The following is a 57,402-nucleotide window of genomic DNA, read 5'->3' on the forward strand; positions in this document are numbered from 1 at the left end:
ATTATCATAAAAGGCTCAAGTTGTATATAATGAATTTCAGAGGTGAATAAGTATATGAAGAAACAGGGCAATAAAATCTTAAGGATAAGAGGCTATGCTTTGGCCTTGATATTCATAGGTATGATTATCATGTATGCTGGGGTGTTCTTCAGAACCATACCTTGGCTCTTTAGCATATTCCTCTTTGTAGGACTGCTGCCGATTCTCTTAAGTTTTGCGATCTACTTCTGGGTTGGTATGATAAGTACACGCGCGCTCACAGTTCAATGTCCGAATTGCGAAAAGCATACGAAGATACTTGGGCATGTGGACTTCTGCCAGCACTGCAAAGAACCGCTGACAGTAGATAAGGAACTTGAAGGCGAAGATTTCAGCCTCGACTATAACGTCCCCCACCGTAGGGAAAAGGCAATTGAAGAGAAGAAGCAGGACGGAAACATGCAAAAAGACGAGCAGGCGTAAGCCAGCTCGTCTTTTTGCATTTCATCTATGCTTCCCTGCATTCCGGGCAAGTGCCGTATATTTCGAGCCTATGGTGGCTCACATCATAAGATGTGACCGACCCTGCCAGATGTTCGACCTCTTCAAGGCCCGGATAATGGAAATCAGTGATCTTCCCGCATTCACTGCAGATGATGTGGTAATGCGTATCCGTAATGAAATCAAATCTGCTTGACGAGTCCCCATAGGTAAGTTCTTTGACAAGCCCTGTTTCCTTGAACAGTTTCAAGTTGTTATATATGGTTGCAACGCTCATATTGGGATATTCATTCGACAGTGCTTTGAAAATATCATCAGCAGTCGGGTGATCTTCGGTTTCGATCATATACTTGAGCACTGATTTCCTTTGAGGCGTTATCCTGACGCCAGTCTCTTTCAGCGCATTGATCGACTCGGTAAACCGATCCTGGGCATCCATCATTTTCATATTGATACCTTCCTTCTATAACTGACTACTATAATAAGATTATTGTACTTGGTTTGGAAATTGTTTGTCAAATCACGTGGATCAATACCCTCTATCCGGATCTATTATGTTTTTCATGGAATCGAAATCATCCATATATTGAAGGTTATGCATGAATATTTCAAAGCCGCGCTCCAAATACCCTGATGTCTTGGAAGAGGCATGGGGGGTGATCGTAAGATTGTCGAACGTATAGAATTCATGGTTTTCCGGCAGCGGTTCTTCATTGAAGACATCAAGTATCATATGCCTGATCATGCCATTTTCAAGGACTGCCGTTATCGTTTCGTCAGTCATGATGTCACCACGCCCGATATTGACGAATACCGCGGATCCTTTCATTTCTTTGAAGAAATCCAAATCGAGCATATACTTTGTATCGGGTGTGCTTGGCAGTATATTGATCACTATATCAGCAGCACCTATTTCCGCAGTCAAATCTTTAATGGCATGGACGGTCTGAAACCCTTCTGCCTCGTGGCCTGTAGTATTGTACCCTGTCGTCTCCAGACCGAAGGCTCCAAGTACAGAAGCGAGGTGGCTCCCAATGCTGCCGGTGCCGAGGATATGCACAGATTTACCGTATATCTCCTCTGTTTTGGCATTCTTTCTCCAATGGCGTTGCGCCTGGTCTTCTTTCAATTGATGGAAACCTTTGTGGAAATCAAGCAGCAGACCAATCGTATATTCAGTCATTTGAATTTTGTGGATGCCTCTTGCATTCGTTATATGGACATGTTCCAGTTCCCCAAGCGGGAGGTCATCGAGCCCTGCGCTCATAACCATCATCCATTTCAAATTTTTGAAGGCTTCAACATCATCAGAAGTGAAGTCAGAGCCGTAGGTGACGAAGATGTCACACCACGCTTTATCATCATCGGTCACTTCTTTAGATTTCCGGTAGATGTATGTCATATCGGGATGCGCTTCCTCTATGGCTTCGACCATGTCCGGTTTCAGGTGCACTGTGGATAGGATATGTTTCATCTAATGCACCCCTTCCATGTATGCTTTAAGTTCATCCATATGCGACTTCGCGTTGACGTCATCCCACCGCTTCAGGATGTTGCCTTCTCCATCAACAATGAATGTCGTACGTGCGATACCCATGAATTCCCTGCCGAAGGCCTTCTTCTTCCTATACACTCCAAGAGCCTCAGACAAGGCGAACCCTTCATCGACCAGCAGATCGAAATTCAAATTGTTTTTCTCGATGAAATTCTGATGCTTCCTTTTTGAATCGCCGCTTACACCATATACTTTGACTCCGAGTTCATTCAGGCGCTCCATATTGTCCCTGAGGTCACACGCCTGTGTCGTACATCCCGGCGTATTGTCTTTTGGGTAGAAATAAATGACTGTCCTCTCCCTGAGGTGTTCATTGGTGATGCGTTCGCCATCTTGATTCTCAAGTTCGAACTGAGGAAATTTTTCCATCTGTAGTCCTCCTAAAGGTTTCTTACTCCTGATGATACCTAAATTTCCCTTTACGCTCAATAGATGTTACTTCTTAAATAAGCCTCCGGTATGTGGTAGAATACTGATTGTAAAAAAAGATGCTAAAGGATGAAGTAATATGTACTCTCATAAGAAATCAGAAGCACTCCGTGCCGAAGCGGAAAATGTGATCCTAGGTGGCGTCAACTCGCCCTCCCGCTCATATAAAGCGGTTGGAGACAGAGCGCCTGTCGTCATGGATCGAGGCGAAGGTGCCTACTTCTATGATGTTGACGGCAACCGTTATATCGACTATCTCGGCGCCTACGGCCCGATCATCACTGGGCATGCACACCCGAGGATTCATGAGGCGATAGCCGAACAGAGCAGCAAAGGAATATTATATGGTGCCCCGACGACCCTTGAAATAGACTTCGGTAAAAAGATTAAAGAAGCCATTCCTTCATTAGAGCGTGTACGTTTCGTGAACTCAGGTACAGAAGCTGTCATGACGACGATCCGTATTGCGCGGGCATATACAGGACGCAATAAAATACTTAAATTCGAAGGCTGCTACCACGGCCACTCAGACCTCGTCCTCGTCGCTGCCGGAAGCGGACCAGCGCAGCTCGGCACACCAGACTCTGCCGGGGTGCCTAAAGGGGTTGCAGAAGATGTCATCACCGTACCATTCAACAATCTCGATGACTTCAAGACGGCCATCTCCCATTTCAAGGATGAAATCGCAGCCGTACTGGTTGAACCTATCGTAGGCAACTTCGGCATCGTCGAACCCGAGGATGGTTTCCTTGAGGCGATAAATGAGATCTCCCATGATAATGGTTCACTCGTCATATATGACGAAGTCATCACGGCTTTCAGATTCATGTTCGGTGGGGCCCAAAATCTGCTTGATGTCGAGCCTGACCTTACTGCTTTAGGCAAAATCATCGGCGGTGGCACTCCAATCGGAGCCTACGGTGGCCGCAAGGATATAATGGAAAGCGTGGCACCTCTTGGGCCTGCCTACCAGGCTGGTACCATGGCTGGAAATCCACTAAGTATGGCAGCCGGTTTAGCCTGTCTTGAAATCCTTGAGCAGCCTGGGGTATACGAGACACTCGACAACCTTGGAGAGAAGCTTGAAGATGGCTTGGTTGACCTGATAGATAAGTATGACATCACAGCGACGATCAATCGACTCAAAGGTGCATTGACCATTTACTTTACAGAAGAGTCGGTAACTGATTACACTATGGCTGAGGCCAGTGACGGCGAAGAATTCGCCAAGTTCTTCAATGGCCTGATAAATCGCGGAATCAATATTGCACCTTCCAAATATGAAGCGTGGTTCCTGACTACTGAGCATACTGAAGCAGATATTGAAGAGACCCTTGCAATTGTAGAGGACGTTTTCAAAAATGACTTTTAGGAGATGCTGCCATGCGATTTGGCGCTAGAGTTTTCAAGACGGGCATTACTGTTGTCCTAACACTGATGATTACGAATTTCCTCGACTTCCAGCCTTCATTGATTGCTGCAATTGCTGCTGTCTTCGCACTGCAACCGAACGTCCACAGATCCGTGATGCGGACGTGGGACCAGTTCCAGGGCAACTTACTCGGCGCAATCGCTGCAATCATCATGGTGCTCCTGTTCGGCAACAACATCATCGTGATCGGACTGACTGTGATTCTCGTTCTCGCAGTGTTGCTGTTTTTCAATCTGCAGAGTGTGTCTGCGCTCGCCGTGGTCACGATGATTGCCATCATGGATGCCCCGACCGTAATCGAGTCCTCCACTTCACTCGACTTTCTTGAAGCGGCAGGAACCCGATTCTCCTTAGTGATGATTGGTGTCCTATCATCACTTCTAGTCAACCTGCTGTTCATACCTCCAAGATACGAGACGAAAATGTACCACAACTGTTTCAATATAACGAGCGACATCTTCAAATGGCTCCGTCTCGAACTCAATGCGGTAAGTGAATACCAGATCGTCAAAAAAGACATTGAATCTTTACGTACAAGAGTCGTTACACTCGAAACGATGTATTTGTGGTACCGCGAGGAAAAAAGTTATCTCAAGCGTAATCGTTTCGCATCCGCCAGGCGTAAAATCCTGTTCAGGCACCTCATTTCATCGACCCGGAGAGCCTTTGAACTACTGCGAAAACTCAACCGATATGAAAATGACTACAATCATCTGGATGATGATTTCAGATTGCGTATCAAGTACGAGATGGATCAGCTGATGGCCTACCACGAACAGATATTCATGAAATTCACTGAAAAGATCCGTCCGGAAGCTGAGTTTGAGATATACGATACGGAGGAACGCTCCCAAAAAACCATGATGGATGATTTCGTCAAGCTCTATCAGGAAGCTGAAACAGAAGACGACAAAATCCAGTATGAGAATATTCTGGAATTCATCTCATCACTGCATGAGTATTCCAACTCTCTTGATCGCCTTGACCGACTCACATCCAGCTTCTTCAAATTCCATTCTGATAAAAATAAAATAAACATCCAAGATGAAACTTTGGATATATAAAAAGCTCAGGTGCTTAAGCACCTGAGCTTTTTCATTTCCATCCGTTGTTGTCCAGAGGTTTACCGCGGAATCTGCTGACATGAGGATTCCCTTTAACTATGAAGCGGTACAGATAATCCGTCGCTTCAGCCTTATTATCAATACCAATGCGTTTGGTCGCCTCTATCTCTCTCGGCGTCCTGCCTTCCCTCAAAGTCAATATACCGTTGTTCAGTTCCATGCCGTTATGGAGTTCCCGTCTGATGCCGAGGGATTTCGTCAATTTACCCGGACCATCAGTCAATCCTTTCTCGCGCCCCCGCCTGTCAATCATCGTCTCGATGCCGTGATTCGGTTCTATCCCCCGGATCAGGACACCTTCTGGGTGTTCGCGCTCCTTCGTCAGGATATTCATGCAGTGGTGCCCATGCATGGTATAGACATAGATATGACCGAAATCATTGAACATCATTTCATTCTTTTTAGTCATCTTGCCCCCGAATGTATGCGCCGCGCGATCGTTGAGCCCGAGGTAGGCTTCGGTTTCAGTGATGAAACCGCTTGTCTCCACCCCATCTATATGAGTGATCACTTCTACACCAAGGAGCTGCTTTGCTGCATTTAATGTATCTTCTCCAAGAAAGCTGATATCAATTACAGCCATTAGACTTCACCCCTTTTATAGGTTTTGGATGCTGTAGAGATTGTAATAGTCCCCTTGCTTTTTCATCAGTTCCGCATGTGATCCGGATTCCCTGATCTGGCCATCCGCCATCACGAATATGCGGTCAGCATGCGTAATCGTTGAAAGCCTATGTGCCACGATGATCGTCGTCCGATTTTGTGACAGTTCCAGCAATGTATCCTGGATAATACTTTCACTTTCGAGGTCCAGGGCACTGGTAGCTTCATCAAGAATCAGAATAGGTGGATTTTTAAGGAAAACCCGAGCAATGGCAATGCGTTGCTTCTGTCCGCCGGATAATTTGACGCCCCGTTCTCCGACTTCCGTGTCATAGCCTTCCGGGAGTTCCATAATGAACTCATGGGCGTTTGCCCTTGCTGTCGCTTCAAGCATCTCTTCTTCAGTTGCATCAGGCTTTGCCAACATTATATTTTCCCTTATGCTGTCGGAGAACAGAATGTTGTCCTGCATGACGAGCCCCACATTATTACGCAGGGATTCAATCGTGTAGTCCCTTATATCGGTATTGTCGATCGTCACTTTACCGGCAGTCACATCGTAGAACCTCGGAATCAGTGTAACCAGGGTGGATTTACCTCCTCCACTCATACCTACAAATGCAACAGTTTCCCCGCTTCCAACACGGAAATTGATATGTTTCAACGTGTCCGTATCTTCTCCGTTATAGTCAAAACCAACATCTTTGAATTCGATGTTGCCATCAGTATGTTCAAGCTGTCTGGCACCTGGACGATCTTTGACATCATATTCTTCATCAAAGAGATGGAAGACACGATCCATCGAGGCGATGCTCTGCGTCAATGTTGTAGATGAAGAAACGAGTCTTCTGAGCGGACCGTACAAACGATCCAGATATGCAATGAATGCAGCAAGTGTCCCGACAGTGAGATTACCCTGGATGACCTGATAAGCCCCATATCCTACGACAAGAAGCGGTCCGATATCTGTGACCGTGTTGACGACGGAGAAGCTTCTCGCCGTCCATTTTGCGTGGTTTGTCGCCTTGCTCAGAAAGTTGTTATTGTGCTTATTGAAATGTCCGGCTTCATTTTTTTCAACTGCAAAACTCTTTATTACATTGATTCCCTGTATGCGCTCGTGAAGAAAACCCTGTACTTCAGCTAGCGCCTGGGAACGCTCTCGCGTAAGATTCCTCAGTTTACCGAAGAAATACCACACCCCGAATATATAGAGCGGGAAGATGATTATCGACACCAGCGTCAGTTCGCCGTTCATGGAAAACATGATCGCAAGGGCAATCAAAATCGTCACCAGATCGAGCCAGATGTTCATCAAACCTGTCATGATGAAGCTTTTAGTCTGCTCCACATCATTGATGACCCGGGAGATGATTTCACCAACTTTACTGTTGGAGTAGAATTTGGCGCTCAACATCTGGAGGTGGCCATACATTTTCTTTCTGATGTCGTAGAGGACCTTATTGCTTGTCCATTGGGCGAGGTATTGCCTGAAATATTCAACAGGTGGCCTGATGATGATGAATATGAATGCAAAGATCAAGAGCACCTGGATCAGCATATCGATTCTCTCATCTGTGCCCAGACCCTCTGGCATGATGATATCATCGATGGTGTATCTGATCAGCAATGGCAGGAGAAGCGGAATCCCGAATTTGAGCACGCCGATGAGTATCGTCAATATGATCAGCCATTTATACGGTTTGACAAATTGCATATAGCGTCTTATCACAGAAAAACTTCCTTTTCCTACATAAAAAACAACCAACTTTTTAAGTTGATTGATTTTTAGTATGATTTAAAATCATTGTTGAACCTGCCCTGCCACACCTTTATGAAATCTGGTGCAAACGGGCCTTTCTTCTTTTCGATCCAGTGTTGGAGCACATCGACATTGTGCCTTAGTATCCTATCAATATCTTCTGGATAATTCATCCTGTTTTTGTGTAGACGATATTCGTCTTCATCAAGCAGATGGTACTTGCCGTCCGGGTACACTTTGATATCCAGATCATAATCGATATATTTCAGTGCCTCTCCATCATAAAGGTAGGGGGATGAAATATTGCAGTAATAATAGACCCCGTCTTCTCTGAACATGCAGATGACATTGAACCAATACTCTGCATGAAAGTAGACGATCGCAGGTTCCCGGGTCACCCAGGTGCGGCCGTCACTCTCTGTGACGAGCGTACGGTTGTTGCCGCCGATCACCACATGATCGCTTCCCTTTAGGATGGTCGTCTCAGACCATACCCGGTGGATGTTGCCGTCATGCTTATAGCTCTGAATCTTTACCTTGCTGCCTTCCTCCGGTATGGATTCCAGACTCATATTCCACACCACCTTTAAAATTATACTATTGTATTATAGCATACGCAGAGTCAGGTATATAGTCATCCGCCCATGTCTTCAAACAAGTGGTACAGCTTCTGCATCGCCCTGCTCATCGGCAGGGCACCGACATCTTCAAGTTTTATGAAATCTTGGTGGGAATCGCGTGTATACAGAATGTACCCTTCCATGAACCATTTCTTATGGGTGAAGACATGCGACACGCTTCCTATATGTTCTCCCTTATGGTGGACTTCGATGCCCAGCTCCTCCTCGATCGTTTCAAGTGACGTGTCCACATCAAACCGCGGCAGTTCATACATGCCCTGCAGCAATGTGCCATCCTGCTTCTGAAGCAGGATCTCATTTTTACCATTCAGGATGAAATATACGTTATAATAGTACTCACTCTTCTTCTTCGCCTTTTTCTTGACCGGCAGTTCGGAAACCTTATTTTCATGGTATGCTTCGCAATGTTGCCTGACAGGGCACATGATGCATTTCGGGGCCCTCGGTGTACATATCGTTGCACCAAGTTCCATAAGGGCCTGGTTGAAGTCACCGGCTTCCAGAGGAATCAATCTCTCAACCTTTTCCTTGACCGCTTTTTGAACGGAAGGCTTGGTCATATCGCGATCATCTGCATCAAGACGTGACATTACGCGGAGGACATTGCCGTCCACTGCTGCTATAAGATGATTGAACGCAATACTTTGGACTGCCCCCCCTATATAGGGGCCTACGCCCCTCAGCTTAAAGAACGCTTCAGGATCGTCCGGTACAACCGAACCGTAATGTTCTTTCACTTCCTTGACTGCTGTCTGGAAGTTTCTGATCCGATTGTAGTAGCCCAGACCTTCCCAGTCCTTCAGGAGCGCCTCTTCATCAGCTGTAGCCAAGCTGTCTATATCAGGATATTTTGTTATAAATTTCTCAAAGTAGGGTATAGCAGTAATGACTTGCGTCTGTTGCAGCATGACCTCACTTAGCCATATCTTATATGGATCCCGTGTCTTCCTCCACGGGAGCGGCCTTCGATTCAAGTGATACCAGGCAAGCAGATTATGGCTGAATTCTGAAGTTTTTAGCATAGATACATTCCTCCAACTTAATTACATTATTCGAATGGGGAGATTTCACATGGATACTTTGACGCATACATTGATGGGCGGCACTATCGTCGGGCTCGCCGCAATCGATCCGACAATAGAACCTCTCTCGATCGGGTTCGCCTCTGTAGTAGTAGGTGCTTCCCTGATACCGGATATAGATACTGTGATGAAGATGAAGAACAATGCGGTATACATCACCCACCATCGTGGTATTACCCACTCCCTCCCCTTCACTTTTTTCATATGGCCAGTCCTCCTGACGGCCTTAAGCGTATTGCTGTTCGATCTGCCTGCGCTCAACATGTACCTCTGGATACAGTTCGCCGTGTTCCTACATGTTTTCGTTGATATATTCAACTCCTATGGCACACAGGCCCTACGACCCATCACTCATACTTGGATCCAATTGAGCGTCATCAATACAATCGATATCCCGATCATCATCATGCATGTGCTCTTTTTCATATTATGGTATTTTGGAATGTCACCTGTGACACTTTTCATTGTTCTTTACCTAGTTATGTTCATCTATTATGTCACCCGCTTCTTCATACAATCATACTTGAAAAGGCAGGTGGAGCATCTGTTGCCGAATGAATACATCAAACGTGTATTCTGCATGCCGACCATCCGCTTCTTTGAATGGCGTATAGTTACTGTAGCACAATCCTCCTATTATGTCGGTCGGAGTTTCCGCGGTCAGATCCTCTTTTACGACCGCTTCACCAAAAGTCCACCTATCGAAGAGGAACGGTTCAACAGGATCAAACAGGATAAGAATTTCAAAGCTTTCACCTTCTTCTCATCCATCTACACTTACGAGGTGACAGACATTTCGGAAGACATCGTCGAGATACGCTATATTGACTTGAGATACTTGAAAGAGGGTCATTACCCGTTCGTCTGTATCATGCATGTCAATCGTCATACGAACGAGGTTGAACATAGCTACACAGGTTGGGTATTTTCAGAGAGCAAGCTTCAGAAGAAACTCGCAGAAAACTGATGCATCAACTAATAAAGCGACCGGTCATTGACCTGGTCGCTTTATTTTGAATTGATACATGTTGATTTTGATTTTACTGTAGTATTCGAACATCCACAGGTACAGGAATATCAATTGCACAATGAGCAATATGTCATGCGGCAACCTATTGATGTTCCAGGGGACCTGCACTGCGTTCGTCTGCAATCCGTTGATGACATAGTAGAACGGATTTAAACTCAACAGGCTTGAAATCCATGGTTCAAGCTGTTCAGGCCTGTAAAGTATGGGAACTGATATCACAAGGACGATGAAGACGAATACATCGACTGTACGTCGTTTTTTAATTTTAGCCGATAGATAGAGCATTGTAAAAGGCAAGGTCAATAGCACGCCCAAAATCAGATAATACAGGAGTGTAAAAATGTTGATGAGCCAGTCTTCTATGACAAGTGCGGTAAAGGCACTATAGAGTACTATAAACATCAAAAAGACGAAAGTCTGGAATATGATTGATGGCACTATTCTCATATACATCGGAATGTAGCTCATCTTGAGGACTGAGTCCTTGTAATAGAAGGCATTCTCGTTAAGGACCACCATCCCGAACAACCATACTGCACTCATTATACCAACAAGTGTATAAAGATATTCTATAACTGTATTTTTATCCATGATCGCCATGGCTATCAGCAGAAATCCGAGCCCGCCGGCATATATGAATAGGGGAGTGAGTGTGTGGGTCGAAAAAATGGAGGTCTGTCTGTATATCTGACGGATGAGATATTTTGTTTTGTGGTTCATGGCAGCCCTCCTAGCGGTTGATGTATAACCATGTTTCGTTCGATGCATCCAAGATCATATAACCTTCCGGCAAGTGGAATATCGCATCTTCTTCCGTAATACCGAATTCCTTATACATCTTTTCGATGTTTTCGGCTGGGAAAGATACCGAGAGTACTACGTCATCCTTTATATGATAAGTGATGGGGACACCGAGGCGCGCATATCTGTCTGTCTGCTCGGTAATCGTATCCACTTCATCATTAAGTAACGACACTCCTCCATTCAGGAACTTTTTATAAAAAAGATAACTACCTCCGAATGTGTCGGCTGTATATGGAAGGAGTTCTACTAAAGTTGTTTCAGGGTAGAGGCTTGCCGGGTTGAAGTACAGAATGGATGAGGCATCCACTTCGACATCCAATCCATCCTCCACGATTCTATAATCGCCTTCACTATCGCTCGATATTTCCAGAAGATACATGTATGGAATGGACTCTCCTTCAAGTTCCAAATCCGGATCGGTATTGATGCCGTAGGCGAATCGCTCTGACTCTTCAGCCTCTGGCAATGCCGCGGGCTCCTCAGTCGCAGATCGGCTGTCTGTAAATGAAATGTCCATGAAAATGATTATGCTGGACATGAACATGACGAACAGCAAGACCACGGAGATGATGATTTTCTGCACGTTGAACTGGTCGATCAGACCGCTTTGGTTCCGGCTCATCCTCTTGAGTCCGTGTTCATAACGCCCATAATCCTCAATATTGCGTTTCCATTCTATATCAAATTGGGCTTCTTCATCCATATTCTTTATCTGGCTCTTCTTCTTTTCATAAGCGTTATATTCAAGGACACCTTCCCGCACACTGCCGTCATACCTGATCTGGCCATAGCTGAGCCACAGGAAATAGTTCGCAAGCGTCTGAATCGGTTCAATATCACTCTCAAGTAGCAGCACACCTTTTTCAGCCGATTCAAGGGCATTGATCGTCTCTTTGAATACTTCTTTATCTTGCTTATGGAGATGGTGGTACATATTGCAGTAGACTACAATATCGGTATTGGCCTGTTTTGAGATTTCAAGAAGCACAAGCGCCAGTTCACGCCTTGTGAGATTGTTTACCGTATTATATTGATGCTTCCTGAAGAGTGGCAGTTCCAAAAGACGTTCCTGTGCCTTTTGGACTTCTTCTACACCCATGAACTCCTCAAGCAGCTCCCGCGTGAAGATCTCCAAAGGATGCGGATTGTCCACATGATCCAGCACATCGAGGCTCAGCATTGAGCTTGCGGTTTTGACCTTGCCCTCTTTCAGGTCAAGTGTACCATTGACCACTTCCTTCAGATAATGGAGTGTCCTGTAGTCGGACAGTATGCCCAAAACTTCTCCTTTATACAGATGGAAGGTCACATCCTTCAAGATGAGGCCTTCAGATCTGCCAAGCATGCGGTCTATGAACTTAGATGCTTCCTTGGCATATGTAAGCTCAAGGGCCCTGAACAGAATGATGTTTTCCATCAGATCATCCTTTCTTCGGCAATTGCAGCATGCTTACCGGAATACCCGTCTCTTTTTCATCGCCTCCGATAAAGAATCCCCATGCGAAGATCCCCTTGATGTACTCCACTTTAAAGTAATGGTCCTCATTACTGATTATTTTGTATATCTTCCCGTTTTCTATCAAGGATAGATCGACGAAATAGCTCTCTGCTATCAGGACTTGCCGCTCGTTGACGCGGTATTCATTTTCAATCCCCATCATTTCCGCTTTCCTCATCGCTTCACGTTTTTCTGCGATATAGGTCTCCAGTTCACGTCTCGTCATTGTGTTCAAAGGTTTCATCATCCAGCCCTCCCAACTTTTCCTGAATTGAATCATATGTGTAGCCTTTTCTCATCATTGCCTGTATAAGCTTCTGCTTCAGGGCGTATCCTGTTTCTTTCTTTTGATAACGCCTCAAGTATTTTTCAAAATCCCGATTAAAATGCACATCTTCATCGTAGTCATCATCGAAATCGATCATGGCCAGATGCTCGCCGGTGTAGCCCTTCTGATATAGTTTTTCAGTGAGTTTCATCTTAAATTGCTGATAGGACCCCTTATGCCGCTTCAACTGTTTATCCTTCAGCCTATTCATCCGTTCCTGATCGATCTGCTCACTGAACTTTTCGACATTCTCACGGATGATGTCTGGTTGGACTTTATGTTTCTTCAATTCCCGTTCCAGAGCATGCGGCCCTTTATCAGTGGTGGCAAGCATTGTATTCTTCAAGGCTTCTGCATAATGGGCATCGTTTAAGTATCCTTCTTCTTCAAGCCGTTTGATGGTCTCATCGATCATTACAGATGCATAGTCTTCGGCCAGATACTTTCTCATTTCATGGATTGTCCTCAACTTGTAGCTGATGTATCCAAGTGCCCTGACATAGGCTGCATCGAACTGGATGGCGGACAGTACCTCGTTATACTCTTCCTCTTCAAGCACCCGTTCGGGTATGAGCCGGTACTTTACTACCGACTCCTCATGTGCCTTAAAGGTGGAGCCGTCATCCATCTGTATGTCATACATGCCCTTCTTGCCACGGGCCACTTTTTTTATCTGCATCTAATCCCTCCTAACCGAGAAGATCTGTTGCAAAGAATTCCCGTAATGCTTTTGAACGATCGCGCCTTCTGCGTCTATGTTCAGCACGTTCTTCCCCTGTCTCATCCAGCCACTTCAACCGCTCGTTATCTGCGATGAGGTCCGGCACGCTGATGGATGAACCTGTCTCGTCCAGGGCGACGAAAGTGAGGAAGCTGAATGCAGCGAGCTTCCTCTCTGTACCGTTCTCAAGCGTGTCCTTCGATACTTTGACAAGTATCTCCATGGAAGATTTTCCGGTATGGGTAACCATTGCCTCGAGCATCACGACATCTCCCAGGTTGATGGGCTCAAGAAAATCGACCGAATCTATTGAAGCGGTCACCACTTTCGATCTCGAGTGTCGTCTTGCTGCGATTGCCGCAACATCATCTATGTATTCCATAAGCCTTCCTCCGTAGAGTGTCTGATGATTGTTCGTGTCCGGCGGCATTACATTCGAAGTCATTACTGTATAGGATTCTGACATTTTTCTTTCCATTATGATTCCCTCCATCCCACATACTACTACAACAGCATATCCCCTACATTAAAAAAGAAGGGATACAATCATCCCTTCCTGTTCTTATAATGCTGAACCTAAAGATCTCTTTCCAAAGCTTCTTCCGGCGTATCAATCACAAGTCCATCTTTAACGGTAAGTGCTTTTGACAGGAAGTGATAAAGGGTCGCAGCAAATCCGAATATGGCGAACATAAAAGCCATAGTTATTAGAAACATCATTCCAAAGCTCATGTGAATCCTCCTCTAATACTTATCCTATTATTTATATTCTACCATATTTTTTCTTCTTTGCATCTACAATTTTAGAAGGCCCAGTTCCCTTTTTCAAATACTTTTTCTTCCTTACCGTCCTCAGTGATGCCGTAGATGTTCAATTCATCAGAACCTATCATGAAGTCGACGTGGCTGATCGAATCGTTCAACCCAGCAGCCTCAAGCTCCTCCCGGGACATGTTCTTGCCGCCTTCGATGCAGAAGGCATAAGCGCTTCCCAGAGCAATGTGGCATGACGCATTTTCATCGAAGAGCGTATTATAGAACAGACGTCCCGTGTTTGATATCGGCGAGTCGTCCGGTACCAGCGCCACTTCTCCGAGGTACCTTGAACCTTCGTCGGTATCAAGCAGATTCTTCAGCACTTCATATCCTTTACCTGCTTCGAAATCAACGACTTTACCATCTTTAAAAGTCAGCTTGAAGTCATCTATCAGATTTCCTCCATAACTGAGCGGCAGTGTATTGGATACATATCCATCTACACGCGTTTTCTCAGGTACGCTGAATACTTCCTCGGTCGGCATATTAGCCATGAAGGTTTCGCCATCTTCATTTTCACTTGAGGCGCCAGCCCACAAGTGCCCTTTCGGGAGTCCGATCGTCAAGTCGGTTCCAGGTGCTTCGTAACGGAGTGCATTATATTTTTTATCATTGAGGTAGTCGACCTTCTCGTGCAAGAGTGCGTCATGCTGCTCCCATGCTTCAACAGGGTCGTCCTGATCCGCGCGTACAGTATAGAGTATCAGATCAAGCAATGCTTCTACCGCATCATCATCACTTTCATCCGGAAATACGAGTCTTGCCCAGTCCAGTGATGGATAGCCAGCAACGCACCAGCTGTGGTAATCGGATTGGATGCGGTTTGAAAAGTCTTTAAATGCTTTACCTGAGGCGATCTGCATCGCTTTTAATTTCTCTGGATCTATATCTTTCAAAAGTTCCGGGGAAGAAGATGTGATGCTCAGGAATCCGGCTTTTTCATCAGAATAGTGCATCCGTTCATCGATGGTCCACTGGTGGATAGTGGCAAGTTCCTCCTTTTCCTGGTGTTTGGCATGGAGTTTTGTAAGCGCATCGTCCGCCAGGCTCACTTTAACTTCCTTTGCTCCTTTTTCATATGCTTTCTCGGTAACCATGCGAATCAGCGGTAAAGCGTCTTGTGCAGATCTTATGAACACGCGCCCGCCTTCTTGGACATTCAGGCCTACATCGACAAGCAGGTCGGCATACTTTTCAAGCTTAGAATTTTTTCCGGTCATTGAAGTCTCTCCTTTATTTCCTGAGTTTTGATAATTCTTCGATTATAGCGGTCTGTTCGATGGCTGTTATCTGATTTCTTGATGTGACCATTTCGTGAATCTCATTGAGCTGTTCAACATTATCATCACTGAAATCCTCAGCATTGAACACCCCTTTGTTCACTACGTTCAGTGAACTCTCTATATCCTTCAACATTTTTTCCTTGTCCATTGGACATTCCCCCATCTTGTAGAATAAATTCATTACAATAATAACAAAGTTGAATTAATAATAAAATTTTTATTCAACTAAGGGATGAATAAAGTTTGAAGGTTGTTTAAAATGGATATAAGCAACTATAAATCAACCAAAAGGAGAATTCACATGAAGAATAAGATGTTGCCAGCAATACTGATCGGTGCTGCCCTAGGTGCAGGACTCAGCCTTATCGACAGGAACACGAGAAATTCGGTGATGAGTGGCACAAAAGATCTCAAATATTATGCCCAAAATCCAGAAGAGGCAAAGCAGAAGATGAACTCCGGCTCCGGCCAATCTTCTAAAATCGATTCACTCAAGGACGAAGTAATGTTCTGGAAAGAAACAGTCGAAGAGATTCGTCGTAACAATCCTGAACTTGAGGAGTCCTTAAAGGATGCCAAAGATACATTCATGAAAAAACGTGATCAGAAGAAGTTGAATTAAAATCGTTGGGCTGACGTCAGTCGGCCCTTTTATTTTAAAAGATAAGGAGTTGAGCATGTGTCAAAACAATCCAATTCTGATTATCTGAATCAAGCTAAACAAGAAGAGAAAGAACAGATAGTGGATAAAAACAAGCATTCCGAAGGTGAAACTTTTGTCGAAGAAGTCGAATTCAAATCAAAATTAAGCAAGAAGCCTGATGAGCGCTTCTATGTTTCTAAAATCAATAAGCCTGCTAAATACAAGGAAAAAGGAAATTTTTTCCAAAACTTGCTATTCCAATTTTCAAAAGACAATACATCCGGTATGGGGGCGCAGCTCGCCTACTACTTCCTGTTGGCGATCTTCCCTTTACTGATCTTCCTGTTGACCCTGGTTCCATTATTCCAGATAGATCAGGAAATGATCACCCAGTTCATCCGGGATTACGCCCCGGCAGACATTTCAAGTATGTTGGAAGGCATCATTTCTGATGTCATGGAGAACTCCAGTGGCGGCTTGCTCTCAGTCGGTTTGATTGTGACGTTATGGTCAGCTTCTAATGGTATGACTGCTCTGATGAATGCCTTCAACGTCGCATATGATGTTGAGGACAACAGAAACTTCCTTATCGCCAAATCATTGTCGATCGTCTTTACAATCATTCTTGCGATTTCTGTTCTTCTTACTTTCGTATTGATTGTATTCGGCGAACAGATCGGTAATCTGATGTTCGGCGTCATAGGACTCGATGATCAGTTCCAGACCATATGGAACCTTGTCAGAAGCCTGCTGCCTGTTCTCTTGGTATTCATCGTGTTCGTCGTCATCTACACGACAGCACCGAATATCAAGTTGCAGATTAAAGCGGTCATTCCAGGCTCAATCTTTACAACCATCGCATTTCTGGTCGCGTCTTGGGGATTCAGTTTCTACATCTCTAACTTCAGCAACTATTCCGCAACATACGGCAGTATCGCTGGTGTAATCGTGCTTATATTATGGCTATACATCACAGGAGTCATCATCATCCTCGGAGCCCAGATCAACGCCATACTGCATAAACGTTCAATGAAAAAGAAACAACAAGAGGAGAATGCAAACAATGAGTCTACTGTATGATCTACTCGACTTCAACAAAGAATTTATAGACAATAAAGAATATCAAGAGTATCTCACAGATAAAACCCCACAGAAAAAGCTGGTACTCATATCATGTATGGATACCCGGCTGACAGAATTGTCGACGAAAGCATTGGGATTGAAGAACGGCGACATCAAGCATATCCAGAATGCCGGCGCCGTCATCTCCCACTCTTACGGCAGTACCATGCGGAGCATACTTGTGGCAGTCTATATGCTCGGCGCGGAGGAAGTGATGGTCATGGGCCATCATGATTGCGGCTTCGGCTCATTGGAACCGGAACCAATGATTGCAAACATGAAAGAGCGCGGCATTCCCGATAATACATTCAATATACTTGAGCATTCCGGCATAGATATTAAAGATTGGCTTAAAGGATTCGACAGCGTAGAGGAAAGCATCACTGAAAGCATCGGAAAAATTAAGAGCCATCCTCTTATGCCTGCTGATGTGCCGGTACACGGCACAGTAATCAGCCCGGACAACGGCAAGGTGGACCTTGTACATGATGGCTATCAATAAGAAAAGGACTGTATTGGAGATTATCCAATACAGTCCTTTTCAATATATAAACATAACATTCCGAGCAGTCTATTCTTCGACCAATGTCAGAAGTTTTGGTCCTTCTTTAGTGACGACGATAGTGTGTTCCTTTTGGGCCACATAGCTTCCATCTTTCGTTTCAAATGCCCAATCATCCTTACCTTCCGAGACGAATGATGCCTTCGAAGATATGAAAGGCTCGACTGCAATGACCATACCTTCCGTCAACAGTTCACTGTTGCCCGGTTCATAGTAGTTCATGATGTGTTTTGGTGCATCGTGCAGGCTTCTACCTACTCCGTGCCCAGTCAGGTTTTTGATGACTGACATGCCATTCTGTCTTGCTACTTTGTGTACCGCCCTGCCGATCTGACTGACTTTCGTGCCGGGTTTGATTTTCTTCAAAGCTTCTTCAAAAGCCATCTCACAGACATCCACTACCTTCTGTTTAAGTGGATCGTCCGACTCGCCTGCTACAAAAGAGATGCCAGTATCTGCAAAATAACCATTCTTCTTTGCCGAAACGTCGATGTTGACGATGTCCCCTTCATTTATGATGCGCTTACCCGGTATGCCGTGCGCCACTTCTTCATTGATGCTGATGCATGTATGGCCGGGGAAATCGTATTCGCTGATCGGCGCGCTTTCTGCACCCATTTCCTTAAGGAGTTCGCCGCCCTTGTCGTCAATCTCCTTCGTTGTCATGCCCGGTGCTGTATAGTCCACAAGCTGCTTCAGCACAGTGCCGCAAATACGGCCTATCTCCTCAAGATGCTGCATTTCTTCTTCTGTTTTAATGATCATTTATCAACCCTACTTACTTTAAAAATATTGTATCCACCAATTATTATAACAAACTCTTCATGCTATACTAGAATTGAAAGACTTAAAATTTTAGAAGGAAGCATGAATATGAGATTTGATATAAGAAAAATAATCGGTCCCCGTATCATCAAGACTGGCCTGTCGACATTTTTGACAGCGCTCATCTGTCTCTGGGTGGGGCTGCCCCCCATATTTGCCGTAATCACTGCCATAGTGACAATAGAACCGACGGCGTATGCTTCATTAAAAAAAGCATATGTCAGATTTCCGGCATCCATCATCGGCGCTTTTATCGCCGTAGCTTCACTCTATGTGCTTGGGGATGGTGCATTCACCTACTCAATAGCAGCCACACTCACCATATTCATCACATACCACCTCAATCTACAGGCCGGGGTGCTTGTAGCTGCAATCACTGCTGTGGCGATGGTGCCTTCAGTTGGTGATGCCTACGTTTATAACTTCACTTCGAGGCTCGCTACAACGACTATAGGATTGGCAACAAGTACACTCATCAACTTTCTGGTACTTCCTCCAAAATATGGTGAGCAGATCGAGGCGCTTTCCGCCACCTCAACGAAAGAAATCCATAAACTTCTTATCCATCGGCTTGGGGAACTCATCGAAGGAAAATATGAATCCGATAAGAGTGAGCGTGCCTATGCTAAAATCCAAAGCTCCATCCTCAACTCAGAAAAGCTTCTGAAGTATCAGCAAGATGAATACCGCTACCATAAATCCAATCGTGAAGAGATGCGGCTGTTGAACAGCCTGGAGCGTGAACTCCAGTTCAAGAAGCTATACTTCACCCATCTCGGCAACTTGATCTACCTACCCGACAAATTATCCATGGATTTCACACCAGAAGAAAAAAGGGCCATACAGGAAATTACCGCCTATCTCCATCTGGACCTCAGCTCCCTATCGATGACCAATCCTGCAATCCGCTTCCTCAGGAAGGATATCCGAAAACTGGATGATGAAGAGGATTCTTTTAAGATCCATATACTATATGAAATCATCGTCATCTATCAGATGATTGTACAACATCAAAAGGTTGGTCCCAATCCCCGGAAAGTCCAGACCGGGAGCAGGGAGAAAAAAGACTAGAGGAGATCATATATCGTCAGATTGCGGTATGTACGGTCGGATAAGTGTGAAACTGTCACCCCGATGAGCCTTATGGCTTCATCGGGGGATTTCAATTCGTGGTAGAGATTGTAGGCGTAATGGTAAAGTTCTTCTTCAGTGAAGACTGGATTCGTCGTCATCATCTGTCTCGTATGGGTGGCATAGTCCGCCGTCTTCATCTTGACGGTGACCACCCCTCCGGCATACTGCTGAAGCTCGAGCCGGCTGCTTACCTGACTGCATAATGAACCGATCACTTTGAGGATCTCATCATCATCATTTATATCGTAGTTGAAGGTCGTCTCCTTACCGATGGACTTCCGTATCCGCTCGATCTTCAGTTCCGACGTACCGATGCCCCGCGCCTTCTGATGGAGGCTAATGCCTTTTTTCCCGAACTGATTGACGAGATCGGCCTCACTCCATTCATGGAGTTCTTTGCCGTTTCGTATTCCCAGCTCATGCATTTTTGCTTCAGTCACCCGGCCCACTCCCGGAAATTCGCCGATATCCATATTGAACAATACTTCCTGTACATTATCGTAATGGATGACGGTCGTCCCGGCCGGCTTGTTCATACCTGATGCAATCTTCGCGAGATACTTGTTGTAGGATATGCCGCTTGATGACGTCAGTCTGGTCTTTTCGAATATCTTCCGTTGGATTTCAAGTGCTATTGCACGCGCCGGCCGTTGCCGGCCTACGAGGTGTGTAATATCCAGATAAGCCTCATCCAATGAAAGTGGCTCCACAACTTCGGTATATTCGAGGAATATATCCATGATCATTTTAGATACAGCTTTGTAATGATCGAATCTCGGCCGCACATAGATGCCATCCGGACACAGTTTATATGCTTGTTTAGTCGGCATCGCGGAATGCACACCGAACTTCCTCGCCTCATAGCTCGCAGTCGCGACCACACCACGGCTCACCGATTTACCACCGACAATAATCGGCTTTCCCCGGTATGCCGGGTTATCCCTTTGCTCCACCTGTGCATAGAAGGCATCCATATCGATGTGAATGATTCTTCTCTCCATGACATCCACCCATCCAGAAATATTTAAGCCAGTATAACATAAAACGAACAGATGTTCCTAGTTCCTGCCCCCCGGATGACTTCTATACATCGTCATACCGACCTCGGTATCTTCAACAAACTTCATATGATTTTTGCGCATGAGCAGATACACGTAGTAGAAATCACCTGCACATGCTCCGGTGTGGAGGGCAAGAAGATATTTGAAGGCACCGTGTGAAGTGGTCATCATCAGAATCAGCATCAATGTGGTAATGATGATGAAGGGCATCAGGATGATTATGATGAACCGTCCCCTGCTGAAGACCTCCCCTGGTGCCGCAGCATAGAACATCCCGGACTTATAGCCGAAACGCACTCGGCCGGATGGTGCAAATATCTTGAAGAACAGACCATGGATGGCTTCGTGGAAAGTGATGATGGCAAAAAGAAGTGCCATGACAAAAAATACTGCTCCGAACACACCAAGCTGGTCAAAGCCGGCTAAAGCGGAACTCTCTCCACCGGCTGCGAATAGCTCCAGGAGATAAAATACCGCAAATGACAGAATCGTAATCGAGATGGTCATTATATTCAGTACCTTAAGCACCGAGTGATCTTTAAACACATCCAATACATATTTATCTTCCATTGTAGAACTCCTTTCAGATGCACTGTATCATAATACAATCAAATAATGTTAGACTACTATAAAGCATTAGAGACAGGAGTGTATAGAGTGATAGATTTCACCATCATAGGCGGCGGTATCGCCGGCGCCTCCACCGCATACCATCTTGCGAAGAAAGGGTATGCCGTCAGATTGTACGACCGTAACGATACCGGCAAGGCTACAGAGGCCTCTGCCGGCATCATCTGTCCCTGGGTCAGCCAGAGAAGGAACAAAAAATGGTACGCCCTGGTAAGAGAGAGCGCAAAATACTATCCGGAGTTCATCGAAGCACTTAAAGCCGAAACTGGCCTCGACAGTGGTTATAGGCGGGAGGGGTCAATCAGCCTATTCAAGGACGACCATGTACAGGAACTTGCCTTCAAGCGTATTTCGGCCAAACAGGCAGATGCGCCTGAAATGGGGACGGTCCGGAAAGTCTCAAGGGAAGAAGTCGCACAGATGCATCCAGATTTGACCGCCCTCTATCCGGGGGTCCTGGTTGAAGGCGGCGGCCAGGTCAAGGGGGCTGAACTATTGAAAGCCTTGAAAGCCGGCTTCCTTAAATATGGCGGGGAATGGATTAATGCGGATTTTGACCCCTCCCATGCATCAGGCACCCTCATCTATGCAACTGGTGCCTGGGGCATTGAACAGCAGCACGAACCCCATATACGCCACCAGCGCTCTGAAGTACTGCATTTCCGCCTCAAGGATTCGAGCAACAAACAGCCTCGTCCTGTCGTCATGGCACTCGGTCCGATCTATATCGTCGAAATGGGAATCAATCAATATGCGATTGGTACCACCCATGAAGACACTGATAGTTTTTCTGCGGAACCATCAGAAGAAAATCATCGATATCTAAGGGATCTCGCTGAGCGATACTTCCCCGAGTCCACTATAGAAGACATCAAGATGATGGTCGGTCTAAAGCCATATGCGCGTGACTTCCTCCCTTTCATCGGTGCCGTAGATGATAGGACGATAGTGATAAACGGCATGGGCGCAACAGGTCTTACCGCAAGCCCCCTTGTCGGCCGTGAAGTGGCGAATCACCTCACAGGGCAAGACACAGTGCTTGATCTGAACGATTTTTCATACCTATAGGGCTTCACCTGTCCTATAGGTCACTCAGATCGCCTCATATATAATACGAAGGAAGGTGTTGCATTGAATATCCTGCGGAATCCAGGTGTATTGAACAGTTTCTTTTACATATATGGGTCCTTATTCCTTCTGTTCCTGCTTCAATTCTTTACAGGAAGCGAGTTCCTCTCATATACTACGACTGTCTACACGATTGTGGTACTGCTCATCTCATGGGTTTTCGGTTCCAGGCTGTTTAAGATCATCGGCATTCTGTTCATCACTGCCGGTATAGTGCTTTCGTTATCAGCAGGCAACAGCATTGCAGCTGTTGCCTCCCATATCACGGACAACCTGCCCTTATTGTTCTTCTTCAGCATCCTGCCATGGATCGGCACTGTCGTTAAAGTCGGGGGTATGGATTCGAGCATCACGGACATGATCCAGGACAAGGCAGACAGGGTTGAAAAGATCTATGGCAAAAGTATGTTCACTTCATACTTCCTGGCCATCTTCCTCAACATCTCAGCACTCTACATCATCCAAAATGTCTTATGGCGCCTGTTCGAGAATGAAGATGATTCACTCAGGAATACATTCATCATCAAGTCTACATTGCGCGCCTTCGCCCTGGCTGTAATCTGGAGCCCCCTTGAAGTGATTGTAGGCCTCACTGTCGACTCGACAGGCACTTCCTACTTTACACTTTTGCCATGGCTCATCACCGTCTCCCTGCTCGTAGGCCTGATTGAAATGTTCATTGCCACAAAAGAATTTCAAGGCATGACACTTGACGTCCAGTCCCCGGAAATCGACAGCGGGCGACTTATCAGGACACTCTTAAAGATGCTCTTGTTGCTCGTCAGCTTCCTCGGGGCAGTGATGATCCTCAACACTTGGGCCGCCCTCGACTTCATCATGACCATTGCTCTAATCATACTGCCGTTCTCCTTTACGGCCGCGTTCATCATGCGCCGGTTCAAGCTGTTCCTGAAAACGGGGTGGTTGACTTGGAAGGAGCATAATAATCATCTTCAAAATTTTGCCATCCTATTTTTGTCGCTAGGCATATTCGCAGGCGGTTTCAACAGCAGTGCCGCACCTTCTATGATGCAGCAGGTCTTCAGCTATGTCGATCACCTGCTTGTTCTGATCCTTGTGCTCATCATGGTCGTCATCTATGGTCTTGCGATGGTCGGCGTTCACCCAGTGGCGACACTCGCCATTTTAGCAGAGGTACTAGTGCCGGTGTTGACGCCTGAAAATGCATTGAGCATTTCTTTGGTGATGATTGTCTGCGGCATGGGTATATCCCCTGCTGCACCGTATGGCATCAATGCCACCATGACCGCACAGAGTATGGGACTCAACCCCTATAAGATTACTAGAATGAACATTGGATTCTCCATTCGGATGGCATCAATCGGCATTTTGATAGCGATGCTCGCACTCATTTTCTGACCCCCTCACAGTAATGCCATAACTAAAGAAAGCCCGGACACCTCTTGATGGGATAAGAGGATGTCCGGGCTTTTCAATTAGGCTCGCACCTAGATCATATAGTAGAACAGCCATGTGAATATGAACAGCAGTATATATCCGAATACCAGCAAGTTCAAAAGGCCGGCGAAACCAAGCGCAAGACGCTGTGCCTGACTATATCTTTTGATGTAACCTAATATTTTATAGCCGATGAGCATCAGGAGCGGAATGACGAATAGATACGAGAATATAAGGATGAAGCGCGGGTTTCCGCCGCCAATATCAAAAAGGGTAAACAAGACCACACTTATAAGGAACAATACAGTTACTACTGCAAAATATCCCCGGACGCCGATCATCGTCTGCCTTTCCTCTTTTCGGGTCATCAGATAGACCGCCAATAAGATAATTCCTATGTAGAATGCACAAATAAGATAAACCAGAGTATTCTCCTCCATTTGATGGGTTTTATCATTGTATTATAACATTCATGACATGAAAAAGGGATGGAAGCCTGGGCTCCCATCCCTTTTGAATAATTACTTGGTAGTGGCATTAATATTAACGTCTATACCATTTTGAGCCATTTTGGAGTATGGGCATAGTTTGTGCGCATCCTCTACATACTTGTCTGCGTCGCTTTGCTCCACACCTTCAAATTCCACTTCGACTTCAGCTCCAAGTTTGAAGCCTCCATCCGTCTCGTCCTTCAAGAGTTTTGCTGTTGCTTTGACCACACGCTTGACGTCATCTGCCTTCGCTTTCTTCAAGACACCGTCGAGAGCACTGTTGAAACATGCACTATATGCTGCTGCAAATAGCTGCTCGGGGTTTGTTTCTTTCGTGTCTTCACCTGACATCTGCTTCGGCTGCTTGACATTCATTGAAAATGATTTATCTTCACTATGAACCTCTCCATCGCGGCCACCTGTATTGATCATCTTAACTTGATACAATGGTTCCATTAAAAGCTCAACTCCTTTTGTAGTCTATATTTAGTATATTCACGTTCCTAGGTACCATCAAACATATTTGCTTGCTTCAGTCGCATGCATACCCGTCTCGATCGCCATCCATTTTGAGGCTATACGCAGGATGTCCCTCCTTCACCCCATCGGGGTGGACCTGCCTTAATTCTGTACAGTTTTTGAACTGGGCTTCTGTACCTGAATCACCATTTCCGCGATTCTCCTCTTTTTGGTGTGCCTCGGAATCGAAAGGTTGATCAAGCGACCAGATGCCAAGCGTTTCTTCCTTGGCCTTCTCCTGTGCTTTTTCCAATCGGTCCAGATGCGTAGTATTGGGGGGATTTATATAACGGACCTGTGCAAGCCCTTCTCTGACAAGAATTTCGTTGACCATCTTGCCATCTGCGTAGATATAGGCAAGGTAGCGTTCGTAATGATCCTGCTTCGGTCCAACATCGAATTCAACCTCTATAGTGTCTGCTTCACTCAAAATTTCTTTTGTCCGTGCGGATGCTTCTTTACCGTAGGGTTGCTCCCCAATCCGCGGATGGTTCGTTTCCGGCGTATCTATCAGCAGATAACGGAACGAAACATCATTACCTTCAAAGTTAAAACGCGTGGTGTCACCATCTATGAATGAAGCAACGGTTACAACAGTCCGCTCTCCATCCGACCCTGATGCCCCAGGCACTTCCCGCTCAGGGCTTTCCGTATCATCAACTACGAATATCGAAACAGCCAGCATTGCAATGGCACAGAAAAGTGCAATGGCAGCATACCTCAAATAACCTTTTGATGACTCTCCACGAGCCTTCTTCACTGCATAGACGACACCGAACGCAATGGCTGTAGAAACGGCGTACAGTGCTGTGATGAGGAGGCCGGTTCCAAGCGTCGAACTGCTGTCCATAAGCGCAGTCAGTATAGCCAGCACACCGGCGACCGTAATCAGCATCAAAGCTGTCTGCCAACTTTTTTTATACCCTTTGTCCGATATGTATAGGGACACACCTTTAATGAACATCACCAATGATATGAGAGCTGCGATAAACGATAATATAAGAAATACAAAATCCATGCGAAACCTCCAGTACTTTCAGTTCTCAACGCTATAAATTATGACCAAAGGCAAAAGAATGTGCAAAATGTACACATTCCATTATAATGCCATTGACAAATCCATGTCTCCGTTGTAAATTTGAACATGTAGAAATTATATCAAGACCCCGTAGCTCAGCGGGAGAGCACTTGCTTGACAGGCAAGGGGTCGGTGGTTCGAACCCACTCGGGGTCATATTAAATCACCCAGTCCACGGACTGGGTGATTTTTTTGTCCATTCAATGTGCAACGCTTGATCCAACCTTCTCCAAATAATCAGGATAGCATATCCGCCATCTGCCAAGGTTCCCTTTTATAGAGCTTAAACATGAAGTACATGAGGACAACGATTTGAAATTGCAGAGACTCCCCATCAAATTGCGGATCAGAAAGAATCAGTGTCTCCCTGGCGGCTACATCTTCCTTGACGGTGGCAACATGGCGTCCATGGTAGTAGACTTCCATATCACCCGCCCAATCCTCTTCTATGCTCAGGAAACGCCCATCAATCTTGCCATCCACACGAAAGTGGAGCAGATTGCTGCCGGGCCTTTCCTTGAAGACCATTTCTCCCTGGTCTGTCTGCAGGATGTACTTGGATATATTCATATCCCGAAACTTCCGCTTTTTGAGACCGAGCTTTACTATTCTGCCTTGCGCAGAAGTATAGGAGTAAGTATTACGCCTCTCACAGTTCCTCAGCACCGTGCGGTCGATCTGTGCAATCTCATCCCCGGATTCATCTTCTATAAGAACCTTATGTTTCCTCGAACCTGGAGAAAGTGAATAGCGATATTGTTTCATAACTGCCTCCTTGAAGTTTAGGCTAATTACATTCTGGAACGGACATTATGCCTTCTCGAGCAATGCGACAAGTTCTATATGCACAGTATGTGGGAACAGATCAACCGGTTGAACCCTCTTGAGTTCATAGCCAAACTCGCGTAGCCAAGTGATATCTTCAGCAAAACTTTCCGGGTTGCACGACACATAGACGACGCGGTCGGTGCCGAGGCGTCCAATCCTGCGCATCACCTTGCCGCCGGCACCGGAACGTGGTGGGTCCAGCATCAAAAGATCAGGGATCCCCCATGTCTGTAAAATCTCATCCATTCCGCGGCGGGCATCTTTTGCCAGGAAATAAGTGTTATCGATGCCATTGTCTTTGGCGTTCCTCTTTGCCGATTCAATGGAGGTCTCCACTATCTCTATGCCTGCAAGTGCCTTAACCCGCTTCGCGAAAGGCAAGGAGAAGGTGCCGACGCCGCAGAAAAGATCGATCATGCGATCTTCGCTTTCCACTTCTGCCATCTCAATCGCCAATTCAACAAGTTTCTCGGCCTGTTCAGGATTCGTCTGGAAGAAGGTATCAAACCATATCCGATATTTATAGCCATACATCTCATCATGGATGTAATCACGTCCATAAAGGAGGTGTGTATGCTCCGACTGCGCCACATCCGCCCAATCTGTATTCTCCATCCACATGAAGCTGACCAGTCCGCTGAATTTACTGCTCAACCGCGATATCAGGTCATCCACTGCCTTTTGATGCGCCTTTGGGGATTCGGTGGCGAAAATTGCAAGCATGAGTTCTCCGGTTTTATGTGAATATCGGGTCATGAGATTGCGCAGCAGTCCAGCATGCGTGTCCTTATCATAACCTGGGAGGCCATGGTCTTTCTCCCAACGCGAAACTTCAAGCATCGCCTGCACCATCGGGCCGCCTGCTATCAGGCATGTATCCAGGTCGATGACATTGCGGAAATTGCCGAGCTCATGCAGCCCCAGCCCGCCTTCAGGACCGAAAGTGAATTCCATCTTATTGCGGTATTCCCAAGGCGTCTCCATACCGATCGCATCTGCTGCAACATCCGGGTCGAACCCATTCTCCGCGAGAAAACGGCGCACTTCGGCCACCTTATAGGCCAATTGCCCCTGGTAATCCCAATGCTGCCAGACGCACCCTCCACATTTGTCGAAGTGGGGACAGGGCGCTGCAGTGCGTTCCACACTTGGCCTGATGATTTCTTCCGGCAGTGCCTTGGCGCGTTTTCGGTCGGGATTCGCTACTGTCACCTGTACTTCTTCTCCAATCAATGTCTGGGGTACGGTGAGCTTCAATTTCCTCGGATTGATGCCACCCCCGTCTCGCCAGACGTGCCCCCTACCGGAGCCCTTCTTATCAAGCATGTCTATTTTCACATCATATGTTTCAGCTTTATTGTTCGACACTCAAGCACCCTCCATCTGTTCTCTTTATCATCATTCTACAATATCCATCGATACTACCACAATTGTATGTTGAATTTTATATGGATCAAATGCCAAGTGACCTTATTTTTATATAAAGATTGCGATGAGCCCCCCTACTGCAAAACCGAATATCGCGTGACCGAGAGTCCAGTAGAACCATGCAGCCGCATCATCCTTTGAAGGGGGCGTTTCAGTCAATGCACTCAGAAAATAAAGTGCCCCGCCTCCTGCAGTGAAGACTACCACATAGGGCCACACCAAAGACTCAAGGCCGAGCGGCAACAAGATATAGTAGAGCACCACCGCACTCGATATGCACGTTGCGTAATGGAACAGGATACCCGTTATACTCTTATCGCTCCATTGTTTAAGTACTGGTATATAATCCATATTATAGAGTAATATGTCCGCTTTATTTCCCGTCACCTTTCTCACAGTCTTCATAATCGCCGCAAGCAACACTCCTGAAATGAAGCCGATCAGAACAAGTTTCAAAAATGTGATCATCCCATTCCTCCCAGTTAAATTGTGTTATTTCACTATACCCTTTCTCTATGAATTTTACTTCCTAAATCGTTGTAATCGAACAAATCCTTCTGAAACGGATACATGGCATTATTCAAATATTCATGACAAAATATACGGTGAGGTGATTGAAATGGCAAATATCAATATAGATAACTACAAGAAAGCGATCAGGTTGGAAGAACCGTTCGCTCCAACTATGAGTGACATCGATGATAAAACGGTGCTCGCCGAACGCGTCCTTCTTATGCTGCGCAATGAAAAGGCCGGCACGCAAGATATAGATATACCCGAAGATTATACCGCCCAGCGTAAACTTATCCGGGCACTGCTCAATATCAGGCAACCACTCCCCCTCGATAAGGAAATGATGCAGCTGCTTGATAAACTCCTCCATATTGAAAAAGAGGAGAAAGAAAAGACGTCGCCTGAATCAATCAGAAACATTCAATCCGATTTTCCTAAAACGCGCTTCAAGGAAGCGGATAAGATGGCCCTATGGCAGGGCGACATTACAAATATAGAAGCGGATGCCATCGTCAACGCCGCCAATGAAAAATTGCTCGGATGCATGCAGCCGCTCCATGGGTGCATCGACAACGTCATTCACTCAGCAGCAGGTCCAATGCTCAGGGATGACGGAGCCGAAATCATCCATCGACAGAAAACGGATGAGGAGGCTGGGAATGCCAAAATCACGAGAGGCTACCACCTCCCTGCAAAGTACGTCATCCACACCGTTGGACCGGCGCTCTCCGATGGAGAGGAAGTATCGGCCAGGCATGAAACGACACTAGTATCCAGCTATAGGTCATGCCTTGATATTGCACAAGAAAAGGGAGATGTCAAAACGCTCGTCTTCCCGGCCATTTCCACCGGTGAGTTCAATTTCCCGGAAGAGCGTGCAGCAGAAATTGCTGTATGGACGGTCGATGAATGGCTCAAAACACATGAGCATCATTTCACCAAGGTCATCTTCAATGTATTCACGGAAGCGGACAGGGCAATCTACGAAGCGGTATTAAATGCTTGAATCCGGATTTCCGGCACATTTGTTCATACAAAAAAGCGGCAGAATCACTTCTGCCGCTCTTTCTATTCTATTAAGTCCATGCTCATATAGCGTTCCCCTGTGTCCGGTGCAATTGCTGCCACACGTTTGCCAGGGCCCAGTTTCTTCGCGACCTCAATCGCTGCAAATACAGAAGCACCCGCAGAAGGCCCGACAAAAATGCCTTCTTCCTTAGCCAACCTCCTGAACATATCGACTGCATCATCATCCTTTATTTGAATGATCTCATCCCATATATCGGTATTCAATATATTCGGGATGAAGCCGGGGCTCGTCCCGACGAGCTTATGCTTACCAGGCTTGCCACCCGACAATACAGGCGAACCTTCAGGCTCCACCACAGCAATGTGCAAGTCTTTAAGGTGCTCCCTTAAAGTTTCACCGGTACCTGTGATTGTACCGCCTGTGCCAGCTGTTGCGACAAATGCATCGAGATTATAATCGAAATCATCCAGGATTTCAATCGCCGTCGTCGTCCGGTGGATATCCGGATTGGCACTGTTTTCGAATTGTTGGGGGATGAAACTGTTAGGCCTTTCAGCATGCAGTTCCTTAGCCTTCCGGATGGACCCCGGCATCTTCTCTTCAGCCGGTGTCAGCACCACTTCAGCGCCATACGCCTTCAGAAGGTTGATGCGCTCACTCGTTGAGCTGTCAGGCAGGACGAATATTGCGTCATAGCCTTTTGCCGCCGCATTCATCGCCAACCCTATACCGGTATTGCCGCTTGTTGGCTCGATGATCGTTCCGCCCGGCTCAATCAACCCCTCTGCTTCAGCACGGTCCAGCATGCTGAATGCTGCACGGTCCTTTACACTTTTGCTCGGGTTGAACATTTCAAGTTTTACATAGACATCAGCAGCGCCTTCCGGCACGACTCTGTTGAGCTTCACCATCGGCGTATGTCCGATCAAATCAACAATGCTGTCGACTCTATTCATATGATGATCCCTCGTTTCTTTTAATCCCTACTTCATTGCTATACTATAACATTCTTCACCCGGCTGTTAAAGCAGCCTGCCTATTGGAGTCAGGATGCGGCTCCCCTCCTCCCATGACTCTTGAAATGCTTCCCATCTAAAAAAACTCCTGATGTTCAATCAGGAGTGCATGCTAAAATTGAGGGCTTCATGCCTTCAGTTCTTCTGCTTCTTCGAGCTCAAACGCATTAAGCAGAGCCCGCGCTTCTTCGGTCGATTTTGTGCCCATCAGACTGTTTCTAAGCGCGCCTGCGCCCCTGAATCCTTTTACATAAATTTTGAAAAAGCGGTGCAGGGCAGTATATTTACGGGGCACTTCTTTACTGTATTGATCATACAAGTCGAGATGTGTCCGCAGTAGCTCAAGCAGTTCTTTACTGCTATGCATTTTCGGTTCCTTCTCGAATGCGAATGGATTTTTGAAGATCCCCCGTCCGATCATGACGCCATCGACTCCATATTTTTCGGCGAGCTCCATGCCCGTTTCGCGGTCTGGAATATCGCCGTTGATGGTCAGTAGCGTCTCCGGGGCGATTGCATCGCGCATTTCGCGGATTTCTGGAATCAGCTCCCAATGGGCATCATATTTGCTCATCTCTTTACGCGTACGCAAGTGGATGGAAAGGTTCGCGATGTCTTGTTCGAATAGATGTTTGAGCCATTCCTTCCACTCATCGGTCTCATCATACCCAAGGCGTGTCTTGACGCTGACCGGCAACCCACCGGCCTTCGCGGCCTGTATGAGCTCTGCTGCGATTTCCGGCCGCTTTATCAATCCGCTTCCTTTACCGTCTCCAGCCACGTTCGGAACAGGGCATCCCATATTCAAGTCGATGCCTCTGAAGCCCTCCTCCGCCATACCGATGCTCATCCGGCGGAAGTGTTCTGGGCGATCCCCCCAGATGTGGGCGACAATGGGCTGTTCATCTTCAGTGAACATCAGTCGACCCCGGACACTGTCGATGCCTTCTGGATGACAGTAGCTGTCTGAATTTGTAAATTCCGTAAAATAGACATCCGGAGCAGCCGCTTCTGCAACGACATGCCGGAATACAACGTCCGTCACTTCTTCCATCGGTGCCAGCACGAAGAACGGACGCGGCAGTTCATGCCAAAAATTATCCTTTTTCATATGTTTCCTTCCTTCTTACAACAATCATCTTTTATCTGCCAATGTGGCTAGTCCACATACTTGCCATGCTTGGGCTTAGCCATCTCATCAAAGTTCTCGGCCAGTTCCTTCAGGCCATCAGCCAACAGTTCCCCGGAGAGGGGTTTCCCATGCCCGGTCACTGCTACGGATGGTTTCAGTGCTTCAAGAGTGACCACGGATTCTTTGGCGGATTGCCAATCTGTGGTCAGATATCTCGGCGGCCCGCTGATCACCAGTTCCTGCGTCAATACTTCATATAGATTTTCCTGTCTGACAGCGACAAATGCGTCGCCTGCAATCAATGTCCTGTCACGCTCCCTGAATAAGGCTACGTGACCCGGGGTGTGCCCTGGTGTATGGAGCCATTTGAATTCCGGCATATGCGGTACACTGCCGTCCTCGGGAAGCGGTTCTACATTATCTCCCAAATCAATCGGTTCTATCGGGAAAATCGGCGATGTCTTAGCGACCATTCCTCCCTCAACGGTAGCGTCCGGTTTCGGGTAGGGTGCCTTGCCGGTCAGAAACGGCATTTCCAGCTTGTGGGCGTAGACCGGCACATCCCAATACTTCACCAGCTCGATGATGGCCCCTACATGATCAAAGTGGCCGTGGGTCAAAATGATCGCCTGTGGCCGGCGCCCTTCCCCGAAACGATCTTCAACGGCTGAAATGATTTTTTCGTGCGAGTTTGGCATGCCTGCATCCACCAGCACAAAGTCACCTGTTTTCGGATTGCCGACAAGATGTATATTGACTATTTGTACCGTGTAGGTGTAAAGGTCCGGCAATACTTCAAAGCCTGTGCCACTTTTGATGGATGTAGCCGGCACCGTTTTATAATCTTCTCCGTAATTCATTTTATTGCCCATAGATGGCACCTCCTTGAAATCATATTACCTTTTACCCTTTGCTCAGAAATTCATGTCTCATAGGAGGTGGGGGGCAAATCTATTTCAATTCCAGGCGCACTACCGCTTCCACATGATTCGTCTGAGGGAACATATCGACCGGTGTAACCCGCCCGGCTCTATAGCCATGCTCCGTCAAATAGTTCAAATCCCGCTGGAGGGTACTTGGATTGCATGATACATATACAATCTTTTCCGGCGCCACTTCTATCAAGGCTTCCAGAAATTCTGGATGGCAGCCCTTTCTTGGTGGATCGACGAAGACGACGTCAGGTTCGACGCCTTGGTCGACAAGCTGCTTCATGACCTCTTCTGATTTGCCCAAGTGGTATTCTGCATTATCCACACCATTCAATACTGCGTTTTCCCTTGCGTCAAGCACAGCCGACTCCACACTTTCGATGCCGATGATCTTTTTGGCGCTGTCTGTTGCACACAAACCGATCGTTCCTATGCCGCAATATGTGTCGATGATCGTTTCGTCACCTTCCAGGTCAGCCAGCTCGATTGCTTTTTGATAAAGCCTCTCCGTCTGTGCATGGTTCACCTGATAGAAGGATTTCGCTTTGATGCGGAATTGTTTACCAAGCAGGGTGTCAGTGATATACGCATTGCCGTACAACGTGATGGTTTCATCTCCAAAAATGACGTTCGTCTTCTCATCATTGATATTCTGGACGATGCTTGTCACCATCGGGAATTGTTTTGTGATTGCTTCAATGACCGGCTCGAAGAGGTTTTTCTTGCCGTTCGTGACGAAGGCTACCTGCACTTCGCTGTCGTCGTGGTTTGAGCGGATGATGACATGCCGGACCAGGCCTTGGTGCAATGCCTCATCATAGACTGATATCCTTGCTTTGTTGAATTCATCCCTGATGGATACCATCAGTTCATTATGGATGCCCTTTTGGATGAGGCAGTCATCTATATCAATGATGTCATGGCTCCGCGGACGGTAGAACCCCATTTCAACTTTGCCGTCATTGAACTGCACGGGTATCTGTGACTTGTTGCGGTAATTGAATGGGGTCTCGGCCCCTATGATGGATTCTATATCGAGGTTCAGTTTTCCCATGCGGTTGATTGTCTTGTCGACGGTACTTGTCTTAAAACGCTGCTGCTCGAGATAATCGAGTGTCTGTATCTGGCATCCGCCACATTGGAAGTAATAGGGACATGGCGGGTTGATGCGGTTGTTTGACGCCTCTTTGACCTCAAGTGTCTTGCCGAAACCGAATTTACGGTTGGCCTTCACCACTTTAAAATCTATCTCCTCACCTTTCAGCACATCCGGGATGAAGATTGGATATCCTTCTACCTTCACCACACCCATGCCTTCGTGTGTATAGTCTTCGACCGTTCCGGTGAATCGTTCATTCTTTGTCACTTGTGCCATACTTATCCTCCTTTAAGTCAATTTCATACCAACTGAACCCGTTGCCAAGTTCTTCGACATGCCTGACTGCTTGTTCATCTATATATGCTTTTGCACGTGTGGCGGTCTTGAACATATATGTGCCACCCGGGATGATGGTCATTGGTTTCTTATGATCAAAATATGGATTTGTCATCATATATTCGATGACGATATCCCGTACAGTCCTTTGTGATTCATGGAGTACTTCAGCATCTCTTAGGAAGGGGGTATAGGCTACCCTGTAGTTGTTTGCCGGAACAATGAAAGAATCCCCCGGTTGGATGTCCTTGCCTTGGTATTTCATTTCAGTGACACGTTCGCTGTCACTGATTTTTTTCGCCGTTCCACTGTAGCGCGCCGGGCGCGAGATGTCGAATGTATACTCCAGATCGAAGAATGTATCGAAGTTATAGCTTGGAAAACCGTTTTTGGAACTATTGGCTTTCAGTAGATCTTCATTTTCATCTACCTGATTGAACTGGGAGGCGCTCCATTCCAGCCATTCTTTGAGAATTCCCCCATCTATCTTGATGATGACCATCGAGTTTGTGTGTTTATAAAGGTCAATCGCTGCACTGAGGGTAAGTTCCCCTTCCGCCAAGACTGTGAAGTCATGCGGTCCATCCCTGCCGGCTTTCGTGACAGCATTGAATCCAAGCACCGGTAATCGTTCCAGGTCGCTGCGACTGATGAGCGTTTCGGCGTATGCCTTGCTGGCTTCCGCTACGGCTTGGACTGCTTTGGAAGGAATGATGCGGGAGAAATAGGTATGCCACGTTTCATCTATATGGCCAATCGGTTCGGAAAGATAATCCAGTACCTTCCTATGGGAATCTTCATATTTTGATAACGTCTCCCTAGTTGGAGTGAGGCTTTCGGATTCAATCAGATGTGCCCTCGAATTCTTGATTTCCCACGCCCCATCATCATCTACCCCCAAATCGAACTCAATGCATCCCAGGTGGCTCGCTGAAACACCCGGCTGCACCATCGGTTTCCCGTTGACGGCACCACGCTTGAAATCAATCGCATCAATCCGCGCTTCGAAGTTTCGGTCTGGAAAGAATTCGTGGGTGTGCCCGAAAATGATGCCGTCCACATCTTCCACCATGGTCATGAGGAATGTCTGGTTTTCACCATAGAGCCTGATATGGTCAGGATCCTTGCTCATGCCGGAATGGGACATCAGAATGACGATATCGGCGCCCGCTTCCTTCATTTCTCTGGCAGTATGCCTTACCGTCCGGTTCATATCCTCGACTTCCACCCTACCCTCAAGGTGGAATGCGTCCCATTTCATGATCTGGGTGGGCACCACATTCAAAAAGCCGACCCTAAGCAATCCTTGTGGCGTCTGTTTGTCTACGATGACATATCTTTTTATAATATCACCGAGTGCGTGCTGATGGAAGTCGACATTTGCATTGACGATCTCAGCTTCGACCTGGCGATATGCTTTAAGAAGGTAATCGAGGCCGAAATTGAATTCATGGTTGCCAAGGCCAATTACATCATATATGTCATTCATCACTTCAATCGCGAGGAGCGGGTCATCACTATGTCGGTAGTCATAATCATTCCATACATCCCCTTGGAGGAAGTCCCCATTATCGACAGTCATTACGATATCATCCGGATGCTTCAAACGGTGCGCATCCATAAAAGATTTCAGATGCAGCAGACTCTTCGACTTATATGTGTCGTTAAAGTAATCGTGCGGATATATCGCGCCATGCACATCACTCGTTGCAAAAATTGTAAGTTTCATCGGACACCTCTTCAAATCTTATTGCTGTCATTATATCAAATCATCTGCGCTTAGGCTTGGAGGGCGCAATTTTGGGTATACATATTAAGTAAACGATAAAGTAAATCATCGGGAGGAATGCATGCATGTATAAAGATTTGGCAGGAAAGACTGCAGTGGTGACAGGCGGTTCGAGCGGCATCGGCAAATCAATCGTAAAAAGGTACCACGAAGAAGGAATGAATGTCATGTTCAGCTACCATAGTGGCAGCGAAGCATCCCAAAAGTTGGTGGAATCACTGAACGGCAATGACGGAGCACGCGTTGCAACAATGCAATGCGATGTCACAGAAGAACAGGATATCATCGATCTGATCGATGAAAGCATCAAAAAATTCGGCGGCATTGATGTACTTGTCAATAACGCCGGCATCCAAAAAGATGTTAAAAGCCATGAATTGTCGGTCGATGAATTCGATAAGGTCATCAACACCAATCTGCGCGGCACATTCATCGGTTCGCGTGAGGTATTGAAACATTTCCTCGACACAGGAAAAAAAGGAACGATCATCAATATATCAAGCGTACACGAAATTATTCCGTGGCCCCATTTTGCGCATTATACAGCGAGTAAAGGTGGTGTCAAGTTGCTTACGCAATCGTTGGCGCTTGAATATTCACGGCTCGGCATCAGAATCAATAATATCGCCCCGGGCAGCATCAACACGCCCATAAATGAAGAGTTCTTCTCGACGCCTGAAGAAAAGGAGGGTGCCGATGACTTTGTGCCGATGGGCTATGTCGGTGAACCTGAACACATTTCCAACATCGCCGCCTTCATGGCGTCCGAGCAATCTGTATATATCACCGGCCAGACGATAGTGGCAGATGGCGGCCTAAGCCTCTATCCTTCCCACAGGGATCCCGAATACGATGAGTAAGGCAAATAAAGAAAGCTGAGTGCCAAGCACTCAGCTTTCTTCTTCTCTTCCTTCCGTTTTTCCTCTTCTGCCTGTTCTTGCATTTCTTCTGCCTTCTCCACTTCTTCTTCCAACTGCTGCATCTCTTCCTGGTATTCATTTTCGACTATGGATGTCGAAGGGATGAATGGTTCTTTATTGTGATCCGTCCGTTTACCGAACCTGAGCATCTCATATATCAGCATACCGTTGTTTGGCATGCCGTTGATTGTCTTCATGGGCACTGTATCGAACAGGATGAAATAGAATATATAAAAGATGAACCGGTTCCAGAAAGTCGCCTGTTCTGCCAAATAGCCATTTGCAAGTAATGCGTTGATCGTCAGCCCTATCACGACATTGACAAGAATTGGGCTGGCGTAGACCAGCACATAGGCTACCCGGCTCTGGTTCTTCAATTCATCGTACGAAAACCAGCTGTAGAGATGATAGTGTTTCCGTACGTCCAGTATGCCAACCTTAAAAAGCCGGGGACCGGACCCCAGAGTTAACCTGCTGTTTTTGGCTCCGAATAGGAAACCAGCAAAAACGTACCCCAGTTCTCTTAAGGCCACTACTACCGGAAGTATGATGAAGCCTGATATTACGAGGGCTATAAGATCTGTTAAGCCGAACATAGGGTGGGCCCCCTTCTTTTAGTGGATGCACATATCAATGATGCACTTGAGGTATCCATTACCTTTTATCAACTTTTAAAACCCCAAGAGAGGAGACTCATTCAGTTTCTGCGATGTTTTCCATATAGAATGCTTCAGGCACCATGATTTCAAGATGTTGCTTCAAATTGGTGAAATGCGCGGGTAAAATCCCTCCAAATTCACCGTCCAGATTGAGCTGCACTTCCTCAAATGAGGAAATGTCGATTTCCTCAGCTTTGAACAGATGTACTTTAGGATGCTTGAGGTGCTCCCCCCTCGTCGCAAGCGTCATGATGTGCCCGATCTCAGTCAGGCTTGCCTCCTCGACTATGATGAGGGTGAATTTCCCGTCATTCAACTTGGCATCAGCAACAAGTTTATCGAATCCGCCGATTGAATTCGTCAATCCTAAAAGGAACAGCATGACTTTGCCTTCGAATACATTGTCATCATATTCGATTCTGACGTTACTGCTTCTGATCTGAGGTAGCATCTCAATCCCCTTTACATAATAGGCAAGCGGTCCGATGATGGCCTTCAATTTACTTGGCGCCTCGTAGGACACTTCAGTGATTTTACCGCCGCCTGCGATATTGATGAAGTATTTGCTGTTCATCAGTCCTATATCGATGCGTGCCCCCCGTCCATGGATGATGGTATCCACAGCTTCCATCAGATCTGCAGGGATATGGAGTGCATTGGCGAAGTCGTTGACTGTACCCATGGGGATGATACCAAGTGCCGGACGCTGATCGAATTCAGCCATACCGTTCACCACTTCATTGACAGTCCCGTCACCCCCTGCGGCAATAATGAGGTCAAAATTCATTTCACATGCTTTTCGCGCTGCGAGAGTCGCATCTCCAGCTTGTGTTGTGGCATGCGTACTTGTTATGTAGCCATTGACTTCGAACCGTTCCAGGACTTCAGACAATGATTTTTTGAATATTTCCCTGCCTGAGGTCGGGTTATATATGATTCTGGCTGTTTTCATTTTCTCCTCCCACTGCTGCTTTTAGTGTAGCCATAAAATAGATAGACGCTGAGTATGAAAACGATGACCTGCAGCACCCGTGTGAGCCCGATATTACCGGTCGTGGATACGAGGATCATCAGTAGGATCAGGATGCAGTTGCCGATGAATACCATCCTATACATTATCCAATTCCTCTTGTTCATTCAGTATGTCATCAAAAAGCAGCGCTTTCTCCTGTTCATATTCTGCGCCAGTGATTTCCTGATTGCTCAATGCTGTCTTCAATTGCCTGAATCGCCTTCTATGCTTCTCATTCTCCCCAATCGCCTTCTTGCAATGAAGGATCGCACCTTTCTTATCGGATGTGTGATGCATCAGGATAAATTTCACCTTGTGATCCCCATGTTCATGTTCAAGTACGACTTCTTCAGAAAAAATTTCAGGAAGGTCGCTTACGGGCGTGAAGCCTTCTTCTGCAATTGCCTCAGCCAACGCATATCCTTTCCCATTCTTCAGCAGGACGAGCACATCAATGTCACCAGCCATGTCCATATACACGTCGCTCGTCGAACCGATGTGATGGATTTCTTTGACACTCGACTTCAAATAGTTGAGTATCCGGAGTGAAGCCTCCACATAATGTTCTGTTATTTTAATATAATCATTGTTTTTATCCATTTATGATCATTCCCAAATATGTCATTCATAATACCAGTCATTACTCATCAATCTAATGACTAAATTTTTAATATATATATCAGAATACCATATATGGTCCCTATAATGCATAGACGAATCAAAGGCATCCATTTTGTAGGGGATCACAGTCAAAAAACGCCCGAGTGGATCGGCCACTCGAGCGCTGTCGATTGTTATCTCTTATTGATTTCTTCAAGAAGTATCTCATTGACCTTCTGCGGGTTCGCCTGTCCTTTTGACTGTTTCATGATCTGGCCGATCAGGAAACCGGTTGCCCGGTCCTTGCCGTTCTTATAATCTTCTATCGATTGTGGATTCTGATCGAGTACAGCGGTCACCATATCACCAAGTATTTTAGGGTCTGAGATCTGTTCCATGCCAAGGTCTTTAACGACTTTCCTGGCCTCTCCACCGTTTTCGACAAGCACATTAAATACTTTTTTAGCCTGTTTACTTGAAATGGTGCCCTCTTCAATCAATTTGATCATACCCGATAGATTTTCAGGAGTCAGTTTTGTCTCGGACAATTCCATCTGCTGTTTGTTGAGGTATTCGTTGACGCCTCCCATCAGCCAATTGGATGCCTGTTTGACATCCGACCCATGGGTTTCCACCATTGCATTAAAGAAGTCCGATGTCTCTTTTTTCAGAGTGAGTACATGTGCATCGTATGCCGGCAGGCCATATTCTTCAACGTACTTCTCTTTAAGTGCGTCCGGCAGAAGTGGAATCTGCGCCTTGATTTCATCTTTCCACTCCTGATCGATGCGGATCTGCACCAGATCGGGTTCAGGGAAGTATCTATAGTCATCTGAGCCTTCTTTTACGCGCATAAGCAGGGTCTCACCTGTCTTCTCATCAAAACGACGCGTCTCTTGGGCGATTTCTCCGCCTTTCATCAAAACCTTTTCTTGGCGTTTCTCTTCAAATTCCAGCCCTTTTCTGACAAAGCTGAAGGAGTTCAGGTTCTTGAGCTCTGTCTTGGTGCCGAACGCTTCCTGTCCGTATGGCCGAAGCGAGAGGTTGGCATCACATCTGAGCGATCCTTCTTCCATTTTGCAGTCGGAAACTCCTGTATATTGGATGATGGCCTTCAGTTTTTCAAGATAGGCATAAGCTTCTTCCGGCGTCCTGATGTCCGGCTCGGAAACGATTTCGACGAGCGGCGTCCCTTGACGGTTGAGGTCTACCAGGGAATGGTCGTCTCTATGGGTCGACTTGCCGGCATCTTCCTCCAGGTGGAGACGCGTGATGCCGATACGCCGGGTTTCCCCGCCGACTTCTATATCTATCCAACCATTTTCGCCAATTGGCTTGTCGAACTGGGAAATCTGATAAGCTTTCGGATTGTCCGGATAAAAATAGTTCTTCCGGTCGAATTTTGTGACGTCCGCAATATCCATATTGAGTGCCATCGCTGCTTTCATGCCGAAATCAACAGCCTGCTTGTTCGGCACAGGCAGCGTGCCTGGATAGGCCAGGTCGATGACGCTCAAGTTGGTGTTGGGTTCAGCGCCAAAATGCGCTGGTGCATCTGAGAACATCTTCGTATTCGTTTTGAGCTCTACGTGGACTTCAAGTCCGATGACTGTTTCAAAATGCATTATTGCACCTCCATCTGCAGCTGCTTCAATTCTTCATGGAGATTGTACTGCGTCTCGAATTTATATGCTGCATTATATATTTTCTTTTCATCAAAATGATCTCCGATGAGCTGCAGGCCGAGAGGACGGCCGGAGCTGGCGAGACCAGATGGAATCGACAGGGCAGGCATTCCTGTAAGGTTGGCGGGGACAGTCAAGATGTCATCTTTATACATCTTCAGCTGATTATCTGCCTTCTCCCCGAGGTCATAGGCTGCCGTCGGTGTTGTAGGTCCGATGATCAGATCATATTCTTTGAATACGCCCTTCATCTCATCTTCTATGATGCTTCTTAGTTTTTGTGCACGGATATAGTGCTGATCATAATGGCCGGAGCTCAATACGAATGTACCGAGCAGGATGCGTCTTTTGACTTCATCTCCGAAGCCTTCTGCACGGGTTTTCTTATAGTGCTCTTCCAACGTTTCGGCACCTTCAGCCTTGTAGCCATAGCGGATACCATCAAAACGTGCCAGGTTTGAACTCGCTTCACTTGAAGCAATAAGGTAGTATGCACTGACTACATATTTCGTATGCGGAATGGAAACTTCTTCAACAGTCGCACCCATGGATTTGAACGTCTCCACCGCTTTCTTCACAGAATCTGAAACCTCGGAATCGACACTCTCCATGAATTCCTTAGGTACTGCTATCTTCATGCCGCTGATATCCTTGTCTATACCTCCAAGGAAATCATTATCCATATTCGGCACACTCGTCGCATCTTTTGTATGGGAGCCTGAAATATGCTCCAGTATCTTTGCATTGTCGCGCACATTTCTTGTGATGGGGCCAATCTGATCGAGTGAAGAGGCAAACGCTACCAGGCCGTAACGAGACACCCGTCCGTAGGTTGGCTTCATGCCGACGACGCCACAGAATGCAGCTGGCTGCCTGACAGAACCACCCGTATCAGACCCTAGGGAGAATGGTACGAAACCTGCTGCCACAGCAGCGGCCGAACCGCCTGATGAGCCGCCAGGCACTGCCTTTTGGTCCCACGGGTTGCGCGTAATTTTGAAGTAGGAATTCTCGGTGGAACCCCCCATCGCGAACTCATCCATATTCTGTTTGCCCATAAGTACGGCATTATCCTCATTCAACTTTTCCATAACTGTCGCATCATAGACCGGGTTGAAGTCTTCAAGCATGCGGCTTGCACATGTGGTCAGTATATCCTTTGTACAGATATTGTCTTTGATGCCCATCGGCACCCCAAAAAGTGCTCCAGTCATCTTATCTTCCTGCTGCAGCTGATCCAGTTTCTCAGCTTGCTCTATTGCCGCTTCTTTGTTTACAAATAAAAAAGAGCCGATTGTGTCATCGGAAGCTTCGATCCTCTCAAACAATGCCTTCACAACTTCAGAAGGTTTGATTTCCTTGGCCTGGATTTTTTCATACAGTTCTTCAACCGTTAATTCATGTATATTCACTTTAGCCCTCCTTACAACATTTTTGGCACTTTGAATTGGCCATCTTCAACTGATTTTGCGTTGCGCATCGCTTCTTCCTGGGACAAAGGCTCTCCTGCAACGTCTTCGCGCAATATATTCGTCAAGTCCAAAGCGTGGAACATCGGTTCTGCCGAACTCAGGTCCACTTCATCAAGAAGATGGGCATAGTCGACAATTTTACTCAATTCCTCCGTGAGGGCTTCTGCAGCTTTTTCATCCTGCATTTCGATACGTGCGAGATTCGCAACGTGTTTTACTGTATCCACATTTATTTCGGACATTATGTTCCCTCCATTTCTTTATAAACAACATTTAAATTTTAACAAAAATCATTATAGAAATCCATTCAATCAACATTTATGGTGATTTGACCCTAAAAGTGTAAATTAGTTTTCTTTATTTTCTAAATTTTCCTTTTAATGAATCTTCTTTGTAGTATAATAAAACTGTGTAATTTTATACTTGCTACAGGCCTATAGCGTCAAGGTTTTTGCCTCGATTCTAGTTGCAAATCCATGAAAACGGTTTGCAATGGCGTTTTAGGTTTTGTATCGTATCAAAGGGGAGGAGATAAAATATGATACTGAATTCAGCACAATTCACGTTTACAGCTGGATTGCAGGAGTACATAATGATGGGTCTTTACTTTCTGATCCTCATCATTATCGGATTCTATGCATACAAGCAATCGACATCCGATCTTAGCGGTTACATGCTTGGTGGCCGTAATATCGGCCCTTGGGTAACTGCGTTATCGGCAGGGGCATCCGACATGAGCGGATGGATGCTGATGGGGCTGCCTGGCAGCATGTACAGCGTCGGGCTTTCCAGTCTCTGGATCGCCATCGGTCTGACTATAGGAGCCTACATCAACTATTGGGTGGTCGCACCGCGGCTCCGCGTCTATTCTGAAGTGTCCAATGATTCCATTACACTTCCGGACTTTTTTGAGAACCGTTTTAAGGACGACCAGCACATACTGAAAATTGTTTCAGGCGTCGTCATCGTAATATTCTTTGCAGTCTATACCGCAAGTGGAATGGTATCGGGAGGTAAACTCTTCGAGAGCGCCTTCAACGTTCCCTACCACTGGGGATTGTTCGTTACAGCCGGTGTTGTAGTCATCTACACATTCTTCGGTGGCTACCTGGCAGTCAGTCTGACTGACTTCTTCCAGGGGACGATCATGTTTATCGCAATATTTTTGATTCCGATCGTCGCTTGGCTGAATTTGACGGGTCAGGGTGTCGAACCATTTGTCAAGATTGAGGAGCTCGGCAACGCAGCTGACATCAACTACTTGTCATTTGTCGGTGGCGTCTCACTCATAACCATCCTGAGCAACCTCGCTTGGGGCTTTGGATACTTTGGCCAACCGCACATCATTGTGCGCTTCATGTCCATCAAGTCACATAAAATAGTGCCTAAGGCGCGCCGCATCGGCATCATCTGGATGGGCATCTCGCTACTTGGAGCAACTATAACGGGTCTGCTCGGTATTGCGTTCACCGACGCTACCGCAAACTCTGTATCCGATCCCGAAACCATCCTGATACTGATGAGCCAAGTGCTGTTCCACCCTCTTATCGGTGGTTTCTTCCTGGCAGCCATATTGGCGGCGATCATGAGCACCATTTCGTCCCAACTGCTGGTCACTTCGAGCTCGCTTGTCCAAGACTTCTATAAGATAATGAGAAGGAAGACGCTATCGAACGAATCTAAGACGAAAGAAGAGCTGGATCAGCACTTCGTCCTCCTGGGACGTCTATCCGTCATCCTCGTTGCTATCGTAGCGATCATCATCGCATGGGATGACGAATCCGTAATCCTTAACATCGTAGCTAACGCATGGGCCGGATTCGGTGCTGCATTCGGGCCACTAGTCGTCCTGTCCCTCCATTGGAAAGGTCTCACGCGTTCAGGCGCTGTATCTTCCATCATTGCAGGGGCTGCAACCGTCATCATCTGGATTGCAGCAGGAACTTTCGGTACAGGTCTTTATGAAATCATACCTGGCGTCATCGTATCTACGCTTGTCGCCGTCATAGTAAGTAAAATGACTAAAGGTACTGGTATAACGAAGGAAATGGAAGCCGAATTCGACGAAACGACCGACATCCTGAAAAACAATAGATAAACAGGATATATCTTTAAAGATCCTCAGTCCTTTCTGGACTGAGGATCTTTTTTATTCATATATATGGACTTCTACGGTGTTTTCTGCATTTTTTGTAATCAGTGCATATGACTTATTCTTGTCTTTAATCGAAATCTCCACTTCTATATCCCTGAAATGCTCTTCTACGAGTGTACCTACATATTGGGTCAGTCCGATCACTTCTCCACGGCTGCTATAGTCGAGTGGAATTTCGATGGAAATATGTTCAACCTTTCCATCTTTGAAGTATCCTTCGCCGATGGAAGTTGTGAAACTATCGAAATATGACTCGAGTTTGCGGTTGAAGTTTTTATAGTCACTGTTGACTTCTTCGCTGATGGCACTGGCTTCACTGGAAGGCAACAGCATATGTTTTTCATCGACGTCCTTGAAATCCCCTATTTTATCTTCCTCCGGTGCCGCCGTGCCTGTGGATACGAAACTTCCAGGGGTGATCGAATCTTCCTTTGATTGTATGAAGATCGCAAAGACGATTTCTAGATCCTTGTAGTCCTCATTCGCCCGGATCCTCTCAAGTATTTCTGCAGCCATCTTTTCGCCCTGCTGCTGGACGGTCGCCTTATCCAACTCTTCAGTGAAGACCTGCCCATGCTCTTCTTTCTGGTATTGGTATTCGCTGTTCATTGCGAGCCCGATGGTCATGCCGTTTAGAGCCAGTTCATCACCCTCACCACTCATATAATTCTGTTCCAATATGTGGGATAGATAGATTGGTGCGTTTTGTGCAACGGCTTCCGGGTCTGTCTCGCCTTCTGCAGAGGGATTCAACCCTAGATTGCTGAATGCATTATTCTGGGATTTCTCCTCCTCGCTCATCGCTGCTATCTCATCTTGCGTATAGCGTCGGCCGAGATAACCCTTCACCATTTCTTCTGTAAATATCTGGCCTTCCCGGAATGCATATTCTTTTGTCGGGAAAACATCCTTGCTCAGTTCGAACAATCCCTTTTCAAATGTTTCGATGTCATAGGAAGATGGCATATTGGCACTCGTCAGTCCTCTTGTCGGAGATATCTCGTAGGGAATTACAGTCCGGTAATGGGCTGTATCCGAAGCCCCTTCAGTCACAGTTTCTTCCTGTTTTTCGACAGGGGCGGTATTGACTTCTTCTGATTTACGTTCCTTTTCATTCTCTGAAACCTCTTCCTCACTCCCACATGCCGTGAGTATAAGCGACAAGGCCAAAATGACAAAAAGATTCTTCTTCATGACTGTCGCCCCGTTTTCTCTAAAAATTCCGCTTCGTCCCATACGCTTACACCAAGCGATTGCGCTGTTTCAAGTTTGCTTCCCGCCTCTTCTCCGGCGACAACCACATCCGTTTTTTGGGAAACGCTGCCTGTCACCTTGCCTCCAGCGTCCTCAATGAGTGCTTTGGCTTCGTTCCGGGTCAACTGCTCGAGTTTACCGGTCAGGACGAAGGTCATGCCTTCAAATGCATTGCCCGCTGCTTCCTGCACTTCTTCCGTCATATTCACGGAGTAGTGCTTCAATTTATCGACCAGCGCCTGAAAATCTGGATGATGGGTATAGGTCACTATCGAATCTGCAATCTTTTCACCGATTTCCGGAACCTCGACAAGTCGTTCTTTCGGCTGTGCCATGATTTCATCCATCGTACCGAATTCCTGTGCGATGAGTTCTGAAGCCTTTGCCCCGACAAACCGTATGCCAAGTCCGACGAGCAGCTTTCTGAGCGGATTGGATTTGGATGCTTCGATTGCTTCAAGTAAATTCGTAGTCTTTTTCTCTCCCATGCGCTCTAGAGGAAGCAGGTCTTCACGGGTGAGGGCATAGATATCTCCAACATCATTGATCAAACCGGCATCAAACAGCTGTTTGACGACCTTCTCTCCAAGTCCGTCGATATTCATGGCAGTACGGGAGACAAAATGGATCATTCCTTCAACAAGCTGTGCCGGACACCCAGGGTTGATGCAGCGGATCGCCACCTCATCTTCCAGCTTGACTGTTTCATGGCCACACCCCGGACATTCTGTCGGTGCTTTATAGACTTCCTGGTCTGTACGTTCCTCCAGTATCGGCCGCACGACTTCCGGGATGATGTCCCCTGCCTTTCTTATGATCACTTTATCGTTGATCCGGATGTCCTTCTCTTCGATGAGTTCATGGTTATGGAGTGAGGCACGGGCGACGGTCGTCCCCGCCACTTTCACCGGCTTCAAGATCGCAGTCGGTGTGATCGCACCGGTACGGCCGACGGTCAGCTCGATGTCGAGTAGATCTGTCACGACCTCTTCAGCAGGAAATTTATAGGCGATTGCCCAGCGCGGTGATTTCGCGGTGAACCCAAGCTGTTCCTGTGCATTTAGTGCGTTGACCTTAATCACTATGCCGTCTATATCATAGTCAAGATCATTGCGCCGGTTCGACCAGTACGCCACATAATCGAGGACCCCTTCGATATCATAGTCAAGATCATTGCGCCGGTTCGACCAGTACGCCACATAATCGAGGACCCCTTCGATATCATCGACAAGGCGACGTTCGCGGTTTGTTTTGAACCCTTCCTCATCGAGCCGCTTCAGCGCCTCATCCTGGGTCTTTGCCGAAAGCCCACTCAAATCATTTACACTATAGAGGAAAATCGACAAATTCCGTTTGCCTGCAAGTTTCGGGTCGAGCTGCCGCAATGAACCGGCCGCCGCATTCCTTGGATTCTGGAAAAGGGCTTCTCCTTTCGCTTCACGTGCTTCATTCAATTTTTCAAAAGCTGGCTTGGGCATATAGGCTTCGCCGCGCACTTCAAAGGATAACGGTGACGTCAGTTCCAGGGGGATCGCACGAATCGTTTTGAGGTTGGCCGTGATATCCTCACCGACCGTCCCGTCTCCGCGCGTTGCGCCCTGGACGAACCTGCCATTTTCATACTTCAGGGAGACGGCCAGGCCGTCGATCTTCAGTTCGCACATATATTCGACTCCCCCTACAGCCTCCTTGACCCTTTTATCGAAAGCGCGCAGGCTATCTTCATCGAAAGCATTGCCCAAGCTTAGCATTGGCGTATCATGCTGGACTTTCCTGAAACGGTCGAGTACGGCGCCGCCGACCCTTACCGTCGGTGAGGTATCCGTTTTGAATTCAGGATGCGCCGTCTCAAGTTCAATGAGCTCATGCAGCAGTTTGTCATATTCACTGTCCGGAACAGAAGGGGCATCCAGAACGTGGTATTCATAGTTATAGCGGTTGAGCTTATCCTGCAGTGCTTTAATTTTTTCTTCCATGAATCAACCTACTCCTTCTTCTCTATCGGTGCAAAGTTGGCGAGCAGACGTTTGACTCCCGCTTTCGTAAACACGATGTCAAGCTCCTGGCTATCCCCTTCACCTTTGATGCCGGAGATGATGCCGTCACCGAATTTTTTATGTTCCACTTTATCCCCAATCGAAAAAGTGACGCCGCTGTTGTTTGTGAGCACGCGGCTCCTTTTAGGCTTCCCGCTTCTTTTCTTCATGCCACCAGAAGCAGAACCCCCAACAGCTTCATTTCCCTCCACAAGCCTCTCCGGTATTTCAGAGAGGAAACGGCTCTGGATATTCGACTCCGTCTTGCCGAAGATCATCCGGCTGTTGGCGCGTGAGAGGAACAGCCGGTCTTCGGCCCGGGTCAATGCCACATACATAAGCCTCCGCTCCTCTTCGAGTTCCCTATCATCATAGGCCACCCGCCTTGATGGGAATATGCCTTCTTCCAGCCCGACTACGAAGACGACTTTGAATTCCAGACCTTTTGAGGCGTGCATCGTCATAAGCGTCACACCCGAGTCATCCTCCACGCTGTCCTGATCCGATACAAGCGCCATATCACTCAGGAAAGTAAAGAGCAATTCGTCGGATATTTCATTGTCCCGATCGAACTCCATGGTGACCGTCTTGAACTCTTCAAGATTCTCAAGCCGGCTTGTCGCCTCAATTGACTTCTCCCCTTCGAGCATCTTCCTGTAGCCACTATGCTTTAAGACTTCGTCCACAAGCTCCGTAATCGTCAGGAACCGTGATTTGTGCTTCAGGCTTTCCAGCAGATCGACAAGACCCATGAGTTTGACGACCGCTGTCTTCGGTATGCCGATGAAATCGGATTCCTTGATCGCTTCAAATATACTGATGCCCGTGTTCTGGCCATGGGCCTTCAACTTATCGATCGTCTTCGGACCAAGACCACGCTTTGGCGTATTGACGATACGCTCGAAGCTGATATCATCATTCGGATTCAATATTACCTTCAGATAACTCATAAGATCTTTGATTTCCTTACGATCGTAGAACTTCATCCCGCCCACCATCTTGTAGGGGATGTTCGATTTGACCAAGGCATCCTCTATGGCGCGTGATTGTGCGTTGGTCCGGTACAGCACGGCCATATCGCTGTAGGAATGCTCCCCGGAGAGTGATTGGATGTTGCCGATGATCGTTTCCGCCTCACCACGCTCCGAATCCGACACCATGAGCTGCAGTTTCGGCCCGCCGTCCCTGGCGGTACGCAGTGCCTTTGGTTTTCGTTCTGTATTGTTTTCTATGACCGCGTTCGCGGCATCCAGTATGTTCTTGCTTGAGCGGTAGTTCTGCTCGAGCGTTATGACGGTCGCTTCCGGGTAATCATCCTCAAAGTTGAGGATGTTTGAAATATCTGCCCCGCGGAATTTATAGATCGACTGATCGGAATCGCCGACGACGCATATATTGCGGTATTTTTCCGCCAGTTGGCTGATGAGCCGGTATTGTGCGTGGTTTGTATCCTGATACTCATCCACGTGTATATATTGGAAACGATTCTGGTAATGTTCAAGCACTTTCGGTTCCTTATCGAATAGTTCTATCGTCAGCATTATCAGGTCATCAAAATCAAGTGCACTGTTGCGGTAGAGGATGCGCTGATAGTCGCTGTACATTTCACTGTAGAGGGTATCCGGATAGGATGCCGCTTCACTGATTGCCTGGTCCGGTTTGATGAGTTGGTTCTTCTTGTCTGATATGTAGCCGATGATGTTTCTCGGGTTGTGCTGCTTGACATCCAGATTGCGCCGCTTCAGGATATCTTTAATCACCGATTTCTGATCTGTCGGATCCAGGATCGAGAAGCTGTTTTCATATCCGATGTAGTTGATGTTGCTCCTTAGTATGCGGACACACATGGAGTGGAAGGTTGATATCCACATGCTCGCCGCCCCACCGCCGACAAGGGCTGCCACCCGCTCCTTCATTTCGCGCGCTGCCTTATTCGTAAAAGTGATCGCAAGGATGTTGCGTGACGGCACTTCCTTCTCGCCGAGCAGATAGGTGATGCGGTGCGTCAGGACGCGCGTCTTGCCGCTTCCTGCCCCGGCCATGATCAGAAGCGGGCCCTCTGTAGTCTTTATTGCTTTTTTCTGTTCCTTGTTCATCAAGCTGAGATCCATATCCAAAACTCCAATTTATTTTATGATTGTCTTTAATGCTTTCTTCACACTATCGTATATGACGTTGCCGACGACGATTGTATCGGCATGCTCCGCCATTTCCTCTGCCTGTCCCCTAGTCGATATCCCGCCGCCATATATTATGTGGGAACGGGTTGTATGTTCACGCACGCGCTTCATCAGTTCAGGGTCTCCGTACATGCCGCTGTACTCGATATATATGTAGGGTACTTGATATAGTTTATCCAGCATGTTGATGTAATGGGGCAACATCTCATCCGTAATTTCCCTGCCCTGTGCTTTCTTGAACGCTTTGCTGTCGGGGTTCATGATGAGGTACGGCAGCAGGGAGACTTCATCATAATCGAGCAGATGCCCATAGTCCGCCAATGCATCCAGCATGATGCCATGCTGCCACTTGATGTCCCAAGTATTGAATACCGCTGGAATGAAATAGTGGTCAAATCCCGGTATGACTGCCTCAGGTGAGGTGACTTCAAGCGCCAGTGGCACTGCAAACCGCCTGACACGTGCCATAAGATTGAGTACGTTGTCTTCAGTGATGTTATCTGTCCCGCCGATGATTATCGCGTCTGTATTGGATTCACAGATGCGGGCCAGTGCCTCATCCCCGATTTCTTCAGCCGGATCCAGTTTAAATACATGCCTGCACTCTTCCATCATATACAAAACCCCCATCAAAATTCATATACATATTATAGCATTTTTACGGGCCTCCTGGCCTGCTATATGGACGATTTCAGAAGCTGCGAATAAAAAAAAGGCCTGGGCCTAAGGGCCCAGGTCATTCTAGTCGATGCCAAGATATTCTTCAAGGGACAGCCCGCTTTCGTATATCGCTTCCGCTTCATCTCCGACATAGCGCAGGTGCCATGGTTCGTACATATACCCTGTAATGTCTTCTTTGCCTTCAGGGTAGCGGACGATGAAGCCGTACTCATGGGCCACATCTTTCATCCATTCGTATTCGGGCGTCTCCCCGAATTCCGTCTTCAGATTTGCAGTGCTCTCCGCCGATCCCACATCTATCGTCAGGCCGGTCTGATGTTCCGAGTGCCCCGGCCGGGCACTGTAGCGGTCGGCCGCTTCCTTGCCTTCCCTTGCCACATATCTATTGTACAGGCCGACTTGATAATCGTAGGACCTGAACCCGCTGACCAGGATGAAATCAAGTCCTTCCTCAGCCCCATCACGGAACATCTGCTTATAGGATTCGACCACTTCCGGCTGCAGTCCAGGATTGTAGTCTTTTGGCAAGGCATATTCTTTGTTGGCTATAAGTATGCCGTCGACATAGGTCAGGCCGTCAACCACTTCTATATCCGGCACTGCTTGAAGCCTACCGATTTCAGCCGGTTCATAGGTCCGATCGAATGTCTCGTGCGGTCGAGTCTCAGCCTCTTCCAATCCTCTGCTGCAGGCGGCTGCTTGGAGAACCAACAGAAACAGCACCATGAACTTCAATAATCTACCCATCAAAAAGCTCCCTTGTTCCCTTTTGGTTTCAGATTATCATATTTCAGGCATCCAATGCACACTTATTCCAAACCTGCCCTCTTGAAGATGATGTCAACGCGTTTTAAGTGATGCGTTTCATCGAAGCAGTCCTCGATTTCTTCTGGTGACAACAATTCCTGGATGCGTTCATCCCCTTCCACAAGTTCACGGAAAGGCACTTTCGTCTCCCATGATTCCATCGCCTTCGGCTGCACGAGATCATACGCTTCTTCACGCACAAGCCCTTTATCGATCAGCGTAAGCATGACGCGCTGGGAGTAGACCAGGCCGAAGGTCTTGTCGATGTTCGCTTTCATGTTATCTTCAAACACAGTCAAGTTGCGGACGATGTTCGTGAAACGCCCGAGCATGTAGTCGAGTGCGATGGTGACGTCCGGCATCATGATGCGTTCCGCAGAGGAGTGGGAGATGTCACGTTCATGCCAGAGCGGCACGTTCTCATAGGCGGTCGTGATGTAGCCGCGGATCACCCGGGACAATCCAGTCACATTCTCGCTGCCGATCGGATTGCGTTTGTGCGGCATGGCGCTTGAACCTTTTTGGCCTTTGGCGAATGCCTCTTCGACTTCACGTGTTTCCGTCTTCTGCAAGCCACGTATCTCTACTGCAAACTTTTCGATGGATGTCGCAATCAATCCAAGCGTCGCAATATAGTAGGCATGACGGTCGCGCTGCAGTGTCTGTGTGGAGACTTCAGCTGCCCCGAGTCCGAGGTGTTCACATACATAACTTTCTACTTCAGGTGGTATATTGGCGAAAGTACCCACCGCCCCGCTCATTTTGCCGACTTCCACTTCTTTACGGACGTTTTTGAACCGTTCGAGATTGCGTTTCATTTCCATATACCATAATGCCATTTTGATGCCGAATGTCGTCGGTTCTGCATGGACGCCGTGGGTACGTCCCATCATCAATGTCTTCTTATGCGCTTTTGCCTTTTCCCCGAGTACTTCGATGAAGGCTTCAAGGTCTTTTTCTATAATCTCATTCGCCTGCTTGATGAGGTAGCTTTGTGCTGTGTCGACGACATCCGTCGAGGTCAGGCCATAATGGACCCACTTGCGCTCCTCTCCAAGCGTTTCAGATACTTGCCGCGTAAATGCGACGACATCATGGCGTGTTTCCATCTCTATTTCTTTGATGCGCTCCACATCGATCTTTGCATTCTTTCTGATTTCCTGCACTTCCGACTTTGGTATGTAACCGAGCTCCGCCCATGCTTCTGAAGCGAGTATCTCAACTTCGAGCCATGCCTCAAAACGGTTTTCTTCTGTCCAGATATTTGACATCTCTTCACGTGAATAACGGGAGATCATACATAAACACTCCTTAGATTTATTTCTATCTTATTATAACAAAATATATCAGAAAACGAACGTTTTATATTAATATTTTAAAAACGTTCGAAAAAATAGACGGATAAAATGATTTATCCGTCTATTCTTCAATCCTTTTTCCTTCAAATACAATTTCCTGGTGGTCGACCACACGTCGGCCTACCCGCTCGATGAAGACTGGCTGCTCCATGCGGCGGACGGGGGTATAGCCCGCCTCCCGCATGCGCGCGAGGCAATCAGCCGGTGATTCATCGCGCGCTACTCTAAACTTCTTCTTTTTTGGCATGTCTGTCATCTTCCAGTTCCTTTTCTTCGTAGATTTCTTCCAATACTTCTTCTACATTTTCAGGTTCGTAGTTCTTCAGGCGTTTGCGCCTGACTCCTTTAGTCCAGAAACCACCGTTGATGTTCTTCGGTTCATAGGCGATGATGAACGCCTTCTCATCGAGTTCCTTGATGGTCGCAATCAGTTTCCGTTCATATTTGCGCGGTGTCAATATCTGCATCGTCGTGCGCTGACCGTCGCGGCCATATTGATAGCCATGGGTCACCCCATAACCCAAATCCCGTATGTTGGTCGGCAAGTCCTTATCCTTTTCAGCTGTAATGACATTTACGACCAAATAGCCGAGCGCCAGCTTCTCTTCAATCTTCAGTCCAACAAGGATCCCTGCCCCGAAACCAAGGGCATAGGCGATGACGTTCTGGAATTGGTCCAGGTTCTCAAGTACGAGACCAAGGCCGATGACATAGACCAACGTCTCCATGATGCTGAAGCTTGCTGCCGTATAACGGTAGCCTTTCAGGGTCGCGATTGTCCGCATCGTCAGAAAGCTGACATAAATGATATTGATGACGAATATGACCAGCACCATCAGCCAGGGGTTTTCAGATATAGTTGCAATCATTCCATTCTACCTTTCTAATCTGAGTTTTAATTGGTATCCGCCGGGTCATAAGCAGGTCGGTTATACCTATGATACGGGAGGTCGCGTTTGTGCTGCGTCCGCTTATACCACCCGGTGATGGTCCTGTAGTCCGCCGGTGACACTTCGCGTCCTTCCAGGAAATCATCAATCGCATCATATGTGACGCCAAGTGCCTCTTCATCCCCGATCATCGGCCGGTCGTCTTCTAAGTCTGCTGTCGGCACTTTATTGACGAGGTGGTCCGGGGCGCCCAGATATTCCATGATCTGCTTGCCCTGGCGTTTGTTCAAGCCATAGAGCGGCATGAGGTCCGCTGCACCGTCACCATACTTTGTATAGAAGCCCGTTATGGCTTCAGCTGCATGATCGGCACCGAGTACCACACCGCCTGTTGCAGCGGCGACAGCGTACTGGGCCTTCATGCGCTCCCTCGCCTTTTCATTGCCTTCGACGAAATCACTCAATTCGTAATCTGCCTCATGCAGGGAGGCGATGCTTGCATCAACGGCAGGTTTTATATCAATTGTCGCCCTGTGGGTCGGCTGGATGAAATCCAGTGCATCGATGGCATCCTGTTCATCATTCTGTTTCCCATAGGGCAGGCGCAATGCATGAAATGCATATTCCCCCTCGTGTTCCTCATTCAGCTCATCTGTGGCCATTTGCGCCAATCTGCCGAGCAGGGTCGAGTCCTGGCCGCCTGAGATGCCGAGCACGAACGACTTGATGAACGGGTGCTTCAGCGCATACTCCTTAATGAAATCAATGATCTCACGCGCTTCACTTTCAGGTTCTATTTGGGGTTTGGCATGAAGTTTCTCCACTATTTCCTGCTGCAACATTTGCATCACTTCCTTACTCCAATTTTTTATTGCTTGCTTCTTCTATAAGATCCTGTTTTATCTGCCACAGTTCCTTCGACAAGTCGACCGGGTACTCCTCCGGGTTCAAGAAGCGTTGATATTCTTCCCACAACACTTTGAGGCTTGCGGCGTGCCGGGCTTTAATATCATCGATTGTCTCCTGTTCGTACACACATTCGCCGTCGACAAATATATCCTTCATCAGTTCCACGGCTTCATACGAACGGATAAGCTTACGCTTCATCGTATGGAGCGGGTGGAACATCAGTAGGGGATCTTCCTTCATCTCTTCCCCGAAGTGAGTGATGTATTCACCTTCTGACATGCCGGTATTGCGGTTGATGATCCTGTAGACGTTCTTCTTGCCGGGCGTCGTCACCTTTTCGGGGTTCCCCGAAATTTTTATCCTGTTTTCAAGTTCGCCTGCCTCATTTTCAATCGCCACAAGCTTATAGACTGCTCCGAGCGCAGGCTGGTCGAAGGCTGTTATCAGTTTTGTCCCGATGCCCCAACCATCTACTTTTGCGCCTTGGGATAACAGTGACAGGATCGTCATTTCATCCAAGTCGTTCGAGACGATGATCTTAGCATCTGTCAAACCTGCTTCATCCAGCATTTTACGGGCCTCTTTGGATAAATAGGCAATGTCCCCGGAGTCCAGCCGGATACCGATGAAATTGATCTTATCCCCGTACTCCTTCGCCACACGGATGGCGTTTGGCACGCCGGACTTCAATGTATCAAACGTATCCACGAGGAAGACGCAGTTTTTATGTGTTTCTGCATAGGCCTTAAACGCTTCATAATCATCGCCATAAGCCTGCACCATGGAATGTGCATGCGTGCCACTCGCCTCCAGCCCAAACAGCTTCGCTGCACGGACATTACTTGTGGCGTCAAAGCCGCCGATTACAGCCGCTCGCGCGCCCCATAGAGCCGCGTCGAATTCATGGGCTCGGCGTGTACCGAATTCCATCAGCATGTCGTTCGGCACAACTTGGCGCATTCTGCTCGCCTTTGTGGCAATGAGCGTCTGGAAATTGACGATATTGAGTAACGCAGTCTCGATAAGCTGTGCCTCTATGATTGGTGCTTCAACTTGCACGAGTGGCATGTTGTTAAAGACGACTTCCCCTTCCTCAACAGCGCGCACCTTGCCAGTGAACCTCAAATCTTTGAGGTAGTCCAGGAAATTCTCCTCATAGCCGATGGAGCGCAGATAATCGATATCACTTTCTGTAAATTTCAGGTTGCTTAGAAAACTGATGATGCGCTGCAAGCCGGCAAAGACCGCATAACCATTGTCAAATGGCATGTTCCGGAAGTACAGGTCGAACACCGCTGTACGGTCCTCAAGCCCTTGCTCTAAATAGGTCTTGCCCATATTGATTTGATATAGATCGGTATGCAGCATAAAACTGTCATCTTCGTGTTGATACATTTTGTCTCGTCCCTCCATGAAGTGCTGAAAATCAGTTATACTCATTTTAGCACATCTGACTTCCATACAAACAGAAATGACTGGAGGGATCACATGAAATTGGATAGTTTCAAGATGCGCTTCATCGTACTTTCATTCATCGTCGCGATATCGGGGTTTTCGCAAGGTATGCTGCTGCCGCTTATTTCTTTCATATTTGAGCAGCAGGAAGTAAATGCCACGCTCAACGGCCTCCATGCTTCAGGGCTTTACATAGGTGTCCTGATCTCATCTCTTTTCATCGAGGCGCCACTTAGGAAATATGGGTTCAAACCGATGATCATCACCGGGGGCATCATAGTCGGACTCTCCCTTCTATTGTTCCCGGTGCTTGAAACCATCTGGCTGTGGTTCCTGCTTCGTCTCCTTGTTGGAATCGGGGATAACGTACTGCACTTCAGCACCCAGACGTGGCTCACCCAGACGACGCCGCAGCATAAACTCGGCCGCATCGTTGCATTCTACGGTCTATTCTTTTCTTTCGGTTTCATGATCGGACCTAAGATCAGTGAGCTTGTTACGGTATGGGAGCCACTCCCGTTCATCGTCTCAGGTTTGTTGACCATGATTGGTTGGCCGCTCATCTTCCTGCTGAAGGACGCATCAGGCGCAAAACCAATCGATTCCGGGGTCCCGATCACCGTCTTCAATACATTCCGCAATTTCAAAAATGTGCTCGCCACAAGTTGGATCGCCTTTTTGTTCCCGATGCTGTTTGGTGTGTTCGAGGCATCCTTGAACAGCAACTTTCCGGTATTCGCCATCCGCAATGGCTTCAGCCTGTCGGCCATCACCTGGATACTCCCGGCCTTCAGCCTCGGTGCCATACTGCTTCAGGTACCGATCGGCATACTTGGCGACCGCATCGGCCGCCGGCGCCTGATGCCCATTCTGCTCGCCACAGGCATCCTGCTCTTTTTGGCCATGGAAGCGTTCAATACTTCCTTTGTCATGCTGCTTATATTGTTCATCCTGGCAGGTGTCGCCGTGGGTTCCATGTATTCGCTTGGCATCAGCTACATGACCGACATCACACCCAAATATAAC

Annotated in this window: 60 protein-coding genes and 1 tRNA gene (1 of these 61 running past the window's edge); 15 read left to right on the forward strand and 46 right to left on the reverse strand. The window is 47.1% G+C overall.

Annotated elements, in window-relative coordinates:
- The first annotated feature begins 54 nt into the window (after nt 1–54).
- Nucleotides 55–462, forward strand: a complete 408-nt coding sequence (locus ACZ43I_RS08285; RefSeq protein ID WP_344700685.1) for a DUF2614 family zinc ribbon-containing protein — start codon at nt 55–57, stop codon at nt 460–462.
- A 25-nt stretch (nt 463–487) separates the two neighbouring features.
- Here ACZ43I_RS08285 and perR read toward each other — a convergent pair whose 3' ends face one another.
- The 3 genes from perR to bcp form a co-directional block, all read right to left on the reverse strand.
- Nucleotides 488–928 carry a peroxide-responsive transcriptional repressor PerR gene (gene perR, locus ACZ43I_RS08290; RefSeq protein ID WP_344700684.1) on the reverse strand — a complete coding sequence of 147 codons (441 nt, stop codon included), beginning with the start codon at nt 926–928 and terminating at the stop codon, nt 488–490.
- A gap of 81 nt (nt 929–1,009) precedes the next feature.
- Nucleotides 1,010–1,954, reverse strand: a complete 945-nt coding sequence (locus tag ACZ43I_RS08295; protein ID WP_344700683.1) for a D-2-hydroxyacid dehydrogenase — start codon at nt 1,952–1,954, stop codon at nt 1,010–1,012.
- The gene (gene bcp, locus ACZ43I_RS08300) at nt 1,955–2,404 is read right to left on the reverse strand and encodes a thioredoxin-dependent thiol peroxidase (protein WP_344700682.1); all 450 of its coding nucleotides are present in this window, start codon (nt 2,402–2,404) and stop codon (nt 1,955–1,957) included.
- Between the two features lie 139 nt (nt 2,405–2,543).
- Here bcp and ACZ43I_RS08305 point away from each other — a divergent pair, with 139 nt between their 5' ends.
- Both ACZ43I_RS08305 and ACZ43I_RS08310 read left to right on the forward strand, forming a co-directional pair.
- Nucleotides 2,544–3,836: a glutamate-1-semialdehyde 2,1-aminomutase gene (locus tag ACZ43I_RS08305; RefSeq protein WP_344700681.1), complete on the forward strand. Its 1,293-nt coding sequence runs from the start codon at nt 2,544–2,546 to the stop codon at nt 3,834–3,836.
- An 11-nt stretch (nt 3,837–3,847) separates the two neighbouring features.
- A complete protein-coding gene (locus ACZ43I_RS08310) occupies nt 3,848–4,960 on the forward strand; it encodes an FUSC family protein (protein WP_344700680.1) in 1,113 nt (370 codons plus the stop codon).
- Between the two features lie 31 nt (nt 4,961–4,991).
- On the opposite strand, the gene ACZ43I_RS08315 is transcribed toward ACZ43I_RS08310, so the two are convergent.
- The 4 genes from ACZ43I_RS08315 to mutY all read right to left on the reverse strand — a co-directional run bounded on the left by ACZ43I_RS08315 (nt 4,992) and on the right by mutY (nt 9,048).
- Nucleotides 4,992–5,603: a DNA-3-methyladenine glycosylase gene (locus ACZ43I_RS08315; protein WP_344700679.1), complete on the reverse strand. Its 612-nt coding sequence runs from the start codon at nt 5,601–5,603 to the stop codon at nt 4,992–4,994.
- 15 nt (nt 5,604–5,618) lie between these two features.
- Entirely contained in the window at nt 5,619–7,355 is a 1,737-nt protein-coding gene (locus ACZ43I_RS08320; RefSeq protein ID WP_344700678.1) for an ABC transporter ATP-binding protein, read from the reverse strand.
- Between the two features lie 56 nt (nt 7,356–7,411).
- Nucleotides 7,412–7,957 carry a nucleoside tri-diphosphate phosphatase gene (gene ntdP, locus ACZ43I_RS08325; RefSeq protein WP_344700677.1) on the reverse strand — a complete coding sequence of 182 codons (546 nt, stop codon included), beginning with the start codon at nt 7,955–7,957 and terminating at the stop codon, nt 7,412–7,414.
- Between the two features lie 62 nt (nt 7,958–8,019).
- The gene (gene mutY / locus ACZ43I_RS08330) at nt 8,020–9,048 is read right to left on the reverse strand and encodes an A/G-specific adenine glycosylase (protein WP_344700676.1); all 1,029 of its coding nucleotides are present in this window, start codon (nt 9,046–9,048) and stop codon (nt 8,020–8,022) included.
- Nucleotides 9,049–9,097: 49 nt separating this feature from the next.
- Between mutY and ACZ43I_RS08335 the strand changes: the two genes are divergently transcribed.
- Nucleotides 9,098–10,075, forward strand: a complete 978-nt coding sequence (locus tag ACZ43I_RS08335; protein ID WP_344700675.1) for a metal-dependent hydrolase — start codon at nt 9,098–9,100, stop codon at nt 10,073–10,075.
- A gap of 24 nt (nt 10,076–10,099) precedes the next feature.
- Here ACZ43I_RS08335 and ACZ43I_RS08340 read toward each other — a convergent pair whose 3' ends face one another.
- The 8 genes from ACZ43I_RS08340 to ACZ43I_RS08375 form a co-directional block, all read right to left on the reverse strand.
- Nucleotides 10,100–10,858 (reverse strand): hypothetical protein, encoded by a 759-nt coding sequence (locus ACZ43I_RS08340; protein ID WP_344700674.1) that lies wholly within the window; start codon nt 10,856–10,858, stop codon nt 10,100–10,102.
- Between the two features lie 10 nt (nt 10,859–10,868).
- Complete coding sequence (locus tag ACZ43I_RS08345; protein WP_344700673.1) at nt 10,869–12,359, reverse strand: hypothetical protein; 1,491 nt, start codon at nt 12,357–12,359, stop codon at nt 10,869–10,871.
- Nucleotides 12,360–12,363: 4 nt separating this feature from the next.
- Nucleotides 12,364–12,684 carry a YfhH family protein gene (locus tag ACZ43I_RS08350; RefSeq protein ID WP_380572190.1) on the reverse strand — a complete coding sequence of 107 codons (321 nt, stop codon included), beginning with the start codon at nt 12,682–12,684 and terminating at the stop codon, nt 12,364–12,366.
- Complete coding sequence (locus ACZ43I_RS08355; RefSeq protein WP_344700671.1) at nt 12,653–13,447, reverse strand: RecX family transcriptional regulator; 795 nt, start codon at nt 13,445–13,447, stop codon at nt 12,653–12,655. The genes ACZ43I_RS08350 and ACZ43I_RS08355 overlap by 32 nt, the downstream gene beginning before the upstream one ends.
- Before the next feature lie 10 nt (nt 13,448–13,457).
- Nucleotides 13,458–13,967, reverse strand: a complete 510-nt coding sequence (locus tag ACZ43I_RS08360) for an acyl-CoA thioesterase (RefSeq protein WP_344700670.1) — start codon at nt 13,965–13,967, stop codon at nt 13,458–13,460.
- 98 nt (nt 13,968–14,065) lie between these two features.
- Nucleotides 14,066–14,221 (reverse strand): hypothetical protein, encoded by a 156-nt coding sequence (locus ACZ43I_RS08365; RefSeq protein ID WP_344700669.1) that lies wholly within the window; start codon nt 14,219–14,221, stop codon nt 14,066–14,068.
- 71 nt (nt 14,222–14,292) lie between these two features.
- On the reverse strand, nt 14,293–15,525 hold the full coding sequence (locus ACZ43I_RS08370; RefSeq protein WP_344700668.1) for an aminopeptidase: 1,233 nt from the start codon (nt 15,523–15,525) through the stop codon (nt 14,293–14,295).
- 13 nt (nt 15,526–15,538) lie between these two features.
- Complete coding sequence (locus ACZ43I_RS08375) at nt 15,539–15,736, reverse strand: DUF1128 family protein (protein ID WP_344700667.1); 198 nt, start codon at nt 15,734–15,736, stop codon at nt 15,539–15,541.
- A 153-nt stretch (nt 15,737–15,889) separates the two neighbouring features.
- Here ACZ43I_RS08375 and ACZ43I_RS08380 point away from each other — a divergent pair, with 153 nt between their 5' ends.
- From ACZ43I_RS08380 to ACZ43I_RS08390, 3 genes are read left to right on the forward strand one after another with little or no spacing between them, the layout of a single operon-like run.
- Nucleotides 15,890–16,210, forward strand: a complete 321-nt coding sequence (locus ACZ43I_RS08380) for a YtxH domain-containing protein (RefSeq protein WP_344700666.1) — start codon at nt 15,890–15,892, stop codon at nt 16,208–16,210.
- 57 nt (nt 16,211–16,267) lie between these two features.
- Complete coding sequence (locus tag ACZ43I_RS08385) at nt 16,268–17,311, forward strand: YihY/virulence factor BrkB family protein (protein WP_344700665.1); 1,044 nt, start codon at nt 16,268–16,270, stop codon at nt 17,309–17,311.
- A complete protein-coding gene (locus tag ACZ43I_RS08390) occupies nt 17,295–17,855 on the forward strand; it encodes a beta-class carbonic anhydrase (RefSeq protein ID WP_344700664.1) in 561 nt (186 codons plus the stop codon). Before ACZ43I_RS08385 ends, ACZ43I_RS08390 begins: the two co-directional genes overlap by 17 nt.
- A 69-nt stretch (nt 17,856–17,924) precedes the next feature.
- On the opposite strand, the gene map is transcribed toward ACZ43I_RS08390, so the two are convergent.
- The gene (gene map / locus ACZ43I_RS08395; protein WP_344700663.1) at nt 17,925–18,680 is read right to left on the reverse strand and encodes a type I methionyl aminopeptidase; all 756 of its coding nucleotides are present in this window, start codon (nt 18,678–18,680) and stop codon (nt 17,925–17,927) included.
- 108 nt (nt 18,681–18,788) lie between these two features.
- Here map and ACZ43I_RS08400 point away from each other — a divergent pair, with 108 nt between their 5' ends.
- On the forward strand, nt 18,789–19,811 hold the full coding sequence (locus tag ACZ43I_RS08400) for an FUSC family protein (protein WP_464761452.1): 1,023 nt from the start codon (nt 18,789–18,791) through the stop codon (nt 19,809–19,811).
- On the opposite strand, the gene dinB is transcribed toward ACZ43I_RS08400, so the two are convergent.
- Together dinB and ACZ43I_RS08410 are read right to left on the reverse strand one after the other, a co-directional pair.
- On the reverse strand, nt 19,808–20,875 hold the full coding sequence (gene dinB, locus ACZ43I_RS08405; RefSeq protein ID WP_344700661.1) for a DNA polymerase IV: 1,068 nt from the start codon (nt 20,873–20,875) through the stop codon (nt 19,808–19,810). The two genes, ACZ43I_RS08400 and dinB, sit on opposite strands and share 4 nt — an antisense overlap.
- 57 nt (nt 20,876–20,932) lie before the next feature.
- On the reverse strand, nt 20,933–21,505 hold the full coding sequence (locus ACZ43I_RS08410; RefSeq protein ID WP_344700660.1) for a DUF3267 domain-containing protein: 573 nt from the start codon (nt 21,503–21,505) through the stop codon (nt 20,933–20,935).
- A gap of 87 nt (nt 21,506–21,592) precedes the next feature.
- Here ACZ43I_RS08410 and ACZ43I_RS08415 point away from each other — a divergent pair, with 87 nt between their 5' ends.
- Nucleotides 21,593–22,633, forward strand: coding sequence for an NAD(P)/FAD-dependent oxidoreductase (locus tag ACZ43I_RS08415; RefSeq protein WP_344700659.1), 1,041 nt, complete (start codon nt 21,593–21,595; stop codon nt 22,631–22,633).
- 63 nt (nt 22,634–22,696) lie between these two features.
- A complete protein-coding gene (locus ACZ43I_RS08420) occupies nt 22,697–24,073 on the forward strand; it encodes a hypothetical protein (protein WP_344700658.1) in 1,377 nt (458 codons plus the stop codon).
- A gap of 89 nt (nt 24,074–24,162) precedes the next feature.
- Here ACZ43I_RS08420 and ACZ43I_RS08425 read toward each other — a convergent pair whose 3' ends face one another.
- The 3 genes from ACZ43I_RS08425 to ACZ43I_RS08435 form a co-directional block, all read right to left on the reverse strand.
- A complete protein-coding gene (locus ACZ43I_RS08425) occupies nt 24,163–24,480 on the reverse strand; it encodes a hypothetical protein (RefSeq protein ID WP_344700657.1) in 318 nt (105 codons plus the stop codon).
- Nucleotides 24,481–24,633: 153 nt separating this feature from the next.
- A complete protein-coding gene (locus ACZ43I_RS08430; protein WP_344700656.1) occupies nt 24,634–25,059 on the reverse strand; it encodes an Ohr family peroxiredoxin in 426 nt (141 codons plus the stop codon).
- A 76-nt stretch (nt 25,060–25,135) separates the two neighbouring features.
- A complete protein-coding gene (locus tag ACZ43I_RS08435) occupies nt 25,136–26,140 on the reverse strand; it encodes a thermonuclease family protein (protein ID WP_344700655.1) in 1,005 nt (334 codons plus the stop codon).
- Between the two features lie 144 nt (nt 26,141–26,284).
- Here ACZ43I_RS08435 and ACZ43I_RS08440 point away from each other — a divergent pair.
- A tRNA-Val gene (locus ACZ43I_RS08440) sits at nt 26,285–26,356 on the forward strand.
- 81 nt (nt 26,357–26,437) lie between these two features.
- Here the strand turns inward: ACZ43I_RS08440 and ACZ43I_RS08445 are convergent.
- From ACZ43I_RS08445 to ACZ43I_RS08455, 3 genes are all read right to left on the reverse strand, one after another.
- Entirely contained in the window at nt 26,438–26,965 is a 528-nt protein-coding gene (locus ACZ43I_RS08445) for a hypothetical protein (protein WP_344700654.1), read from the reverse strand.
- Nucleotides 26,966–27,010: 45 nt separating this feature from the next.
- On the reverse strand, nt 27,011–28,396 hold the full coding sequence (rlmD, locus tag ACZ43I_RS08450) for a 23S rRNA (uracil(1939)-C(5))-methyltransferase RlmD (RefSeq protein ID WP_344700653.1): 1,386 nt from the start codon (nt 28,394–28,396) through the stop codon (nt 27,011–27,013).
- Nucleotides 28,397–28,504: 108 nt separating this feature from the next.
- On the reverse strand, nt 28,505–28,924 hold the full coding sequence (locus tag ACZ43I_RS08455) for a hypothetical protein (RefSeq protein ID WP_344700652.1): 420 nt from the start codon (nt 28,922–28,924) through the stop codon (nt 28,505–28,507).
- A 151-nt stretch (nt 28,925–29,075) separates the two neighbouring features.
- Between ACZ43I_RS08455 and ACZ43I_RS08460 the strand changes: the two genes are divergently transcribed.
- On the forward strand, nt 29,076–29,975 hold the full coding sequence (locus ACZ43I_RS08460) for a protein-ADP-ribose hydrolase (protein ID WP_344700651.1): 900 nt from the start codon (nt 29,076–29,078) through the stop codon (nt 29,973–29,975).
- A gap of 62 nt (nt 29,976–30,037) precedes the next feature.
- Here the strand turns inward: ACZ43I_RS08460 and cysK are convergent, their stop codons facing one another.
- The 5 genes from cysK to ACZ43I_RS08485 all read right to left on the reverse strand — a co-directional run bounded on the left by cysK (nt 30,038) and on the right by ACZ43I_RS08485 (nt 36,243).
- Nucleotides 30,038–30,955, reverse strand: coding sequence for a cysteine synthase A (cysK, locus tag ACZ43I_RS08465; RefSeq protein WP_344700650.1), 918 nt, complete (start codon nt 30,953–30,955; stop codon nt 30,038–30,040).
- A gap of 187 nt (nt 30,956–31,142) precedes the next feature.
- Entirely contained in the window at nt 31,143–32,126 is a 984-nt protein-coding gene (locus ACZ43I_RS08470; RefSeq protein WP_344700649.1) for a tRNA dihydrouridine synthase, read from the reverse strand.
- A 47-nt stretch (nt 32,127–32,173) separates the two neighbouring features.
- Entirely contained in the window at nt 32,174–33,019 is an 846-nt protein-coding gene (locus ACZ43I_RS08475) for an MBL fold metallo-hydrolase (RefSeq protein ID WP_344700648.1), read from the reverse strand.
- Nucleotides 33,020–33,098: 79 nt separating this feature from the next.
- A complete protein-coding gene (gene rlmD, locus ACZ43I_RS08480) occupies nt 33,099–34,454 on the reverse strand; it encodes a 23S rRNA (uracil(1939)-C(5))-methyltransferase RlmD (protein WP_344700647.1) in 1,356 nt (451 codons plus the stop codon).
- Nucleotides 34,432–36,243, reverse strand: a complete 1,812-nt coding sequence (locus tag ACZ43I_RS08485; protein WP_344700646.1) for a 5'-nucleotidase C-terminal domain-containing protein — start codon at nt 36,241–36,243, stop codon at nt 34,432–34,434. Before ACZ43I_RS08485 ends, rlmD (ACZ43I_RS08480) begins: the two co-directional genes overlap by 23 nt.
- A 125-nt stretch (nt 36,244–36,368) precedes the next feature.
- On the opposite strand from ACZ43I_RS08485, the gene ACZ43I_RS08490 reads away from it, so the two are divergent.
- Nucleotides 36,369–37,163, forward strand: coding sequence for a glucose 1-dehydrogenase (locus tag ACZ43I_RS08490; RefSeq protein ID WP_344700645.1), 795 nt, complete (start codon nt 36,369–36,371; stop codon nt 37,161–37,163).
- On the opposite strand, the gene ACZ43I_RS08495 is transcribed toward ACZ43I_RS08490, so the two are convergent.
- The 7 genes from ACZ43I_RS08495 to gatC form a co-directional block, all read right to left on the reverse strand.
- Complete coding sequence (locus ACZ43I_RS08495; RefSeq protein ID WP_344700644.1) at nt 37,127–37,819, reverse strand: hypothetical protein; 693 nt, start codon at nt 37,817–37,819, stop codon at nt 37,127–37,129. The genes ACZ43I_RS08490 and ACZ43I_RS08495 overlap by 37 nt on opposite strands.
- Nucleotides 37,820–37,916: 97 nt before the next feature.
- A complete protein-coding gene (locus ACZ43I_RS08500; protein ID WP_344700643.1) occupies nt 37,917–38,834 on the reverse strand; it encodes a diacylglycerol kinase in 918 nt (305 codons plus the stop codon).
- A complete protein-coding gene (locus tag ACZ43I_RS08505) occupies nt 38,831–38,998 on the reverse strand; it encodes a hypothetical protein (RefSeq protein WP_344700642.1) in 168 nt (55 codons plus the stop codon). The genes ACZ43I_RS08500 and ACZ43I_RS08505 overlap by 4 nt, the downstream gene beginning before the upstream one ends.
- Nucleotides 38,991–39,494, reverse strand: a complete 504-nt coding sequence (locus tag ACZ43I_RS08510; protein WP_344700641.1) for a GrpB family protein — start codon at nt 39,492–39,494, stop codon at nt 38,991–38,993. Before ACZ43I_RS08510 ends, ACZ43I_RS08505 begins: the two co-directional genes overlap by 8 nt.
- 194 nt (nt 39,495–39,688) lie before the next feature.
- Complete coding sequence (gene gatB, locus ACZ43I_RS08515; RefSeq protein ID WP_344700640.1) at nt 39,689–41,119, reverse strand: Asp-tRNA(Asn)/Glu-tRNA(Gln) amidotransferase subunit GatB; 1,431 nt, start codon at nt 41,117–41,119, stop codon at nt 39,689–39,691.
- The gene (gene gatA / locus ACZ43I_RS08520; protein ID WP_344700639.1) at nt 41,119–42,591 is read right to left on the reverse strand and encodes an Asp-tRNA(Asn)/Glu-tRNA(Gln) amidotransferase subunit GatA; all 1,473 of its coding nucleotides are present in this window, start codon (nt 42,589–42,591) and stop codon (nt 41,119–41,121) included. The genes gatB and gatA overlap by 1 nt, the downstream gene beginning before the upstream one ends.
- A gap of 11 nt (nt 42,592–42,602) precedes the next feature.
- Nucleotides 42,603–42,893, reverse strand: coding sequence for an Asp-tRNA(Asn)/Glu-tRNA(Gln) amidotransferase subunit GatC (gatC, locus tag ACZ43I_RS08525; protein ID WP_344700638.1), 291 nt, complete (start codon nt 42,891–42,893; stop codon nt 42,603–42,605).
- 296 nt (nt 42,894–43,189) lie between these two features.
- Here gatC and putP point away from each other — a divergent pair, with 296 nt between their 5' ends.
- The gene (gene putP / locus ACZ43I_RS08530) at nt 43,190–44,749 is read left to right on the forward strand and encodes a sodium/proline symporter PutP (RefSeq protein WP_344700637.1); all 1,560 of its coding nucleotides are present in this window, start codon (nt 43,190–43,192) and stop codon (nt 44,747–44,749) included.
- A 51-nt stretch (nt 44,750–44,800) separates the two neighbouring features.
- Here the strand turns inward: putP and ACZ43I_RS08535 are convergent, their stop codons facing one another.
- The 10 genes from ACZ43I_RS08535 to ACZ43I_RS08580 all read right to left on the reverse strand — a co-directional run bounded on the left by ACZ43I_RS08535 (nt 44,801) and on the right by ACZ43I_RS08580 (nt 56,316).
- A complete protein-coding gene (locus ACZ43I_RS08535; protein ID WP_344700636.1) occupies nt 44,801–46,000 on the reverse strand; it encodes a CamS family sex pheromone protein in 1,200 nt (399 codons plus the stop codon).
- Complete coding sequence (ligA, locus tag ACZ43I_RS08540) at nt 45,997–48,036, reverse strand: NAD-dependent DNA ligase LigA (protein ID WP_344700635.1); 2,040 nt, start codon at nt 48,034–48,036, stop codon at nt 45,997–45,999. The genes ACZ43I_RS08535 and ligA overlap by 4 nt, the downstream gene beginning before the upstream one ends.
- A gap of 8 nt (nt 48,037–48,044) precedes the next feature.
- Nucleotides 48,045–50,213 carry a DNA helicase PcrA gene (gene pcrA, locus ACZ43I_RS08545; protein ID WP_464761462.1) on the reverse strand — a complete coding sequence of 723 codons (2,169 nt, stop codon included), beginning with the start codon at nt 50,211–50,213 and terminating at the stop codon, nt 48,045–48,047.
- 9 nt (nt 50,214–50,222) lie between these two features.
- Complete coding sequence (pcrB, locus tag ACZ43I_RS08550; protein WP_344700633.1) at nt 50,223–50,897, reverse strand: heptaprenylglyceryl phosphate synthase; 675 nt, start codon at nt 50,895–50,897, stop codon at nt 50,223–50,225.
- 120 nt (nt 50,898–51,017) lie between these two features.
- On the reverse strand, nt 51,018–51,704 hold the full coding sequence (locus ACZ43I_RS08555) for a M15 family metallopeptidase (RefSeq protein WP_344700632.1): 687 nt from the start codon (nt 51,702–51,704) through the stop codon (nt 51,018–51,020).
- 62 nt (nt 51,705–51,766) lie between these two features.
- Entirely contained in the window at nt 51,767–53,062 is a 1,296-nt protein-coding gene (purB, locus tag ACZ43I_RS08560) for an adenylosuccinate lyase (protein WP_344700631.1), read from the reverse strand.
- A 121-nt stretch (nt 53,063–53,183) separates the two neighbouring features.
- Complete coding sequence (locus tag ACZ43I_RS08565) at nt 53,184–53,369, reverse strand: NETI motif-containing protein (protein WP_425568259.1); 186 nt, start codon at nt 53,367–53,369, stop codon at nt 53,184–53,186.
- Entirely contained in the window at nt 53,347–53,991 is a 645-nt protein-coding gene (locus tag ACZ43I_RS08570; RefSeq protein ID WP_425568258.1) for a DUF2179 domain-containing protein, read from the reverse strand. The genes ACZ43I_RS08565 and ACZ43I_RS08570 overlap by 23 nt, the downstream gene beginning before the upstream one ends.
- Before the next feature lie 26 nt (nt 53,992–54,017).
- Nucleotides 54,018–54,860, reverse strand: a complete 843-nt coding sequence (nadE, locus tag ACZ43I_RS08575; RefSeq protein WP_344700686.1) for an ammonia-dependent NAD(+) synthetase — start codon at nt 54,858–54,860, stop codon at nt 54,018–54,020.
- 7 nt (nt 54,861–54,867) lie between these two features.
- Nucleotides 54,868–56,316: a nicotinate phosphoribosyltransferase gene (locus ACZ43I_RS08580; RefSeq protein ID WP_344700629.1), complete on the reverse strand. Its 1,449-nt coding sequence runs from the start codon at nt 56,314–56,316 to the stop codon at nt 54,868–54,870.
- Between the two features lie 93 nt (nt 56,317–56,409).
- On the opposite strand from ACZ43I_RS08580, the gene ACZ43I_RS08585 reads away from it, so the two are divergent.
- Nucleotides 56,410–57,402, forward strand: partial view of an MFS transporter gene (locus ACZ43I_RS08585; RefSeq protein ID WP_464761466.1) — the 5' portion only. 189 nt of this gene lie beyond the right edge of the window; 993 of the gene's 1,182 nt are visible here — the first part of the coding sequence; its start codon is at nt 56,410–56,412; its stop codon lies off the right edge, out of view.

It is taken from the genome of Salinicoccus jeotgali, assembly GCF_055379195.1.

Bases quoted from the DNA above. Each gene is read 5' to 3' on its own strand.
- ACZ43I_RS08500 (WP_344700643.1), bottom strand. From the start codon at position 38,834: ATGAAAACAGCCAGAATCATATATAACCCGACCTCAGGCAGGGAAATA.
- ACZ43I_RS08350 (WP_380572190.1), bottom strand. From the start codon at position 12,684: ATGAAACCTTTGAACACAATGACGAGACGTGAACTGGAGACCTATATC.
- cysK (WP_344700650.1), bottom strand. From the start codon at position 30,955: ATGAATAGAGTCGACAGCATTGTTGATTTGATCGGACATACGCCGATG.
- dinB (WP_344700661.1), bottom strand. From the start codon at position 20,875: ATGGAGAGAAGAATCATTCACATCGATATGGATGCCTTCTATGCACAG.
- ACZ43I_RS08535 (WP_344700636.1), bottom strand. From the start codon at position 46,000: ATGAAGAAGAATCTTTTTGTCATTTTGGCCTTGTCGCTTATACTCACG.
- ACZ43I_RS08425 (WP_344700657.1), bottom strand. From the start codon at position 24,480: ATGACCCGAAAAGAGGAAAGGCAGACGATGATCGGCGTCCGGGGATAT.
- perR (WP_344700684.1), bottom strand. From the start codon at position 928: ATGAAAATGATGGATGCCCAGGATCGGTTTACCGAGTCGATCAATGCG.
- ACZ43I_RS08475 (WP_344700648.1), bottom strand. From the start codon at position 33,019: ATGGGCAATAAAATGAATTACGGAGAAGATTATAAAACGGTGCCGGCT.
- rlmD (WP_344700647.1), bottom strand. From the start codon at position 34,454: ATGGCACAAGTGACAAAGAATGAACGATTCACCGGAACGGTCGAAGAC.
- ACZ43I_RS08380 (WP_344700666.1), top strand. From the start codon at position 15,890: ATGAAGAATAAGATGTTGCCAGCAATACTGATCGGTGCTGCCCTAGGT.
- ACZ43I_RS08400 (WP_464761452.1), top strand. From the start codon at position 18,789: ATGAGATTTGATATAAGAAAAATAATCGGTCCCCGTATCATCAAGACT.
- nadE (WP_344700686.1), bottom strand. From the start codon at position 54,860: ATGCAAATGTTGCAGCAGGAAATAGTGGAGAAACTTCATGCCAAACCC.
- ACZ43I_RS08365 (WP_344700669.1), bottom strand. From the start codon at position 14,221: ATGAGCTTTGGAATGATGTTTCTAATAACTATGGCTTTTATGTTCGCC.
- ACZ43I_RS08580 (WP_344700629.1), bottom strand. From the start codon at position 56,316: ATGTATCAACACGAAGATGACAGTTTTATGCTGCATACCGATCTATAT.
- ACZ43I_RS08470 (WP_344700649.1), bottom strand. From the start codon at position 32,126: ATGAAAAAGGATAATTTTTGGCATGAACTGCCGCGTCCGTTCTTCGTG.
- ACZ43I_RS08435 (WP_344700655.1), bottom strand. From the start codon at position 26,140: ATGGATTTTGTATTTCTTATATTATCGTTTATCGCAGCTCTCATATCA.
- ACZ43I_RS08570 (WP_425568258.1), bottom strand. From the start codon at position 53,991: ATGATTGCAACTATATCTGAAAACCCCTGGCTGATGGTGCTGGTCATA.
- bcp (WP_344700682.1), bottom strand. From the start codon at position 2,404: ATGGAAAAATTTCCTCAGTTCGAACTTGAGAATCAAGATGGCGAACGC.
- ACZ43I_RS08505 (WP_344700642.1), bottom strand. From the start codon at position 38,998: ATGTATAGGATGGTATTCATCGGCAACTGCATCCTGATCCTACTGATG.
- purB (WP_344700631.1), bottom strand. From the start codon at position 53,062: ATGATCTCCCGTTATTCACGTGAAGAGATGTCAAATATCTGGACAGAA.
- ntdP (WP_344700677.1), bottom strand. From the start codon at position 7,957: ATGAGTCTGGAATCCATACCGGAGGAAGGCAGCAAGGTAAAGATTCAG.
- ACZ43I_RS08375 (WP_344700667.1), bottom strand. From the start codon at position 15,736: ATGGACAAGGAAAAAATGTTGAAGGATATAGAGAGTTCACTGAACGTA.
- ACZ43I_RS08315 (WP_344700679.1), bottom strand. From the start codon at position 5,603: ATGGCTGTAATTGATATCAGCTTTCTTGGAGAAGATACATTAAATGCA.
- ACZ43I_RS08370 (WP_344700668.1), bottom strand. From the start codon at position 15,525: ATGACCGGAAAAAATTCTAAGCTTGAAAAGTATGCCGACCTGCTTGTC.
- gatB (WP_344700640.1), bottom strand. From the start codon at position 41,119: ATGCATTTTGAAACAGTCATCGGACTTGAAGTCCACGTAGAGCTCAAA.
- ACZ43I_RS08310 (WP_344700680.1), top strand. From the start codon at position 3,848: ATGCGATTTGGCGCTAGAGTTTTCAAGACGGGCATTACTGTTGTCCTA.
- ACZ43I_RS08555 (WP_344700632.1), bottom strand. From the start codon at position 51,704: ATGGGTAGATTATTGAAGTTCATGGTGCTGTTTCTGTTGGTTCTCCAA.
- map (WP_344700663.1), bottom strand. From the start codon at position 18,680: ATGATCATTAAAACAGAAGAAGAAATGCAGCATCTTGAGGAGATAGGC.
- ACZ43I_RS08390 (WP_344700664.1), top strand. From the start codon at position 17,295: ATGAGTCTACTGTATGATCTACTCGACTTCAACAAAGAATTTATAGAC.
- gatC (WP_344700638.1), bottom strand. From the start codon at position 42,893: ATGTCCGAAATAAATGTGGATACAGTAAAACACGTTGCGAATCTCGCA.
- ACZ43I_RS08355 (WP_344700671.1), bottom strand. From the start codon at position 13,447: ATGCAGATAAAAAAAGTGGCCCGTGGCAAGAAGGGCATGTATGACATA.
- ACZ43I_RS08340 (WP_344700674.1), bottom strand. From the start codon at position 10,858: ATGAACCACAAAACAAAATATCTCATCCGTCAGATATACAGACAGACC.
- ACZ43I_RS08485 (WP_344700646.1), bottom strand. From the start codon at position 36,243: ATGAAACTTACAATTTTTGCAACGAGTGATGTGCATGGCGCGATATAT.
- ACZ43I_RS08445 (WP_344700654.1), bottom strand. From the start codon at position 26,965: ATGAAACAATATCGCTATTCACTTTCTCCAGGTTCGAGGAAACATAAG.
- ligA (WP_344700635.1), bottom strand. From the start codon at position 48,036: ATGGAAGAAAAAATTAAAGCACTGCAGGATAAGCTCAACCGCTATAAC.
- ACZ43I_RS08335 (WP_344700675.1), top strand. From the start codon at position 9,098: ATGGATACTTTGACGCATACATTGATGGGCGGCACTATCGTCGGGCTC.
- ACZ43I_RS08455 (WP_344700652.1), bottom strand. From the start codon at position 28,924: ATGATCACATTTTTGAAACTTGTTCTGATCGGCTTCATTTCAGGAGTG.
- ACZ43I_RS08460 (WP_344700651.1), top strand. From the start codon at position 29,076: ATGGCAAATATCAATATAGATAACTACAAGAAAGCGATCAGGTTGGAA.
- ACZ43I_RS08430 (WP_344700656.1), bottom strand. From the start codon at position 25,059: ATGGAACCATTGTATCAAGTTAAGATGATCAATACAGGTGGCCGCGAT.
- ACZ43I_RS08345 (WP_344700673.1), bottom strand. From the start codon at position 12,359: ATGGAAAACATCATTCTGTTCAGGGCCCTTGAGCTTACATATGCCAAG.
- ACZ43I_RS08510 (WP_344700641.1), bottom strand. From the start codon at position 39,494: ATGGATAAAAACAATGATTATATTAAAATAACAGAACATTATGTGGAG.
- ACZ43I_RS08410 (WP_344700660.1), bottom strand. From the start codon at position 21,505: ATGGAAGATAAATATGTATTGGATGTGTTTAAAGATCACTCGGTGCTT.
- ACZ43I_RS08490 (WP_344700645.1), top strand. From the start codon at position 36,369: ATGTATAAAGATTTGGCAGGAAAGACTGCAGTGGTGACAGGCGGTTCG.
- ACZ43I_RS08285 (WP_344700685.1), top strand. From the start codon at position 55: ATGAAGAAACAGGGCAATAAAATCTTAAGGATAAGAGGCTATGCTTTG.
- ACZ43I_RS08360 (WP_344700670.1), bottom strand. From the start codon at position 13,967: ATGGAAAGAAAAATGTCAGAATCCTATACAGTAATGACTTCGAATGTA.
- ACZ43I_RS08305 (WP_344700681.1), top strand. From the start codon at position 2,544: ATGTACTCTCATAAGAAATCAGAAGCACTCCGTGCCGAAGCGGAAAAT.
- ACZ43I_RS08495 (WP_344700644.1), bottom strand. From the start codon at position 37,819: ATGTTCGGCTTAACAGATCTTATAGCCCTCGTAATATCAGGCTTCATC.
- ACZ43I_RS08565 (WP_425568259.1), bottom strand. From the start codon at position 53,369: ATGCCAAAAAAGAAGAAGTTTAGAGTAGCGCGCGATGAATCACCGGCT.
- mutY (WP_344700676.1), bottom strand. From the start codon at position 9,048: ATGCTAAAAACTTCAGAATTCAGCCATAATCTGCTTGCCTGGTATCAC.
- ACZ43I_RS08295 (WP_344700683.1), bottom strand. From the start codon at position 1,954: ATGAAACATATCCTATCCACAGTGCACCTGAAACCGGACATGGTCGAA.
- putP (WP_344700637.1), top strand. From the start codon at position 43,190: ATGATACTGAATTCAGCACAATTCACGTTTACAGCTGGATTGCAGGAG.